The sequence below is a fragment of the Microbacterium sp. JZ70 genome (genome assembly GCF_053903225.1).
Genome location: NZ_CP096405.1, coordinates 395505 through 453175, shown reverse-complemented (window position 1 = coordinate 453175; position 57671 = coordinate 395505). Strand labels below are relative to the sequence as shown.

Annotated in this window: 52 protein-coding genes (2 of these 52 cut by a window edge); 30 read left to right on the top strand and 22 right to left on the bottom strand. The window is 69.4% G+C overall.

Annotated features, from left to right (window positions below):
- Positions 1–16, bottom strand: partial view of an endonuclease NucS gene (nucS, locus tag M1D46_RS02030; protein ID WP_282978287.1) — the beginning only. 680 nt of this gene lie to the left of the window's left edge; only the first 16 of its 696 coding nucleotides appear in the window; its start codon is at positions 14–16; its stop codon lies beyond the left edge, outside the window.
- Positions 17–176: 160 nt separating this feature from the next.
- Between nucS and M1D46_RS02025 the strand changes: the two genes are divergently transcribed.
- From M1D46_RS02025 to mnhG, 6 genes are read left to right on the top strand one after another with little or no spacing between them, the layout of a single operon-like run.
- Complete coding sequence (locus tag M1D46_RS02025) at positions 177–3107, top strand: Na+/H+ antiporter subunit A (RefSeq protein WP_456286452.1); 2931 nt, start codon at positions 177–179, stop codon at positions 3105–3107.
- A complete protein-coding gene (locus M1D46_RS02020; protein ID WP_271172462.1) occupies positions 3104–3664 on the top strand; it encodes a Na(+)/H(+) antiporter subunit C in 561 nt (186 codons plus the stop codon). Before M1D46_RS02025 ends, M1D46_RS02020 begins: the two co-directional genes overlap by 4 nt.
- Positions 3661–5217, top strand: coding sequence for a Na+/H+ antiporter subunit D (locus M1D46_RS02015; RefSeq protein WP_282978283.1), 1557 nt, complete (start codon positions 3661–3663; stop codon positions 5215–5217). Before M1D46_RS02020 ends, M1D46_RS02015 begins: the two co-directional genes overlap by 4 nt.
- The gene (locus M1D46_RS02010; protein ID WP_282978282.1) at positions 5214–5804 is read left to right on the top strand and encodes a Na+/H+ antiporter subunit E; all 591 of its coding nucleotides are present in this window, start codon (positions 5214–5216) and stop codon (positions 5802–5804) included. Before M1D46_RS02015 ends, M1D46_RS02010 begins: the two co-directional genes overlap by 4 nt.
- Positions 5801–6067: a monovalent cation/H+ antiporter complex subunit F gene (locus tag M1D46_RS02005; RefSeq protein WP_271172459.1), complete on the top strand. Its 267-nt coding sequence runs from the start codon at positions 5801–5803 to the stop codon at positions 6065–6067. Before M1D46_RS02010 ends, M1D46_RS02005 begins: the two co-directional genes overlap by 4 nt.
- Positions 6064–6444, top strand: a complete 381-nt coding sequence (gene mnhG, locus M1D46_RS02000) for a monovalent cation/H(+) antiporter subunit G (RefSeq protein ID WP_271172458.1) — start codon at positions 6064–6066, stop codon at positions 6442–6444. The genes M1D46_RS02005 and mnhG overlap by 4 nt, the downstream gene beginning before the upstream one ends.
- An 89-nt stretch (positions 6445–6533) precedes the next feature.
- On the opposite strand, the gene ald is transcribed toward mnhG, so the two are convergent.
- Positions 6534–7631, bottom strand: coding sequence for an alanine dehydrogenase (ald, locus tag M1D46_RS01995; protein ID WP_456286451.1), 1098 nt, complete (start codon positions 7629–7631; stop codon positions 6534–6536).
- A 139-nt stretch (positions 7632–7770) separates the two neighbouring features.
- Between ald and M1D46_RS01990 the strand changes: the two genes are divergently transcribed.
- The 4 genes from M1D46_RS01990 (at position 7771) to M1D46_RS01975 (ending at position 11069) form a co-directional block, all read left to right on the top strand.
- Positions 7771–8280, top strand: a complete 510-nt coding sequence (locus tag M1D46_RS01990; protein ID WP_271172452.1) for an Lrp/AsnC family transcriptional regulator — start codon at positions 7771–7773, stop codon at positions 8278–8280.
- A gap of 99 nt (positions 8281–8379) precedes the next feature.
- Positions 8380–9294, top strand: a complete 915-nt coding sequence (locus M1D46_RS01985; protein ID WP_456286450.1) for a MetQ/NlpA family ABC transporter substrate-binding protein — start codon at positions 8380–8382, stop codon at positions 9292–9294.
- Positions 9295–9369: 75 nt separating this feature from the next.
- A complete protein-coding gene (locus M1D46_RS01980) occupies positions 9370–10401 on the top strand; it encodes a methionine ABC transporter ATP-binding protein (protein WP_456286449.1) in 1032 nt (343 codons plus the stop codon).
- Positions 10402–10460: 59 nt separating this feature from the next.
- The gene (locus tag M1D46_RS01975; protein WP_456287141.1) at positions 10461–11069 is read left to right on the top strand and encodes a methionine ABC transporter permease; all 609 of its coding nucleotides are present in this window, start codon (positions 10461–10463) and stop codon (positions 11067–11069) included.
- 40 nt (positions 11070–11109) lie between these two features.
- Here M1D46_RS01975 and M1D46_RS01970 read toward each other — a convergent pair whose 3' ends face one another.
- A complete protein-coding gene (locus M1D46_RS01970; protein WP_271172449.1) occupies positions 11110–11520 on the bottom strand; it encodes a VOC family protein in 411 nt (136 codons plus the stop codon).
- Positions 11521–11641: 121 nt separating this feature from the next.
- Between M1D46_RS01970 and M1D46_RS01965 the strand changes: the two genes are divergently transcribed.
- Positions 11642–11860: a PLDc N-terminal domain-containing protein gene (locus tag M1D46_RS01965; RefSeq protein ID WP_456286448.1), complete on the top strand. Its 219-nt coding sequence runs from the start codon at positions 11642–11644 to the stop codon at positions 11858–11860.
- A gap of 102 nt (positions 11861–11962) precedes the next feature.
- Here M1D46_RS01965 and argG read toward each other — a convergent pair whose 3' ends face one another.
- From argG to M1D46_RS01925, 8 genes are all read right to left on the bottom strand, one after another.
- A complete protein-coding gene (argG, locus tag M1D46_RS01960; protein ID WP_456286447.1) occupies positions 11963–13381 on the bottom strand; it encodes an argininosuccinate synthase in 1419 nt (472 codons plus the stop codon).
- 54 nt (positions 13382–13435) lie between these two features.
- Positions 13436–14197: a Pr6Pr family membrane protein gene (locus tag M1D46_RS01955; RefSeq protein ID WP_456286446.1), complete on the bottom strand. Its 762-nt coding sequence runs from the start codon at positions 14195–14197 to the stop codon at positions 13436–13438.
- 49 nt (positions 14198–14246) lie between these two features.
- A complete protein-coding gene (locus tag M1D46_RS01950) occupies positions 14247–15308 on the bottom strand; it encodes a D-cysteine desulfhydrase family protein (protein WP_456286445.1) in 1062 nt (353 codons plus the stop codon).
- Positions 15309–15562: 254 nt separating this feature from the next.
- On the bottom strand, positions 15563–16612 hold the full coding sequence (locus tag M1D46_RS01945; protein WP_456286444.1) for an aldo/keto reductase: 1050 nt from the start codon (positions 16610–16612) through the stop codon (positions 15563–15565).
- A gap of 49 nt (positions 16613–16661) precedes the next feature.
- Positions 16662–17390, bottom strand: coding sequence for an amino acid ABC transporter ATP-binding protein (locus M1D46_RS01940; protein WP_324013420.1), 729 nt, complete (start codon positions 17388–17390; stop codon positions 16662–16664).
- On the bottom strand, positions 17387–18862 hold the full coding sequence (locus tag M1D46_RS01935) for an amino acid ABC transporter substrate-binding protein/permease (RefSeq protein WP_324013421.1): 1476 nt from the start codon (positions 18860–18862) through the stop codon (positions 17387–17389). The genes M1D46_RS01940 and M1D46_RS01935 overlap by 4 nt, the downstream gene beginning before the upstream one ends.
- A gap of 254 nt (positions 18863–19116) precedes the next feature.
- Positions 19117–20787, bottom strand: coding sequence for a DUF222 domain-containing protein (locus M1D46_RS01930; RefSeq protein WP_456286443.1), 1671 nt, complete (start codon positions 20785–20787; stop codon positions 19117–19119).
- Between the two features lie 210 nt (positions 20788–20997).
- Positions 20998–22350 (bottom strand): M20/M25/M40 family metallo-hydrolase, encoded by a 1353-nt coding sequence (locus M1D46_RS01925; protein WP_271174774.1) that lies wholly within the window; start codon positions 22348–22350, stop codon positions 20998–21000.
- A gap of 229 nt (positions 22351–22579) precedes the next feature.
- Between M1D46_RS01925 and M1D46_RS01920 the strand changes: the two genes are divergently transcribed.
- The 4 genes from M1D46_RS01920 to M1D46_RS01905 all read left to right on the top strand — a co-directional run bounded on the left by M1D46_RS01920 (position 22580) and on the right by M1D46_RS01905 (position 26546).
- Positions 22580–23863, top strand: a complete 1284-nt coding sequence (locus M1D46_RS01920) for an adenylosuccinate synthase (protein ID WP_282980546.1) — start codon at positions 22580–22582, stop codon at positions 23861–23863.
- 4 nt (positions 23864–23867) lie between these two features.
- A complete protein-coding gene (locus M1D46_RS01915) occupies positions 23868–24707 on the top strand; it encodes an SMP-30/gluconolactonase/LRE family protein (protein ID WP_456286442.1) in 840 nt (279 codons plus the stop codon).
- An 85-nt stretch (positions 24708–24792) separates the two neighbouring features.
- Positions 24793–26217, top strand: coding sequence for a lactonase family protein (locus tag M1D46_RS01910; protein ID WP_456286441.1), 1425 nt, complete (start codon positions 24793–24795; stop codon positions 26215–26217).
- A gap of 20 nt (positions 26218–26237) precedes the next feature.
- Positions 26238–26546, top strand: coding sequence for a chorismate mutase (locus tag M1D46_RS01905; protein ID WP_455969735.1), 309 nt, complete (start codon positions 26238–26240; stop codon positions 26544–26546).
- Here M1D46_RS01905 and M1D46_RS01900 read toward each other — a convergent pair.
- The 6 genes from M1D46_RS01900 to M1D46_RS01875 form a co-directional block, all read right to left on the bottom strand.
- Positions 26543–27424 carry an RNA polymerase sigma-70 factor gene (locus M1D46_RS01900; protein ID WP_456286440.1) on the bottom strand — a complete coding sequence of 294 codons (882 nt, stop codon included), beginning with the start codon at positions 27422–27424 and terminating at the stop codon, positions 26543–26545. The genes M1D46_RS01905 and M1D46_RS01900 overlap by 4 nt on opposite strands.
- Entirely contained in the window at positions 27421–28647 is a 1227-nt protein-coding gene (locus M1D46_RS01895) for an NAD(P)/FAD-dependent oxidoreductase (RefSeq protein WP_456286439.1), read from the bottom strand. The genes M1D46_RS01900 and M1D46_RS01895 overlap by 4 nt, the downstream gene beginning before the upstream one ends.
- Positions 28648–28755: 108 nt before the next feature.
- On the bottom strand, positions 28756–29487 hold the full coding sequence (locus tag M1D46_RS01890; protein ID WP_456286438.1) for a hypothetical protein: 732 nt from the start codon (positions 29485–29487) through the stop codon (positions 28756–28758).
- On the bottom strand, positions 29484–30395 hold the full coding sequence (locus M1D46_RS01885; RefSeq protein WP_324013437.1) for an ABC transporter ATP-binding protein: 912 nt from the start codon (positions 30393–30395) through the stop codon (positions 29484–29486). Before M1D46_RS01885 ends, M1D46_RS01890 begins: the two co-directional genes overlap by 4 nt.
- Positions 30396–30409: 14 nt before the next feature.
- On the bottom strand, positions 30410–30781 hold the full coding sequence (locus tag M1D46_RS01880) for a GntR family transcriptional regulator (protein WP_456286437.1): 372 nt from the start codon (positions 30779–30781) through the stop codon (positions 30410–30412).
- A gap of 123 nt (positions 30782–30904) precedes the next feature.
- Positions 30905–32698, bottom strand: coding sequence for an ABC transporter ATP-binding protein (locus M1D46_RS01875; protein ID WP_456286436.1), 1794 nt, complete (start codon positions 32696–32698; stop codon positions 30905–30907).
- A gap of 282 nt (positions 32699–32980) precedes the next feature.
- Between M1D46_RS01875 and M1D46_RS01870 the strand changes: the two genes are divergently transcribed.
- A complete protein-coding gene (locus tag M1D46_RS01870) occupies positions 32981–35275 on the top strand; it encodes a beta-galactosidase (protein WP_456286435.1) in 2295 nt (764 codons plus the stop codon).
- 28 nt (positions 35276–35303) lie between these two features.
- Here M1D46_RS01870 and M1D46_RS01865 read toward each other — a convergent pair whose 3' ends face one another.
- Entirely contained in the window at positions 35304–36194 is an 891-nt protein-coding gene (locus M1D46_RS01865; protein ID WP_456286434.1) for a helix-turn-helix domain-containing protein, read from the bottom strand.
- 125 nt (positions 36195–36319) lie between these two features.
- On the opposite strand from M1D46_RS01865, the gene M1D46_RS01860 reads away from it, so the two are divergent.
- The 6 genes from M1D46_RS01860 to M1D46_RS01835 all read left to right on the top strand — a co-directional run bounded on the left by M1D46_RS01860 (position 36320) and on the right by M1D46_RS01835 (position 45053).
- Positions 36320–39307: a DUF5107 domain-containing protein gene (locus M1D46_RS01860; protein WP_456286433.1), complete on the top strand. Its 2988-nt coding sequence runs from the start codon at positions 36320–36322 to the stop codon at positions 39305–39307.
- Positions 39304–40263 (top strand): aldose 1-epimerase family protein, encoded by a 960-nt coding sequence (locus M1D46_RS01855; protein ID WP_456286432.1) that lies wholly within the window; start codon positions 39304–39306, stop codon positions 40261–40263. The genes M1D46_RS01860 and M1D46_RS01855 overlap by 4 nt, the downstream gene beginning before the upstream one ends.
- A gap of 273 nt (positions 40264–40536) precedes the next feature.
- A complete protein-coding gene (locus M1D46_RS01850) occupies positions 40537–41754 on the top strand; it encodes a sugar ABC transporter substrate-binding protein (RefSeq protein ID WP_456286431.1) in 1218 nt (405 codons plus the stop codon).
- A 75-nt stretch (positions 41755–41829) separates the two neighbouring features.
- Positions 41830–43203: a carbohydrate ABC transporter permease gene (locus M1D46_RS01845; RefSeq protein ID WP_456286430.1), complete on the top strand. Its 1374-nt coding sequence runs from the start codon at positions 41830–41832 to the stop codon at positions 43201–43203.
- Positions 43203–44045, top strand: coding sequence for a sugar ABC transporter permease (locus M1D46_RS01840; RefSeq protein ID WP_456286429.1), 843 nt, complete (start codon positions 43203–43205; stop codon positions 44043–44045). Before M1D46_RS01845 ends, M1D46_RS01840 begins: the two co-directional genes overlap by 1 nt.
- Before the next feature lie 27 nt (positions 44046–44072).
- The gene (locus tag M1D46_RS01835; protein WP_456286428.1) at positions 44073–45053 is read left to right on the top strand and encodes an acetylxylan esterase; all 981 of its coding nucleotides are present in this window, start codon (positions 44073–44075) and stop codon (positions 45051–45053) included.
- Positions 45054–45110: 57 nt separating this feature from the next.
- Here the strand turns inward: M1D46_RS01835 and M1D46_RS01830 are convergent, their stop codons facing one another.
- The 4 genes from M1D46_RS01830 to M1D46_RS01815 are packed head-to-tail and all read right to left on the bottom strand — an operon-like array spanning position 45111 to position 48629.
- Positions 45111–45938: an SMP-30/gluconolactonase/LRE family protein gene (locus tag M1D46_RS01830; protein WP_456286427.1), complete on the bottom strand. Its 828-nt coding sequence runs from the start codon at positions 45936–45938 to the stop codon at positions 45111–45113.
- The gene (locus M1D46_RS01825; protein ID WP_456286426.1) at positions 45935–46735 is read right to left on the bottom strand and encodes an SDR family NAD(P)-dependent oxidoreductase; all 801 of its coding nucleotides are present in this window, start codon (positions 46733–46735) and stop codon (positions 45935–45937) included. The genes M1D46_RS01830 and M1D46_RS01825 overlap by 4 nt, the downstream gene beginning before the upstream one ends.
- Positions 46732–47874: a galactonate dehydratase gene (gene dgoD, locus M1D46_RS01820; RefSeq protein WP_456286425.1), complete on the bottom strand. Its 1143-nt coding sequence runs from the start codon at positions 47872–47874 to the stop codon at positions 46732–46734. The genes M1D46_RS01825 and dgoD overlap by 4 nt, the downstream gene beginning before the upstream one ends.
- Entirely contained in the window at positions 47874–48629 is a 756-nt protein-coding gene (locus M1D46_RS01815; RefSeq protein ID WP_456286424.1) for a FadR/GntR family transcriptional regulator, read from the bottom strand. Before M1D46_RS01815 ends, dgoD begins: the two co-directional genes overlap by 1 nt.
- A 111-nt stretch (positions 48630–48740) precedes the next feature.
- Between M1D46_RS01815 and M1D46_RS01810 the strand changes: the two genes are divergently transcribed.
- The 8 genes from M1D46_RS01810 to M1D46_RS01775 all read left to right on the top strand — a co-directional run.
- The gene (locus M1D46_RS01810) at positions 48741–50093 is read left to right on the top strand and encodes an ABC transporter substrate-binding protein (RefSeq protein ID WP_456286423.1); all 1353 of its coding nucleotides are present in this window, start codon (positions 48741–48743) and stop codon (positions 50091–50093) included.
- 19 nt (positions 50094–50112) lie between these two features.
- Positions 50113–51060, top strand: coding sequence for a carbohydrate ABC transporter permease (locus M1D46_RS01805; protein ID WP_456286422.1), 948 nt, complete (start codon positions 50113–50115; stop codon positions 51058–51060).
- Positions 51057–51956, top strand: coding sequence for a carbohydrate ABC transporter permease (locus M1D46_RS01800; protein WP_456286421.1), 900 nt, complete (start codon positions 51057–51059; stop codon positions 51954–51956). The genes M1D46_RS01805 and M1D46_RS01800 overlap by 4 nt, the downstream gene beginning before the upstream one ends.
- A gap of 15 nt (positions 51957–51971) precedes the next feature.
- Complete coding sequence (locus tag M1D46_RS01795; protein ID WP_456286420.1) at positions 51972–53255, top strand: cellulase-like family protein; 1284 nt, start codon at positions 51972–51974, stop codon at positions 53253–53255.
- Complete coding sequence (locus M1D46_RS01790; RefSeq protein WP_456286419.1) at positions 53245–54189, top strand: sugar kinase; 945 nt, start codon at positions 53245–53247, stop codon at positions 54187–54189. The genes M1D46_RS01795 and M1D46_RS01790 overlap by 11 nt, the downstream gene beginning before the upstream one ends.
- On the top strand, positions 54186–54800 hold the full coding sequence (locus M1D46_RS01785; RefSeq protein WP_456286418.1) for a bifunctional 4-hydroxy-2-oxoglutarate aldolase/2-dehydro-3-deoxy-phosphogluconate aldolase: 615 nt from the start codon (positions 54186–54188) through the stop codon (positions 54798–54800). Before M1D46_RS01790 ends, M1D46_RS01785 begins: the two co-directional genes overlap by 4 nt.
- 16 nt (positions 54801–54816) lie before the next feature.
- Positions 54817–55023 carry a hypothetical protein gene (locus tag M1D46_RS01780; protein ID WP_456286417.1) on the top strand — a complete coding sequence of 69 codons (207 nt, stop codon included), beginning with the start codon at positions 54817–54819 and terminating at the stop codon, positions 55021–55023.
- A gap of 213 nt (positions 55024–55236) precedes the next feature.
- Positions 55237–57671, top strand: the 5' portion of a protein-coding gene (locus M1D46_RS01775; RefSeq protein ID WP_456286416.1) for a glycosyl hydrolase 53 family protein. The gene runs 589 nt beyond the window's last position; 2435 of the gene's 3024 nt are visible here — the first part of the coding sequence; it begins with the start codon at positions 55237–55239; the stop codon falls past the right edge of the window.

Below are 57671 nucleotides of genomic sequence, written 5' to 3'. Positions count from 1 at the left end.
CGATGACGAGACGCACCGCACGAGCCTAACCGTCGAGAGGGGCTCTGGAGCGCCTCAAGATGCATGCCGCAGAGGGCATTTCCCAGGTTTTCGGCAGGATCACGCGGATCGGCACCTAGAATGGAGGGAAACCCCGCACCTGACCCGCCGCGCGCGACGAGCCAGAGGAGATGCCTATGCTCGTGCTCCTGGCGATGTTCGCGGGCGGAGCGCTTCTGCTTCCGGTTCTGGCGAAGTGGCTCGGAGCGCGGGTCTTCTGGGTCGCGGCCCTCTTCCCCCTCGCGGCGCTCGTGCATGCGGTGGTCGTCTCGCCCCGTGTGATCGACGGCCCCATTCCGTTCGAGTCATACACCTGGATCGGGCCGCTCGACGTCGCGCTCTCGATGCGGATGGACACGCTGAGCTGGGTCATGACCCTGGTCGTGACCGGCGTGGGCGCGCTCGTCATGCTCTACTGCCGCGTGTACTTCCGCGGCAAGACGTCGGGTCTGGGCCGCTTCTCGGCGGTGCTCCTCGCCTTCGCGGGGGCGATGTACGGGCTCGTGCTGACCGACGACGCCGTCATGCTCGTCATGTTCTGGGAGATGACGAGCATCCTCTCGTACCTCCTCATCGGGCACTATCACACACGTGCCGCGAGCCGCCGTGCTGCCCTGCAGGCACTCCTCGTGACGACGCTCGGCGGCCTCGTCATGTTCGTCGGCGTCGTGATCCTCGTCGTGGTCGCGGGCACCACGAGCCTGTCGGGCATCCTCGAGCTCGCGCCGACCGGCCCGCTCGTCGATGTGGCGCTCGTGCTCCTGCTCGTGGGCGCCGTCAGCAAGTCGGCGCTGTTCCCCCTGCATTTCTGGCTTCCCGGTGCGATGGCCGCGCCGACTCCGGTCAGCGCCTACCTCCACGCCGCCGCCATGGTGAAGGCGGGCATCTACCTGCTCGCCCGGTTCGCCCCCGCCTTCGCCGAGAGCGATCCGTGGCGCCCCGTGGTCGTCACGCTCGGCGTCGTGACGATGATCCTCGCTGGCGTCCAGGCGCTGCGCGAGACCGACCTCAAGCGCATCCTCGCGTTCGGCACCGTGAGCCAGCTCGGGTTCATCTCGACGGTGATCGGCTTCGGCGCGCGAGACACCGCGCTCGCGGGCGTCGCGCTCCTCCTCTCGCACGCGCTGTTCAAGTCGGCCCTCTTCCTCGTCGTCGGCGTGATCGACCGTCAGCTCTCGACGCGCGACATTGACGAGCTGAGCGGTGTCGGCCGTCAGGCGCCGACGATGGCCGCCCTCTCGATGGTCGCCGTCGCGACGATGGCCGGCCTGCCGCCGACCCTCGGGTTCGTGGCGAAGGAGGCCGCCTTCACGGCGCTCCTCGACGAGGCGCTTGCGGGCGACGTCTGGGGCCTCATCGCCCTCGTCGGCGTCGTCCTCGGATCGGCGCTCACGCTCGCGTACGGCATCCGCTTCGTCTGGGGCGCGTTCTGGACGAAGCGCGACGCGAGCGGCGCGCAGCGGGAGCAGACGCACTGGCCCGATCCGCCGCTCGGGTTCCTCACGTCCCCGCTCATCCTCGCGTCCCTCGCGCTCGCGGGCGGGCTCGTCGCGCCGCTCCTCGACGACGTCCTGTCGGGCTACGCCGACACCGCCCTGGGCGACGGGCACTACCACCTCGCGCTCTGGCACGGTCTCGAGCCCGCGCTCCTGCTGTCGCTGCTGACGATCGTCGCGGGCGCCGGCGTCTTCTGGGTCGCGCGCCGCACCGGCTGGGATGCATCGGGCCGCGTCCTGCGCATCCAGGCGGCCGACGTCTACTACGCGACGACCCGCACGGTCGACCGCCTGTCGGTCGCGGTGACCTCGCTCACGCAGCGCGGGTCGCTGCCCCTGTACGTCGGGACGATCTTCGTCGTGTTCGTCGCCGCGGAGGGGACCGTGCTCCTCGCCGGCCACGAGTGGCGCGTCGCGCTCGACGCGTGGCAGCACCCCGTGCAGCTCGCCGCCGCACCGCTCATGATCGCCGCGGGCATCCTCGCGGTGCGCGCGCGGAAGCGCTACACGGGCGTCGTGCTCGTCTCGGTCACGGGGCTCGGGATGGTCGTGCTCTTCGCGGTCGAGGGAGCCCCCGACCTCGCGCTCACGCAGGTGCTCGTCGAGGCGATCACCCTCATCGCCTTCGCGCTCGTGCTGCGCCGACTGCCGTCTCGGCTCGGAAGCCACAACGACTCGGTGGCCCCCGTGGCGCGCGCCGTCCTCGCGATCGCGGTCGGCATCACGATGGCGGTCGTGGCCGTCCTCGCCTCGAGTGCGCGCATCCACGAGCCGATCTCGACGGCGTGGGGCGAGATGGCCTACGAGATCGGCCACGGCCGGAACATCGTGAACGTCGCCCTCGTCGACCTGCGCGGGTGGGACACGATGGGCGAGCTCTCGGTGCTCGTCCTCGCGGCGACCGGCGTCGCGTCGCTCGTGTTCGTCACGCACCGCTCCGACACGCTGCGCTCGACGACCCGGAAGCTCCCGCGGGCCGCGCGCAAGGCGGGCCGCACACGCCCGCTCGTGGAGACGACGGATGGGATCCGCACCGAGACGAGCGCCAACCGCGACCGGCCGCGCGCGTGGCTCGTCGGCGGACAGCGGATGAGCCGCGAGGCGCGCTCGATCCTGCTCGAGGTGATCGTGCGCATCCTCTTCCACACGATCATCGTCGTGTCGCTCTATCTGCTCTTCGCCGGCCACAACCTGCCCGGCGGCGGATTCGCGGGCGGGCTCGTCGCCGGCATGGCGCTCGTCATGCGGTACATCGCCGGCGGGCGATACGAGCTCGGTGTCGCGGCGCCGGGCGACGCCGGCCAGCTGCTGGGCATCGGGATGGTGCTCGCGGTGGGGACCGCGGTCGTGCCGCTGCTGTTCGGGCTCGACCCGCTCACGCGCGGGGTCTGGGAGGCCGATCTGCCGCTCGTCGGCCACGTCGAGTTCGTCACGTCGACGATCTTCGACATCGGCGTCTACCTCGTCGTCATCGGGCTCGTGCTCGACGTCCTGAGGAGTCTCGGCGCCGAGGTGGACCGCCAGCTGCGCACCGAGAAGGATGCCCAGGAGCAGACGGCGGTGACCCGATGACCACCTCGTTCACGCTCATCGCGATCATGGCCGGCCTGTACGCAGCGGGTGTCTACGCGATGCTCGAGCGGAGCCTCACGCGCGTGCTCATCGGCTTCCTGCTCCTCGGCAACGCGACGAACCTCCTGCTGCTGACCGTCATGGGGTACCCCGGGGTCTCGCCGTTCTACGGCGACGACGGGCCGCAGAGCGATCCCCTCCCGCAGGCCCTCATGCTCACGGCGATCGTCATCACCTTCGCCGTGAGCGCATTCCTCCTCGCGCTCATCTACCGGTCGTGGCAGCTCGGCCGGGCCGACACGGTCGAGGACGACGAGGAGGACCTGTCGCTGCGCGAGCGCGCGATCCAGACGGAGGACGTGCTCGAGGTCGAGGAGGAGGATGCGGAGACCGGCGACGAGTCGGTCACCGACTTCGTCGGGGTCGCCGCGTCGCCCATCACGCTCCTGCACGCGGCGGATGCCCCGGGCCTGCAGGATGACGCCCCCGTCGACATACCGGATTCGGAATACAGACGCCGCGCCGATCAGGACGACCGAGGGGAGGAGAGCCCGTGAGCAACCTCGTGCCGCTCCTCGTCGCCATCCCGCTCCTCGGGGCGGCCCTGACCCTCATCTTCGGCCGCCGGCGCCGCCTCCAGGTGACGCTGTCGATCCTCACGCTGAGCGTGACGTTCGTGCTCGCGGTCGTGCTCCTCATCGCGGTCGACCTCGGCACGCCGCTCGCGGTGTCGGTCGCCGGATGGCCGCTGCCGTTCGGCATCGTCCTGTACGTCGACCGGCTCGCGGCCCTTCTCGTCGCCGTGTCGAGCGTCGTGCTCCTCGCCGTCCTCCTCTTCTCGGTCGGCCAGGGCGCGGCGGACGGCGACGACGAGACCCCCGTCTCGATCTTCCACCCGTCGTATCTCATCCTCGCGGCGGGCATCTTCAACGCCTTCATCGCGGGAGACCTCTTCAACCTCTACGTGGGGTTCGAGATCCTGCTCGTCGCGTCGTACGTGCTCATCACGCTCGGCGGCACGAAGGCGCGGATCCGCTCGGGCGTCGTCTACATCGTCGTCTCGCTCGTGTCGTCGATCCTCTTCCTGTCGTCGATCGCCGTGATCTACGGCGCGCTCGGCACCGTGAACATGGCGCAGATCGCCGAGCGGATGGTCGAGCTCCCCGCCGACGTGCAGCTCGTCATCCACGTGCTGCTCGTGCTCGCGTTCGCGATCAAGGCGGCCGTCTTCCCGCTGTCGTTCTGGCTGCCCGACTCGTACCCGACCGCGCCCGCGCCGGTCACGGCCGTCTTCGCGGGCCTCCTCACCAAGGTGGGCGTGTACGCGCTCATCCGCACCGAGACCCAGCTCTTCCACGACTCCGACATCAACGCGCTGCTGCTCGTCGTCGCCCTCGCGACGATGCTCGTCGGCATCCTCGGCGCCGTGGCGCAGGCTGAGCTCAAGCGCATCCTCTCGTTCACGCTCGTGAGCCACGTCGGCTACATGATCTTCGGGCTCGCGATCGCGACCGAGGAGGCCGTCGGGGCGACGATCTACTACATGGTCCACCACATCGTGGTGCAGACGACCCTCTTCCTCGCGGTCGGCCTCATCGAGCGCCGCGCGGGGTCGACGTCGATCCTCAAGGTCAAGGGCCTCTTCGCGGCGGCGCCGCTGCTCGCGGCGCTGTACTTCATCCCCGCGCTCAACCTCGGCGGCCTGCCGCCGTTCTCGGGCTTCATCGGCAAGTTCGCCCTCTTCGAGGCGGCCGCTCGTGTCGGCACCCCGCTCATGTACGTCGTCATCGCGGGCGGCATCATCACGTCGCTGCTCACGCTGTACGCCCTCATGCGCGCGTGGAACCTCGCGTTCTGGCGCGAGGAGGAGGACTCGACCGAGACCGAGGCCCGCATCTCGCACCTCTCCGACGCCCCCGCGGCGGGTGTGCAGACCGAGCGCCGGGTCATCCCGCGGATCATGACGACCGCGACGGTCGGGATGGTCGCGGTCACGGTGGGCCTGACCGTCTTCGCGGGCCCGCTCTACGATGTCTGCGAGCGGATCGGCCAGTCGCTGCTCGAGCCGATCTCGCTCGTCCAGCTCGAGGACGTGGAGGGCGGAGCATGAGCCCGGCAGCTCCCCGCACCCTGCTCAGCCGGGTCTGGCGGCAGCTTCCGTTCTTCGTCTGGCTCGTCGTGCTCTGGATGCTGCTCTGGGGCCAGTTCACGGTGCTCGCCGCGGTCACGGGACTCGTCATCGCGCTGTTCGTGACGACCGTGTTCCGCCTGCCGACGGCCGAGCTCTCGGGACGCGTCAACATCTGGTTCGGCGTGGTCTTCGTCGTCGTCTTCCTCGCATCGCTCGTCCGCGGTGCGCTCACCGTGGCGTGGCAGACCCTGACGCCCGGGCAGCCCGGCGCCGCGATCATCCGCGTCCCGCTGCGCATCGACGACGACCTCGTGATGACCCACACCGCGGTCGCGACGTCGCTCATCCCGGGATCGCTCGTCGTCGAGGCCGATCGCGAGAACCGCGTGCTATACCTGCACGTGATCGGCGTCCGCTCGGCGGCGGATGTCGAGAGCCAGCGTGCGTCCGCCCTCCGCTGGGAGGCGCGCGCCGTGCGCGCGGTCGGCTCGCGCGAGGATGTCGCGCTCATCCGGGACGGCGCACCTGCCGTCGAGGACCGCATCGCGCAGGGAGGCGCCCGATGAACCCGCTCGTCATCGCCATCCTCGCGGTCTTCGCGATCGCTGCCGCGCTCACGATCGTGCGGATGGTCGTGGGCCCGTCGATCCTGGATCGCGCGGTCGCGAGCGACGTGCTGCTGAGCATGGTGCTGTGCGTTCTCGGCGCGGAAGCGGTCATCAACCAGCACACGCGCACGCTGCCGATCATGCTCATCATCGCCGCGATCGGCGTCTTCGGCTCGATCGCGGTGGCCCGCTTCGTCGCGCGGAAGGAGCAGGACCGATGAGCGGCGACGAGATCCTCGACACCACGGCCCTCGTTCTCGTCCTGGTGGGGGCGCTGCTGTGCCTCACGGCCGCGATCGGCCTCCTGCGCTTCCGCGACGTGCCGTCGCGCCTTCACGCCGCGACGAAGCCCCAGGTGCTGGGCCTCCTCCTCATCGCGATCGCGGCCGCGCTGTCGCTGCGGTCGTGGGCGGCCGTGGCGATGCTCGTGCCGATCGTCGTCATCCAGATGGCGACCGCGCCGCTCTCGGCGCACATGGTCGGCCGCCAGGCGTACCGGAACAGGACGATCGACGAGGAGAGCCTCTTCGTCGACGAGCTCGCCGCCGACGCCGGTTCGAGCGACGAGCTCGCGAGCCCGCCCCATCCGCGAGACTAGCGCTCGTCGTCGAGGCTAGTGCTCCGTGCGCCGGTCTCGACGCCCGGGGCTAGTCTCGATGGAACCGGCCTCGGGAAGACGGCCGGGGGTCAGCTGGCGAGTGCGTAGCCGAAGGCCGAGGCGACGCCCGCGTTCGTCACGGAGCCGCCGAACACGTTGAGCCCCTTCGCGAGAGCGGGGTCGGCCTGCGCGGCCGCGTGCCAGCCGCGGTCGGCGATGGCGGCGATGTAGGGCAGCGTCGCGTTCGTCAGGGCACGCGTCGACGTCTCGGGCACGGCGCCGGGCATGTTCGCGACGCAGTAGAAGAGGCTGTCGTGCACGGGGAACGTCGGGTCGTCGTGCGTCGTCGCGTGCGAGCCCTCGAAGCATCCGCCCTGGTCGATCGCGATGTCGACGAGCAGCGATCCGGGCTTCATCGCGGCGACCATCTCGTCGGTGACGAGCTTGGGGGCCGCTGCCCCGGGGATGAGCACCGATCCGATCACGAGGTCGGCGCGCTCGAGCGCCTCCCCGATCGCGTACCGCGTCGAATGCCGCGTCTGCAGGGCTCCGCCGTAGCGGTGCTCGAGCTCGCGCAGGCGCGGCAGGCTCACGTCGATGACGGTGACCTGCGCGCCGAGGCCGAGCGCACTCGCCGCGGCATGCTCGCCCGCGACACCGCCGCCGATGACGACGACCTCGGCCCGCGGGGCGCCGGCGATGCCGCCGAGCAGCATCCCCCGGCCACCCTGCGGCCGGGTGAGGTGATAGGCGCCGACGGCGATCGAGAGGCGTCCGGCGACCTCGCTCATGGGCGTGAGGAGCGGGAGCGACCGGTCGGCGAGCTGCACCGTCTCATACGCGACGGCCGTCGTGCCGGCCGCCATGAGCGCGTCGGTCAGCGGCTGGTCGGCGGCGAGGTGGAGGTAGGCGAAAAGGGTCAGGTCGTCGCGCAGGTAGCCGTACTCCGAGGCGATCGGCTCCTTGACCTTGACGAGCAGCTCGGCGTCGCCCCACACCGTCTCCGCGTCCGAGACGATGCGGGCGCCCGCGGAGCGGTAGTCGTCATCGGAGAAGTGCGATCCGGCCCCCGCGCCCGCCTGCACGAGCACCTCGTGACCGCGATGGACGAGGGCGTCGGCGCCCGCCGGCGTGAGGGCCACGCGGTTCTCGTTGTTCTTGATCTCGGTGGGGATTCCGATGCGCATGGTGGGGCTCCTGGTCTCCGTCGACGGCGCGCGCGGCCTCGTGAGCCGCTCTCCTTCGATGCTCGCAGGATCATCGCCCGAGGTCATCCGGTCCCGAAGATCCTTCGGAAAGAGAGCGGATGTCACTACGCTTTCGTTCATGGATGGCCCCGGACGCGACCCGCGATCGAAGGATGTTCGAACCGAGCGGCTCGACGACCTCGATGCCCGCATCCTCGCCATCCTCGAGCGCGAGGGGCGGATCACGAACGCCGACCTCGCGGCGGCTCTCGACATCGCGCCCTCGACCGCTCACGCCCGCATGCGCTCGCTCGTCGAGCGCGGCGTCATCACCGGCTTCCACGCCAGCGTCGACCAGGAGCGCCTCGGCCGCGGCCTGCAGGCGATGGTCGGCGTCACGCTGCGCCCCGGGTCGCGGCACGACAGCATCGTCGCGTTCGCCGACGAGGTGCGGCGCCTGCCGCAGGTCGTGCAGCTGTTCTTCATCGGCGGCGCCGACGACTTCCTCGTCCACATCGCGGTCGAGCGCGCATCGGACGTCCGGCAGTTCGTCGTCGACCATCTCTCCGCGCAGCCGTCGGTCGCGACCACGCGCACGAGCATCATCTTCGAGTACCACCGCAACGCCGTGGCAGCGCCGTTCCGCTGACCCGCGCGGACGGCCATCCTGTTGCACTCTGTGTCGCCTGGTTGGCGGGTCGGCGGCGCGTCTGCCTACCGTGGAATCCCTGCACCCGAGGAGCTTCACATGGCATTCCGCATTCGCACTCTGGCACCCCTCGCCGTCGTCGGCCTCCTGGCCGTTGCCGGCTGCGCCTCCGGTGGCGGCGACGCCGCCGAAGAGCCCGCCGCGGAGACCCGCGGAACCGAGGCCGACCCGGTTCAGCTCGGCGTCGTCGGCGCGAGCGAGCCCTACTGGGCCGTCTTCGAGGCCGCGGCCGAGGAGGAGGGCATCTACGTCGACATCGTCGACTTCACCGAGTACACGCAGCCCAACCCTGCGCTCAGCGAGGGCGAGCTGGACATCAACCAGTTCCAGCACATCCTCTACCTCGCCGACTACAACGTCTCGGCCGGAGACGACCTGCAGCCCATCGGCTCGACGGCCATCTACCCGCTCGGCCTCTACTCCGACAAGTACGACAGCGTCGAGGACATCCCCGAGGGCGAGACGGTCATCGTGCCCAACGACACGACGAACCAGGCCCGCGGCCTGCTCGTCCTCCAGTCGGCGGGCCTCATCGAGCTGAAGGATGGCGGCAGCCCCTTCTCGACGCTCGAGGACGTCATCGAGGACGAGTCGCGCGTGAAGGTCGAGGGCCTGGACGCATCGCTCATCGGCACGTCGCTGCCCGACGTCGCGGCCGCGATCATCAACAACGACTTCCTGGAGAACGCCGGTCTCACCGGCGAGGACGCGATCGCGTCGGACGACCCGTCGGACCCGTCGGCGCTCCCGTACGTCAACATCTTCGCGACGCGCGCCGAGGACGTCGATGACGAGGTGCTGAACAAGCTCGTCGAGATCTACCAGACCAACCAGGACGTGCTCGACGGCGCTCAGGAGAGCGCGAGCGGCACGGCCGAGTTCGTTCAGACGCCCAAGGAGGAGCTCCAGGCGTCGCTCGAGGAGGTCCAGGAGCAGGCGCAGAGCGCCGGCTGACCGACCCCGCCGCGTTACGATACGCGGGTGGCCCGAGGCCGCCCGCGTATCGCGCTTTCCGAGAGCCGAGGAGCCATGCCGCACATCACGATCTCCGATGTCACGAAGAGCTATCCGCCGCAGCGGCGCGGCGACGGACCGGTGGTCGCCGTCGACGGCGTCTCGCTCGAGATCGAGCGGGGCGACGTGTTCGGCATCATCGGCTACTCGGGGGCCGGCAAGTCGACCCTCGTCCGGCTCATCAACGGCCTCGAGCCGGTGACGGCCGGCTCGATCGACGTCGACGGCACCGACATCACGGCCATCCCCGAGCGGCGGCTGCGTGAGCTGCGGCAGGGCATCGGCATGATCTTCCAGCGCTTCAACCTGCTGCGCTCGCGCACGATCAGCGGCAACGTCGCGTATCCGCTCGAGGTGGCGCGGATGCCCCGGGCCGAGCGCGCGAAGCGGGTCGCGGAGCTTCTCGATTTCGTCGGGCTCGCGGACAAGGCGAATGCGTACCCCGAGCAGCTCTCAGGGGGCCAGCAGCAGCGCGTCGGGATCGCCCGCGCGCTCGCCGCGAACCCGGGCATCCTGCTCGCCGATGAGGCGACGAGCGCCCTCGACCCGGAGACGACCGACGAGGTGCTCGACCTGCTCGCGCGAGTGAACCGCGAGCTCGGCATCACGATCGTCGTCATCACGCACGAGATGGATGTCATCGCGCGGATCGCGAACAAGGTCGCGGTCATGGAGCGCGGTCGGGTGGTCGAATCGGGCCCGACGTACGACGTCTTCACGCGTCCGCAGACGGAGACGGCCAAGCGCTTCGTGCGCACGGTCGTCCGCGCGCTTCCCGACGGGGACGCCCTCGCGGCGCTCCGGACGCAGCACGAGGGCCGCTTCTTCACGATCTCGTTCACGGACGAGGGCGCGTCGGAGGCCCGCGTGTTCGGCGCCCTCGCGCGAGCGGGGGTCGACTTCAACCTCGTGCACGGCGGCGTGGACGACATCCAGGGACGCGTGTACGGCCTCCTGACGATCGCCGTGCGCGGCGACGAGCAGGCCGTGCGCGGCGCTCTCGCCGAGATCGGCGACGGCGTCACGGTGACGGAGGTGGCCGCGTGAACGACATCCTGGAGCAGATCGGCGATATCTTCCCGGAGCTCGTCGAGCAGACCGGCATCATGCTGTGGCTCGTCGCGGCCTCGCTCGTCATCGGCGGGATCGCGGGCCTCGTCGTGGGCACAGCGCTCTTCGTCACGCGTCGCGGCGGCGTGCTCCAGCAGCCCGTCGTCTACTGGGTGCTGAACCTGCTCGTCAACACGTTCCGCCCGATCCCGTTCATCATCTTCCTCGCGGCGCTGCAGCCGCTCGCGCGCTATGTGATCGGAATCGGGATCGGCAACGCCGCGGTGATCTTCGCGATCTCGATCGCCGCGACGTTCGGCATCGCGCGGATCGTGGAGCAGAACCTCGTCACGGTCGACACCGGGGTGATCGAGGCGGCCCGCTCGACCGGCGCCGGTCCGTGGCGCATCATCCTCACCGTGATCCTGCCCGAAGGACTCGGCCCGCTCGTGCTGGGCTACACCTTCGCCACGATCGCGATCATCGACATGTCGGCCGTCGCGGGCATGATCGGCGGCACGGGCCTGGGCAACTACGCCATCGCCTACGGCTATCGTCAGTTCGACCCGGTCGTGACCGTCGGCGCGCTCGTGATCATCATCATCGTGACGCAGCTCGTGCAGGCGATCGGCAACGGTCTCGCGCGGCGCATCCTGCGGCGCTGAGGCGGGCCGCCGAAGCGCCGGAGGCCCGCCTCGGAGGTCGTCAGGCTCCGCTGTTGACCATCCACTGCACGCCGAAGCGGTCGGACAGCATGCCGAACCAGTCACCCCACGGCGCCTGCTCGAAGGGAACGACCACGCTGCCGCCGTCGGCCAGCTTCTCGAAGATGCCGCGGAGCTCCTCGGCGTCGCCGTCGAAGATCGTGACCGACAGGTTCGCGCCCTCGTCGCGGGGCATGCCGGTCGGGGTGTCCGAGGCCATGAGCGTGAAGCCGTTCTCGAGCTCGAGCTGGCCGTGCATCACCTTGTCGGCATCGGCCTCATCGAGCTCCGGGCTGGGGTACTCGCTCATCTTCGAGATGTTGAGCGTGCCGCCGAGCACGCTCTGGTAGAACTCCAGCGCCTCCGCGGCGTTGTCGACGAAGCTGATGTAGGGCGAGATCTTGAAGGCCATGGGATGTCCTCTCTCCGCCGGGCCCGCTGCCCGGATCCGAGATGAGGATGGCACGGGGCGCCGACATCCGGAAGGCCGTCTCGTGAACGCATCGCGACGCGACCCGACCTAGGGTGAGGCCATGGACATCCTCGGCATCATCGGCGTGATCGGGATCGGTGTGGCCGGCCTCATCTGGCTGGGCGCGATCATCTACGCCATCGTGAAGACCATCGCCGACCCCGCCATCGGCGGTGTGCTCAAGCTGCTGTGGATCATCGTGATCCTGGCGTTCCCGCTCGTGGGGCTCATCATCTGGGTCATCGCGCACGACCGGATCAACGCGAGCATCCGGCGCTGATCCGGTACGTCGAAGCGGCCCCTCCGATCGGAGGGGCCGCTTCGTGCATTTCGACTCGCTGCGCTCGCTCAATGACCGGGCAGCTCGCTGCGCTCGCCTGGCTCAGTCCGTGCCGGTGTCGAACGCGGCGGACTCGCCCGCGGCGTCGAGCGCCTCGTCGCCCTCCGTGCCGGCCGTGATCTCCTCGGCCTCGCCCTTCTCGAGGGCGCCGATGAGCTCGCCGGTCGTGCCGCCGATGAGGCCACGCGAGACGTAGCCCTCGAGGCGCGAGCGCGAGTCGGCGATGTCGAGGTTGCGCATGGTGAGCTGGCCGATGCGGTCGGTCGGGCCGAACGCGGCGTCGCCGACGCGCTCCATGGAGAGCTTCTCGGGTGCGTACGACAGACCGGGGCCCTCGGTCGCGAGGATCGTGTAGTCCTCGCCGCGGCGCAGGCGCAGGGTGACGGTGCCGGTGATCGTCGATCCGACCCACTTCTGGATGGACTCGCGCAGCATGAGCGACTGCGGCTCGAGCCAGCGGCCCTCGTACATGAGACGGCCGAGGCGGCGACCCTGCTCGTGGTACGTCGCGAGAGTGTCCTCGTTGAGGATGCCGTTCACGAGGCGCTCGTAGGCGATGAAGAGGAGCGCCATGCCCGGCGCCTCGTAGATGCCGCGCGACTTCGCCTCGATGATGCGGTTCTCGATCTGGTCGCTCATGCCGAGGCCGTGGCGGCCGCCGATGCGGTTGGCCTCGAAGACGAGCGCGACCGGGTCGGAGAACTCGACGCCGTTGAGGGCGACGGGGCGGCCGGCGTCGAACGTGACCGTGACGTCCTCGGTCTCGATCTCGACGGCCGGGTCCCAGAAGCGGACGCCCATGATGGGCTCGACGGTCTCGAGCGAGACATCGAGCTCCTCGAGGGTCTTCGCCTCGTGGGTGGCGCCCCAGATGTTCGCGTCGGTCGAGTACGCCTTCTCCGCGGAGTCGCGGTAGGGGTAGTCGTGCGCGACGAGCCATTCGCTCATCTCCTTGCGCCCGCCGAGCTCGGAGACGAACTGCGCGTCGAGCCACGGCTTGTAGATGCGCAGGCGCGGGTTGGCGAGCAGGCCGTAGCGGTAGAAGCGCTCGATGTCGTTGCCCTTGTAGGTCGAGCCGTCGCCCCAGATGTCGACGCCGTCCTCCTTCATCGCGCGCACGAGCAGCGTGCCCGTGACCGCGCGCCCGATGGGCGTCGTGTTGAAGTAGGTCCGACCCGCCGAGCGGATGTGGAACGCGCCGCACGCGAGGGCCGACAGACCCTCCTCGACGAGCAGCGGCTTGCAGTCGATGAGGCGCGAGGCCTCCGCGCCGTAGGTCAGGGCGCGGCCGGGGATCGACTCGATGTCGTCCTCATCGGGCTGCCCGAGGTCGCCGGTGTAGGTGAACGGGATGGCGCCCTTGTCGCGCATCCACGCGACCGCGACGGAGGTGTCGAGACCCCCGGAGAAGGCGATGCCGACGCGCTCGCCGACGGGGAGGGATTCCAGGACCTTCGACATGCTCTCCATCCTAGAGCCGCGCGGCTCCCCGCCCGATTCGGCCGCCATCCGGCGCTACGCGATCGGCGTGCGCTCCTCGGGGAGCCGGCCGGCGGCCATCCGCTCGGTCGCCGTGCGCGCTGCGCGCCAGCGCCCCACGCCGATGACGGCCGCGCCGATGACGCCCATGGCCGCGGCGATGCCGACGATGTACAGCGCGACCCCGCCGTATCCGCCCTGGAGGTGCGGATCGAGGAACGGATACGGGTACCACCAGGGGTTGCCGGTCGCCGGCCCCGTGATCGCGTTCGCGCGGACCAGCGTGTACACGGCCCAGACGACGGGGAAGGCGATCACGACGGCCAGCGCGCGCCAGGGCAGGGCCCCGCGTCGCGGGGCGACGAGCACGTCGGCGAGCAGGAAGAGCGGGCCGACGACGTGGAGCACCTCGTTCGCCCACGCGACCGAGGTCGTCGGGTCCTCGATGCCGCGAAGGAGGATGTTGTAGACGACGCCCGTCACGATCATGTACGTCGAGACGCAGGCGAGCAGAAGTGACAGTCCGGCGGGCTCGCGGCGGCCGTCGCGACCGCGGGTCCACGTCCAGATCGCGGCGACCACGAGCAGGATGGCGCTCGAGAGGTTCGACTCGATCGTGAAGTAGCTGAAGAAGTTCGAGATCACGGTCGGCAGGTGAGACGCGTGCGGCTCCGTCTTCGTCAGCGCGTTGCCGACCGTCCGCGAGAACTGCGCAGCGGTCGCCGAGACCAGGGCGATCGCGGTCGCGATGCGCGCGATCTGCCATGCCGTGGTCCAGGCGCGCGAATCTGCGGTCATGCCGCCGAGACTATCCGCCGGGCGGGGCAGGGCGGGAGCACCGCGCGGCTCAGCTCGAGAACGCCTCCGTGAGCGCGGGAGCGTGCGCGAACAGCGCAGGAGCGCCGCCCGTGTGCAGGAACAGCACGTCCTCGTCGTCGGAGTACGCGCCGGAGCGGACCCCGGCGATGAGCGCGGCCGCCGCCTTCCCCGTGTAGACCGGGTCGAGGAGGATGCCCTCGGTGCGCGCGAAGAGCTGGATGGCCTCGGTGCCGCCCTCGGTCAGGACCCCGTAGCCCGGGCCGATGTGCGCCGCGTCGAGCCAGGGCGACTCCGCGGGCTCGCGCCCGAAGAACCCGAGCACCTCGCGCGAGATCCACTCGACGGTGTCGGTCAGGGCGTCGACCTCGGGCGAGACGGCGACGCCGTGGATCCGCGGGCGACCGGCGCCGGGAAGCAGCTCACGGGCCGCGAGGAGGCCCGCGTGCGTGCCGCCGCTTCCGTTCGCGAAGACGATCTCGTCGAAGGTGCGGCCGCTGTCGGCGAGCTCCGCGTACGACTCGAGGTAACCGAGGGCGCCGACCGGCGTCGAGCCTCCTGTCGGGATGAGGTACGGCCTGAGGCCGTCCTGCCGGAGCTGCGCGACGACCGCGTCGGCTGCCGCGATCTCGGGGTGCGCGTCATCCGCCGTCTCCTCGACGAGCACGACCTGCGCCCCGAGCGCCCGGTCGAGGAGCACGTTGCCCGAGCCGCGGTACTCGGGCGTCGCGTCGCCGGGCACCCGCAGCACGAGGACGCACTCGAGCCCCGCTTTGGCCGCGGCGGCCGCCGTCTGGCGGGCGTGGTTCGACTGGCCGGCGCCGACCGTGACGAGCACGTCGGCGCGGTGCTGCCGTGCATCGGCGAGGAGGTACTCGAGCTTGCGCGTCTTGTTGCCGCCCAGTGCGAGACCCGTCAGGTCGTCGCGCTTGACCCAGAGCCGCGGACCGCCGCCCAGCTTGTCGCGCAGCCGGTCGAGCGGCTGCAGGGGCGTCGGCGCGACCGCGAGATCCTCGCGCAGGGTGCGGAGGTCTCGGATGGCCGGATCCGCGACGTCGAGGAAGAGCGGGTCGAGGAGCGCATCGGCGGTCATGCCCGTCAGCATAGGCGGCATCGTCAGGGGATTCCGAGCGTTCCCTGCGACCTCATCAGGCTCCGCGCAGGCCGTTCTGAGCCCGCACAGGGGCGCCGCTGGGGCGCCGCCTGTTCTCTGGATGCCTGGATGCAGGGTGCATCCGGGGAGGAGGCATCATGGAAGCGATCCTGCAGGCGCTCGTCGCCCTTCCGCTCATCGCGGTCGTCGCGGCGCTCGCGCTGGAGCCGCTCGTCGACGAACGGGCCTGACGGTCAGGTGGTCGGCCGCGGGTTCTGCGGAGCGCCCGGCTGCTCGCGGCCATCCGAGACCCACAGCGGGTCGAACGAGCGGTGCGCCGTGACCCGGTCTGCGATGCCGTCGAGTCGCGCGACGACGTCGGGGTCGAGGCGCACCCCGACGGCGCCGAGGTTCTCGTCCACGCGGTCGGCGAAGCGGGTGCCGGGAATGGGCACGACCGGGAGCCCCAGCTGCTCGCCCTTCGCGGCGAGCCAGGCGAGCGCGAGCTGTGCGGGTGTCACGCCGGCGTCGGCCGCGAGGTCGCGCACCTCGGCGAGGATCGGCGCGTTGGCTGAGAGTGCCTCGGGCGCGAAGCGCGGGAACTTCGGCCGCCCGTCGCCCTCGACCATCGCCGCGGCGTCGAACGCGCCGGTGAGCCACTGCCTGCTGAGCGGGGAGTATGGCACGAAGCCCACGCCGAGCTCGCGCGCTGCCGAGACGACGTGCGCTTCGACGTCGCGGCTGACGATGCTCCACTCGCTCTGCACGGCGGCGATCGGATGGACCGCAGCGGCCCGGCGCAGCTCGTCTCCGGTGGGCTCCGAGAGGCCGATGTGCAGGACCTTGCCCTCCTGCACGAGCTCAGCGAACGCGCCGACGGTCTCCTCGATGGGCACGTTCGGGTCGACGCGGTGCTGGTAGTAGAGGTCGACGTGGTCGGTGCCGAGGCGGCTGAGACTCAGGTCGATCTGCTCGCGGATGTGGGCGCGGTCGCCGCGCACAGACCTCTCGCCGATGCGGCCGCCGGGCACGATGCCGCACTTCGTCGCGAGCTGCACCTCGTCGCGGCGCGTGGCGAGGAGCCGCGAGATGATGCGCTCGCTGCGGCCCTCGCCATAGACGTTCGCGGTGTCGATGAACGTCACGCCGGCATCGACCGCGTGCGTGAGCGTGCGGAGGGCGTCGTCATCGGAGATCGGGCCGTACACGTCGGTGAGGGACATGCCGCCGTATCCCTGCGGTGAGACGCGCAGGCCGTCTCCGAGCTCGACGAGGGCGGATGTCCGGGTGTCGGTTGCGCTCACGAACGCGAGCGTACCGGCCATCCGCCCCCGTCGGGGCCGTCGAATGCGGTCAGAGCACCTTCGAGAGGAAGTCCTTGAGCCGCTCGTTCCTCGGGTTGCCGAACAGCTCGGCGGGCGGTGCGGCCTCGACCACGACGCCCCCGTCCATGAAGACCGTGCGGTGCGAGACCTCGCGCGCGAAGCCCATCTCATGCGTGACGAGCACCATCGTCATGCCGCCCGCGGCGAGGTCGCGGATGACCTGCAGCACCTCGCCGACCATCTCGGGGTCCAGGGCGCTCGTCGCCTCGTCGAAGAGCATGACCTCGGGGTCCATCGCGAGCGCGCGGGCGATGGCGACGCGCTGCTTCTGCCCACCCGACAGCGACGCGGGACGAGCGTTCGCCTTCTCGGCCAGCCCGACCCGCTCGAGCAGCGCGAGCGCGCGCTCCTTCGCCTGAGCCTTGGTCATGCGTCCCAGCTCGACGGGAGCGAGCGTGATGTTCTCGAGCACCGTCATGTGCGGGAACAGGTTGAAGTGCTGGAACACCATGCCGATGCGCTGACGCACGTCGTCGAGCTTGACGCTCTTGTCCATGAGGTCGACGCCGTCGATGATGACGTGGCCGGCCGTGGGCTCCTCGAGCTTGTTGAGGCAGCGCAGCAGCGTCGACTTACCCGACCCGGAGGGCCCGATGACGGCGACGACCTCGCCTTCAGCGACCGCCAGGTCGATGCCCTTGAGGACCTTGTTGTCGCCGAACGACTTGTGGAGGTCCTTCACGACGATCTTGCTCATGCGTTGAACTTCCTCTCGAGGCGGTTCGCGAGAACCGTGAGCAGGGTGATGACGACGAAGTAGATGACGGCGACGATGGTCAGGACCTGCGCCGACAGGTAGGTGCTCGCGATGATCTGGCGCGACTGGAAGGTCAGCTCGGCGAGGCCGATGACGCTGAGGAGCGACGTGTCCTTGAGCGTGATGATGCCCTGGTTGACGAAGGAGGGGATCATGATGCGGAACGCCTGCGGGAGGACGACCTTCTGCATCGTCTTCGCGTGGCCGAGGCCCAGCGACCGCGACGCCTCCGCCTGACCGGGGTCGACGGCCTGGATGCCGCCGCGGATGACCTCGGTCATGTACGCGCCGGTGTTGAGCGAGAGGGTGATCGCGCCCGCGACGAACGGGTTGAACTGCAGCCCGGGGAAGAGCTGCGGCACGGCGAAGAAGACGAAGAACGCCTGCACGAGGATCGGCGTGCCACGGAAGACGTACACGTAGGCCGTGGCGATCCAGCGGTACGGCGCGATCTTCGAGATGCGGCCGAAGCCGAACACGATGCCGAGCACGAAGGCGGCGATGATCGCGATGATCGTCGACAGGATGGTCAGCCAGAGGCCCTCCATGAGGGCGGGCCAGTACTTCGCGGCGACGGAGAAGATATCCGCGGGTGCCGCCGCGTCACTGCCCGTGCCGATGTAGGTGTCGAGGATCTCGTCGTACTCGCCCGACTCCTGGAGGTTCGCGAGACCGGCGTTGAACATCTCGATGAGCTCGCCGTTCTCGCCCTTGTTGACGGCCATGCCGTACTCGCCGCCGAGCTCGGGCTCGCCGACCAGCTCGAAGCCCGATCCCTGCTGGATGCCGTACGCGAGCACCGGGTAGTCCTCGAAGTACCCGACGGCCTGGCCGGCCTTGACGGCATCGACCATGTCGGTCGTGTCCTGGTAGGGGCTCACGCGGAAGCCGTACTGGTCCTTGATCTCCTCAGCGAAGGTCTGGCCCTGCGTGCCGGTCTTCACGGCGACGGTCTCGCCCTCGAGATCCTCGTACGACTCGATCGGGCTGCCCTCGAGGACGCCGAGCTGGATGCCGCCGGTGAAGTAGGGGTCGCTGAAGTCGAAGGTCTCCTGGCGCTCAGGGGTGATCGACATGCCCGCCATGACGGCGTCGACCTGGTTGGCCTGAAGAGCCTGCACGGCCGCGTCGAAGCCGAGCTGTCGGATCTCGACCTCGAAACCCTGATCCTCGGCGATGGCGCGCAGGAGGTCCATGTCGATGCCGACGAGGTCGCCGTCGCTGTTCGTGAACTCGAATGGCGCATACGTGGTGTCGGTGCCGATGACGTAGGTCTCGCCCTCTTCGGCGGCCGTTGCGGCGGACGCGCCGCCCAGGAGGGAGACGACGGCGATCGCGGACGCGATGAGAGCCGTCCCCGCCCGCCGGCCTGCCGTGCGCAGCCGGGCCGCGCGGTCGGTGATCTGATGCACGATGTGTGTTCTCCTCGTGGTGGACTCGCCCGGCCCTGCGGGCGGCCGGCGACCCTCCACCCTAAACCGTGGCCTGCCCGGCCAGCGAGAGAAGGAAGCCGGATCGTTCACCGCGCACGCTCGAGCGCGACAGGCCGCGGCCGTTCGAGGTGCGGAGCGGGCGGCGGCTTGAGGTGCGAAGCGGCGGCTTGAGGTGCGAAGCGGGCGGTTCGAGGCGCGAAGCGGGGGAGCGGCTCGCGGTGCACCGTGGTGGGTCAGGTGCGGATGCGGGTGAGGGTGCGGCGGATGCGGGTGCGTATGCGGGTGGCGGATCCTTGTGCGGGGCGGGGTGTGCAGTCGCGGTCGATCCATCGGGGCGGGACGATGTAGGGCACGCCGTGGTGCATGTGGATGGTCCAGCCGGAGGTGTCGAGGTGGTGGTGGTGCCACCAGCAGAGCAGGACGCCGTTGTCGGTTTCGGTGGGTCCGCCTTGGGTGCGGTCTTGGACGTGGTGGATCTCGCACCAGGCGGCGGGGATGGTGCAGCCGGGGATGATGCAGTCTCCGTCGCGGGCGACGATGGCTTTGCGTTGGGTGGGGGTGAAGCAGCGTTGGATGCTGCGCAGCTCGAGGATGCGCCCTTCGGGGGTGAAGACGGCGCGGAGGATGTCGCCGGTGCATCCGATCCGGCGGGCCACGGTGGCGGGGACGGGCGCGTCGACCCCGTCGAGGTGCGCGATGCCGCGCCGGCCGGTGTCGGTGTCTGTGGTGGTGAGGTCGTCGGCGGTGATGTGGATCATGACGGTGGGGGCGGCGCCGCCGAGGGCGGGGGTCTCTGCGGCGCGTGAGGCGGCCTGGATCATCGCGAAGAACGCGTCGTGCCGCTTCTGCCCTGGTGAGCGGGTGTCCGGCATGACCGGACCCAACTCCGCGCCATCCGCGCCCGCGCCGATGCCGTCGTCGGGTCCGGCATCGTCCGCGGCCTTCCCTCCCGCGTCAACGTCTCCGTCCCCGCTGTCCGGCCCGCCGCCCGCGTCGCCGCCGCGGGTTTCGGTGAAGGTGACGTTGCGGGCGGGGTTGGTGTGGGCGGAGAGGAGGTTCTGCAGGAGGGCGCCGGCTTCGGGGACGAGGGTGCCGTTGACCCGGAAGGCTCCGCTGGGCAGGGGTGTGAGGGTGAGGGTGCGGTCGCGTTCGGGCCGGTCGGGGTCGGGTTCGGTGCCGTCGGCGGTGAGCACGTCGATCCACGCCTGCGCGTGCACGTTCACCACCGACAGCGGCGGGACCGGCGCGAGCTCCTCCAGCGGATCCCGCCCCGCCATCGCGTCCGCGTCGCCGACGCCCGCCTCCATACCCGTGTCCGTGTCGGGGCCGGTGTCCGTGTCGGTGTCGGTGTCCGTGTCGGGGTCGGTGTCGGGGGTGATGGTGCCGGTGGCGAGGGCGACGAGGTGGCGTTCCATGAGCTCGACCCGGTCGGGGTGCCCGCCGCCGCGGCGGGCGGTGTCGACGGCCTTCACGATCCCCGCGGCCGCTTCCGCGCCGAGCAGTCCGGACGCGAGCCCGGCGGCCACGTGCACGCACCGGGGATCGAGGTCCTGCCCGGTCAGGGTGGTGCGGGTGCGGGTGGCCTCATCCAGCCGCACCCGCCCGCGCAGCTCCCGGTTCGACGCCCCGGTGAGCCGTTCGAGCAGCTCGAGCCCGGTGCGGCACCCGTACCGGGCCGCGAGCGGGTCGTCGTCACCGCGGCGGGAGCGGGCATCGATCTCTCCCGCGACCCGGGTGCGCAGCGCATCGAGCGTGCGCCCGAGGTGGTCGACCTCCCCCGCGAACGCGATCAGGTCCGCGTCCGTCACCCCACGCACGCCCTCGGCCAGGCCTTCCAGCCGCGTCAGCGCTTCCCGGACCGCCGCGCCCGGGAAGAGAGGTTCGAATCCTGGCTCCTTCGCCATACATTCAGCATAGAACAGCGATACGACGAACGCAACACTTTTCTTCTCCTGATCGGGATGTTTCTCCGACGCGCGCTAGCACACACCACCGACATCCACCCAGCACACCAAGCGACAGGCGCACCAAGCGACAGCACACCAGACGACAGCCCACCAAACAACGCCGCACCTCGGCGCGCAGCCGCGTGCGCAAGGGAGATGCGGGTGCGCTCAGCGCTTGACGCGCACGCCGTGATCGCGCCCGAGGAACTCGCGCACGACGTGGTCGATCGCGTCCACCGTGAGGTCGAGCGACTCGAGGTCGATGCGCTCGTTGTGCCCGTGGAAGAGGGTGCGGAACTTGCCGTAGTCCCAGCGGTCGCTGAGCACGCCGAAGCCGTAGGCCGGCACGCCGCGCAGGCGGTAGAAGCGCCCATCCGTGCCGCCCGCGGCGAGCATCGGCAGCAGGTCGGCGTCGGGGCGCGCGCGCCGGACTGCCCCGCGCAGCACGTCGAAGAGAGGAGTGTCGGTGGGCGAGACGGTCGACTGCACGAACTCGTCGCCCTCGATGCGCACGTTCTCGAGCAGGTCGCCGAGCGCCTCGCGCAGATAGCCGTCGACATCCGCCGCGTCGACATCGGGGAGGACGCGGATGTCGAGACGCACGGTCGCCTCGCCGGGGATCACGTTGAGCTTGTCGCCCGCGTGCACGACGTTCGGCGAGATGGTCGTGTGCGTCGACGCGTGCGCGAACCCCTGCAGCAGGCCGGTCGCGGGCAGGCCCTCGTAGAGGCGCTCGGGATCCTGCAGCTTCGCGGTCGTCTCCGCGTCGAGCTCGAGCGCGTCGGCGTACGCGTGCCACTGCGGCGTGATCACGGTCGGCGTGCGGAACCGCGCGATGCGCGCGACGGCCTCGGCCGCGATGACCGCGGCGTTGCGCGACCCCCACGGGGCTGATCCGTGGCCCGGGACGCCCGTGACGCGCAGCGTGCGCGGCGCCTGGCCCTTCTCGCCGATCATGATGCCGATCGCGGGCTTGCCGCCGGCCGGGGCGCCGCCCGACTCGGTCAGCACGTAGTCGGCGTCGATGAGGTCGAGCCGGTGCTCGGTGAGCCAGCCGGCGCCGTAGTGGCCGCCGTTCTCCTCATCGGCGACGGCGGCGAAGACGAGGTCGCCGCGCGGGCGGAACCGCTGCCGTGCGATCTCCCGCGTGACGACGGCGTAGGCCGCCGTGAGGTTGAGCATGTCGATCGCGCCGCGGCCCCACAGCACGCCGTCGACGATCTCGCCGCCGAACGGATCGCGCTCCCAGCCGGCCTCCTCGACGGGCACGACGTCGGTGTGCCCGAGAAGGGCGAGGGACGGCGCGTGCGGGTCGGTGCCCGGGATGCGGATGATGAGGCTCCCGCGGCCCGGGTGCGGCTCGACGACGACGCCGTCGAGCCCGGATCCCTCGAAGAAGCTCTGCAGGGTGCGCACCTGGCGGATCTCGTGGCCGGAGTCCGGGCGGCCGTCGTTCACCGCCGCGTTGCGGATCATCTCCTGCAGAAGCTGAGCCGTCTGCAGCCCGAGGCGCGCGCTCATCGCGCCGCCGCCATCCGCGCCGGCTGGAGAGGGAGGTTCCACATGCGCATCCCCTCGACGGTATCGGAGAACGCTGGCAATCCCGAGGCCGATGACGCCCCGTGGCAGCTCAGCGGGCGCCGCGGACCGGCCCCGATAGGATGGCCAGGGAGAGCGCCGCGGCACACGCACGCCTCCGCCGGGAGCCGTTCCGGGCATCCGGGCACAACGACCCATCAGGGGGTATTCCATGCCGGGCATCGTGATCGTGGGCGTCCAGTGGGGCGACGAGGGCAAGGGCAAGGCGACCGATCTGCTCGGCGAGCGGACCGACTGGGTCGTCAAGTTCAACGGCGGCAACAACGCCGGGCACACCGTCGTCATCGGCGACGAGAAGTACGCCCTGCACCTCCTGCCCTCCGGCATCCTGAGCCCCGGTGTGAACCCCGTCATCGGCAACGGCGTCGTCATCGACCTCGAGGTGCTCTTCGCCGAGCTCGACGCGCTGTCGGCGCGCGGCATCGACGTCTCGAAGCTCCGCGTGAGCGCGAACGCGCACATCATCACGCAGTACCACCGCACTCTCGACAAGGTCACCGAGCGCTTCCTCGGCAAGCGCCAGATCGGCACGACGGGGCGCGGCATCGGCCCCGCCTACGCCGACAAGATCAACCGCGTCGGCATCCGCGTGCAGGACCTGTTCGACGAGAGCATCCTCCGCCAGAAGGTCGAGGGCGCGCTCGAGCAGAAGAACCACCTGCTCGTGAAGGTCTTCAACCGGCGCGGCATCACGTGCGACGAGATCGTCGAGGACCTCCTGTCGTACGCCGAGCGCCTGCGCCCGATGGTGTGCGACACCGGCCTCCTCCTCAACCAGGCGCTCGACGCCGGCGAGGTCGTGGTGTTCGAGGGCGGCCAGGCCACCATGCTCGACATCGACCACGGCACCTACCCGTTCGTGACGTCGTCGTCGGCGACCGCGGGCGGAGCCGCGACCGGATCGGGCGTCGGCCCCGGCCGCCTCGACCGCATCGTCGGCATCGTCAAGGCCTACACGACGCGCGTCGGGTCGGGCCCGTTCCCGACCGAGCTCTTCGACGAGCAGGGCGACTGGCTGCGTGCGGCCGGCTTCGAGTTCGGCACGACGACCGGGCGCCCGCGCCGGGTGGGCTGGTACGACGCCCCCATCACGCGCTACGCGACCCGCATCAACGGCATCACCGACCTCGTCCTCACGAAGCTCGACATCCTCACGGGGCTCGAGAAGATCCCCGTGTGCGTCGCGTACGACGTGAACGGCGAGCGCTTCGACGAGGTGCCGGTCAACCAGAGCGACTTCCACCACGCGACGCCGATCCTCGAGCACTACGCGGGCTGGAGCGAGGACATCTCGTCGGCGCGCACGTTCGAGGACCTGCCGCAGACCGCGCAGGACTACGTGCTCGCGCTCGAGGAGATGAGCGGCACGCGCATCTCGGTCATCGGCGTCGGCCCCGGTCGCGACCAGGTGATCGTGCGCCACGACCTCATCTGAGCGCGTGATCGCCGCGGGCGCCGCGCTCGAGCGGCTCTGGACGGGCGGAACCTGGTGCGAGGGGCCGCTGTGGATCCCCGACGAGAGCTGCGTGCGCTGGAGCGACATCCCGGGCGACCGCATCCTCCGGTGGGATGCGGCGACCGGCGACGCGACCGAGCACCGCACGGGCGTCGAGTTCACGAACGGGCGCGCGCTCGATCGGGACGGCAGCGTCGTGCAGTGCTCGCACGGCCGTCGGCGGCTCGAGCGTGAGCGGGCGGATGGCACGGTGTCGGCTCTCGCGGACGGATACGACGGCGTGCGGCTCAACTCCCCGAACGACGTCGCCATCGCCGCGGACGGCGCGTACTGGTTCACGGACCCCGACTACGGCATCACGCAGCCGCTCGAGGGGCACCCGGGCGAGCGAGGGTACGGGGCGTGCTGGGTGTTCCGGCTCGGTCCCGACGGCACGCTCGCGCCCGTCGTCCGCGACCTCGACCGCCCCAACGGCATCGCGTTCTCGCCCGACGGCGCGATCCTCTACGTGACCGACACGGGTGCCGCCCCTGCGATCCATGCCTACGACGTCGAGGGCAGTGCGGTGGGGGACGGCCGTCGCTTCGCGGCACCGGCCGTGGGCCACTCCGACGGCATCGCGATCGACGTCGACGGCCGCGTGTGGTCGTCGGCCGGCGACGGCGTGCACGTGTACGAGCCCGACGGCCGCGAGTCGGCCTTCATCGCCGTGCCCGAGGTCGTGTCGAACGTGTGCTTCGGCGGCATCGACCGCGACGAGCTCTTCATCACGGCGACGGCGAGCCTCTACCGCATCCGCACGGCGACCCGCGGGGCGGCGTAGCCCACACGGCCAGCCGCGGGGCGGCATAGCCCGCGCGTCACCCGTCCGGCAGCGGGGAGGCGCCCCGGCGCGAGAGGATGGCCACATGAAGTTCTGGATCGGCGGCTGGGGCCCTGCGCAGGGCGGGGAGTCCGAGGGCATCTCGCTCATCACGGCGGGGGAGGCGGAGTCGCCGCTCGCCGGAGGCATGCTCGCCGACCGCGGCCTCGCCGCGCGCGCCGAATCGGCGTCGTGGCTCGCCGCTCATCCGACCCGCGACGTCGTCTACGCCGCGCTCGAGGCGGACGGCCGGATCGCCGCGTTCACGCGGACGGGGGAGGTCTCCCTGACACCGCACGGCGACGCCGTCGAGGCGGGAGCCGCCGTGTGTCATCTCGCGGTCGCCGCCGACGGCTCGCACCTCATCGCGTCGTGCTGGGGCGATGGACGAGTCGTGCACGTCCCGCTGCGTCCGGACGGAACGCTCGCTGCACCGACGCTCGGCGCAGCGGCCGCCGACCCGTATGCCGCGGCACCCGAGCCCGACCTCGGCGCCGCGCTCGAGGGCGAGGGCACGGTGGAAGTGAAGGACCTCCTGGCGCAGGGTGCCGAGCCGACCGACATCGCGGCCCTCCTCGCGGGTGAGCAGAGCGCGCAGCCGTCATGGGAGGGCGCGATGGACCTGCGCGCCCTCGTCGAGGGCGACGCCGACCCGAGCCGGATCGCCTCGATGCTCGCGGGGAACACGGAGGACGACGGTCTGTCAGGCCTCCTCGCCGCGCTCGGTCAGGGCGCGTCCGACCCGTTCGACGACCCCGCCGTGCGCGACCTCCTCGCGAAGCGCGACGACGACGGCGGCCTCGAGACGCTCCTCCGAGACGCGCGCGCCGCGGATGGCGACCCGGAGGCGGGCGGCCGCGCGCCATCCGAGCCCCGGCCGTCCCGCGCGCATTCGGCGCTCTTCCTGCCCTGTGGGCTCGTCGCGACGACCGACCTCGGCTACGACCTCGTGCGCTTCTGGCGGCACTCGGCGCGCGGGCTCGCGCCGCACCACGAGGTCGTGCTCCCGTTCGGCACCGGGCCGCGGCACATGGTGCTGCACCCGAGCGGTTACCTCTACGTGCTCACCGAGTTCTCGGGCGAGGTCTTCGTGCTCGGGCGCGATCGGGATGGTCGCTGGGCGCTGCGCGGCGGATCGCCCGCGTCGGGCGCATCGCTCGCCGGCGACACCGGCGCCGAGCTGGCCCGCTCGCGCGACGGCGAGTTCCTCTACGCGGGCCTGCGCGGCAGCGACACGATCGCCGTGCTGAGGGTGCGAGGCGACGGCGGCTCTCTCGATCAGGTCGCGCTCGTCGAGGCGGGCGTCGTGACGCCGCGGCACCACTTCGTCGGGCGCGACGCTCTGCTCGTCGCGGGCCAGGGGTCGAGCGAGATCGTCTCGCTCCCGCTCGACACGCGCACGGGCGTGCCCTCCCGGCCGCGGCACCGCCTGCCGCTGGCGACGCCGACGCACCTCCTGCCCACGCGCTGAGGGCCGGTACCCTCGATGGCATGAGCCTGAACGACGAGGAAGCCCGCGCCGAGCTGCTGCGCCTGCGCGCCAGCATCGACAACATCGACGCCGCGCTCGTCTACATGCTCGCCGAGCGCTTCCGCTGCACGCAGCAGGTCGGCCGCCTCAAGGCCGAGCACGCCCTCCCGGCGTCCGACCCGAAGCGCGAGGAGCAGCAGGTCGCGCGGCTGCGTGCGCTCGCCGAGGCCGCGCACCTCGACCCCGAGTTCGCCGAGAAGTGGTTCAACTTCGTCGTCGCCGAGGTCATCCGCCACCACGAGGCCGCGGCCGAGCAGCGCCAGAGCTAGCGCGAGAGCGCCGTCTCGGTCGCGATGCGCGAGAGCTTCTCGGGGTTCCGCACGTAGTAGAGCCCCGTGACGAGCCCGTCCTCGACGCGCAGGGCCAGGGCTCCGTCGACCTCCCCGTCGACCGACAGCAGCAGCGCCGGCGTGCCGTTGAGGTCGGCGGGCGCCGAGGTCAGCACCCCGCCGTGCTTCGCCATGCCGCCCGTGAGCAGCCGCACGACGCGGTCGGCGCCCACGATCGGGCGCACCGCGGCCTGCTTCCGGCCGCCGCCGTCGGCGATCATGACGACGTCGGGCGCGAGCACGTCGAGCAGCGCCTGGAAGTCGCCGGCCTCGATCGCCCGCTGCATCGCCGCGACGGCGACGCGCGCCTCGCGCATCGACACGGTCTGCCGGGGGCGGCGGGCCTCCACGTGCGCCCGCGCGCGATGCGCGATCTGGCGGATGGCCGCGGGCGACTTGTCGAGCGACTCGGCGATCTCGGCGTAGTCGAACCCGAACGCCTCCCTCAGCACGAACACGGCCCGCTCGGTGGGGGCGAGCGTCTCGAGCACGACCATGAGCGCCATCGACACGCTCTCGGCGAGCTCGACATCTTCGGCCACGTCGGGGGTCGTCCGCAGCGGCTCGGGCAGCCACTCGCCGACATAGGTCTCCTTGCGGCGGCTCAGCGTCCGGATCTGATCGAGAGACAGGCGCGTGACGATCCGCACGAGGTACGCGCGCTCATCGCGAACCTCGTTTCGGTCCACACCCGACCAGCGCAGCCAGGCCTCCTGCAGCACGTCCTCGGCGTCTGCGGCCGAGCCGAGCATCTCGTACGCGACGGTGAAGAGCAGGTGGCGGTGGCGGACGAACGCCTCGGTCGCTGGAACGCTCATGCCGCGCTCGCCGCCGGGCGCTCGCCGGTCTCGCGGAGCCGGCTCGCGCCATCCGCCGCCGCTCGCACGCGCTCGGCCCGCCGGCCGTCCTTGACCGGCCAGCGGTGCGTGCCGGGGCGGCGCGCCTCGGCCCTGATCTGCGAGATCGGGCTCTTGCACGCCTCCTCCTTGAGGAGCGCGCCGAGCCGGCCGGGCACGTGCAGCCGGATGGCGGTGTCGTCGAAGCGCGCGAACTGGAACACGCCGAAGCGGCGCCCGAGGCTCACGCACATCGCCGCGATGCCGCGGTCGAAGCCGGCTGGCGTGCCTCCCGCGATCCGCTGCAGCACCGTGTCGGCGGCGTGCGACCCGAGCGGCAGCGCGGCCTGGCAGCTCATCCGCAGCGGCGCGCCCTGCGGCGAGGCCGCGTCGCCGGTCGCGACGATGCGGTCGTCGTCGATGCTCGTGAGCGTCTCGTCGGCGAGCAGTCGGCCGTCCGCGTCGGTCGAGAGGCCGCTGCGGCGCGCGAGATCCGAGGCGGCGAAGCCCGCGGTCCAGATCGTGACCGCGCTCGGCGTCGAGCGCCCGTCGGCGAGCTCGACGGATGCGCGCGTCACGCGCACGGCGGTCGTCCCCTCGAGCAGCTGCACACCGAGGCTCTCGAGACGGCGGCGGATGGTCCGGCGCGCGCTCTCGTGGCTGTACGGGCTGAGAACGCGCCCGCACACGAGCGTCACGCGGCGGCCGAGCTCGGCGAGCTCCGCGGCGGTCTCGATGCCGAGCGGACCCGAGCCCACGACGACGAGGGGCGCGTCGACGGGAGTGCTCCGGAGTGCCGCGCGCACCCGCTCGGCCTCCTCGAGCGTCGCGAGCGGGAGTGCGTGCTCTGCGGCGCCGGGCACCTCGAGCGGCCCGCTCGTGCTGCCCACGGCGTAGACGAGGTAGTCGTACGCGAGCGGCTCGCCCTTCTCGAGCACGAGCCGTCGGCGGGGCGCGTCGATCTCGGTCACGGTGTCGACGACGAGGCGGACCCGCTTCGCGAGCAGGTCGCCGAAGTCGACGACGGCGTCATCCGATCCGCCCACGAGCTGGTGAAGGCGCACCCGCTCGACGAAGCGATCGCGCGCGTTCACGAGCGTCACCGCCACGTCGTCGCGGCGAGTGAGGCGGTTCGCCGCCAGCACTCCCGCGTAGCCGCCGCCGATGACGACGACCTCGGTCCTGCGTCCCGTCACGTTCCCCATGATGCCTCCTCTGTCGAGCCTTCGACATGGAGACGCCGGCGGGGGCGGATGTGTGACAGGACGCGGCGATGGCCGCCTCCCTCGGGAAGCGGCCATCGCCATCCGCGGTCAGGCGGGCATCCGCCGCAGCGTCGCGTACGACCCCGCCGCGAGCACCGCGCCGAGCAGCAGGCCCCACAGCGACAGCCCGACGGCGCCGCTCTCGACGATCCAGGCCCCGACCTCGGGCCAGGCCTGCTGCCACGTGATGAGCGCGGCGACGCCCACGAGCAGGAGCACCGAGGCGAGGATCGCGGCCGTCAGCATGGCGGGCCCGAACCGCTTGTAGATCGTCGCGAACCAGAAGCCGACCGTGAAGAACAGCATCGTCAGGACGAAGAACGTGAAGCCGGCGCCGAGGGCACCCGCCTCCCACACCCAGTCGAGGTATGCGAAGTAGCCGTTGACCCCGTATCCGCCGGTCGCCTGCTCGAAGAGGCCGATGGCGACGAACACCGCCGAGAGGCCGAGCGCGCTCACGGCCGCGGCGATCATCGAGCCGAGGAAGAACTCGCGCCGCGTGAGGCTCATCGCCTGCGAGAACGGGAAGGTGAGCGTCATGGCGTACGCGCCCACCACTGCGAAGTACCACATCGGGGCCTGCGATCCGCCGCCGTACTTGGGGCCGTCGACGCCGGCGCCCGCGAGGATCAGGTACACGAGCAGGGTCACGAGCCACGCGCCGCCGAGCACCATCAGCGGCACCCAGATGAAGGTCTGCGTGTTGATGAACTGCAGGCGCACGACCTTGAGCGTGCGGCCGTGCGGCGTGACGTGCTCGGGGGTCGAGAGAGCGGTCATCGGAGTGCTCCTTCCTGGGCGCCGGCGCCGGCGTGCGCGGAGGTGCGCTGCGTGCGCCGGACGATGAGCTGCTGCAGGGAGACGGGGGCGAGGTCGAGGCCGGCCGCCGCGAGCTCGGCCCGCTCGGCGTCGTCGATCGGGCCGAGGAAGGTGACCGAGGTCACGCGGCCGAGGCTCTCGCGGTGGATGACCTCCCGGCCGCGGATGGCCGCCTCCACAGCCGCGGCGTCGCCGACCACGTTGGTGGCCTGCGCGCGGGCGTCGTCGGTCGACTCGTCCATGATGATGCGGCCGTCGTCGATCACGAGCACGCGCTCGATGAGGTTGGCGACCTCGTCGATCAGGTGGCTCGAGAGGAGGATCGTCCGCGGGTGCTCGGCGTAGTCGGCGATCAGCCGGTCGTAGAAGATCTGCCGCGCGACCGCGTCGAGCCCGAGATAGGGCTCGTCGAAGAACGTGATCTCGGCGCGCGAGGCGAGCCCGATGATGACGCCGACGGCCGAGAGCTGGCCGCGGGAGAGCTTCTTGATCGTGCGCTTGAGCGGCAGCTGGAAGTCGTCGACGAGGGCGTCGGCGAAGTCCTGATCCCAGTGCGGGAAGAACAGCCGCGCGGCGGCCAGCGCGTGACGCGGGGTCGCGTCGTCGGGGTACTTCTGGCTCTCCCGCACGAAGCACATGCGGCTGAGCACGTGCGCGTTCTCGTAGGGGCGCTCGCCGAAGACGCGCACCTCGCCGCTCGTGGCGAAGTTCTGGGCCGTGAGGATCGACATGGCGGTCGTCTTGCCGGCGCCGTTGCGGCCGAGGAAGCCGTAGATCGTGTCCTTCTCGATGTCGAAGCTGACATCGTCGAGGGCGAGCTTGTCCTTGTAGCGCTTGGTGAGGTTCCGGACCTCGATGACGGGGTTCATGGTGTCCTTCTCGATCACGAAGAGGCGGTCTGGGCGGCGTGCTCGCGCACGAGGTCGGCGACGTCGTCGGGCCCGAGCCCGAGCTTGCGGGCTTCGACGAGCAGGGGCTGCACGTAGCGGTCGGCGAACGCGCTGCGCCGCTCGCCGAGCAGCAGCTCGCGCGCCCCCGGGCAGACGAACATGCCGATGCCGCGGCGCTTGTAGAGAACTCCCTTGTCGACGAGCATGTTCACTCCCTTCGCGGCGGTCGCCGGGTTGATCCGGTAGAAGGCGGCGAGCTCGTTCGTGGACGGCGCCTGCGCCTCTTCGGCGAGGCTCCCGTCGACGATCGAGTCCTCGACCTGCTCGGCGATCTGCACGAACAGGGGCTTGCCTTCTTCGATCACGGCGACCTCCGGTTGGTCGGTTAGTTACTCGACTAATGAACCATGGAAGCGGGCGCGCGTCAACCCCCTCTTCGAGAGGGATCTCGGATGGCAGCGGTCAGCGGCGATGCGTTGTCGCGCGGATCAGCGGAACTGCAGGGACCACAGGTGTGCGTATCTACCGTTTCGCTGGACGAGCTCGTCGTGCGTCCCGACCTCGGTGATCCGCCCTCGTTCGAGCACGACGATCCGGTCGGCGCGTCGGATGGTTGAGAGTCGGTGGGCCACGACGAGGGTCGTGCGTCCGAGCATCAGTCGATCGAGGGCTTCTTGAACCTGGATCTCGGATTCGGAATCTAACGCGCTCGTGGCCTCGTCGAGGATGAGCACCCGTGGGTCCCGGATGAGCGCGCGCGCGATGGAGAGGCGTTGCCGCTGGCCGCCGGACAATCGTGCCCCACGCTCGCCGACCGTCGTGTCCCATCCGTGCGGCATGGATGCCACGATGTCCGCCGCGTTGGCATCTCGAAGGGCATCCCGCACGCGGTCGTCGGATACCTCGCCGAGGCCGTACGTGACGTTCTCACGGATCGAGCCCTCGAAGAGCACGGATTCCTGCGGGACGACTGAGACACGTCGCCGTACCGAGCGCAGGTCGAGCGTCTGCATGTCGACGCCGTCAAGGAGCACCTGCCCTCCGGAGGGCCTGACGAAGCCGAGGACGGTGTTGACCAGCGTAGATTTGCCGGACCCCGACGCCCCGACGAACGCGACGGTTTCGCCAGGGTGGATGTCGAGCGTGATGTCGTCAAGGGCGGGGGCAGCCTGCTCGTCGAAGTGGACCGACACCCGCTGCAGGCGGAAGCCGCCCTCGATGTCGTCGACCTGACGCTTGCCCTCGTTGAACTCCAGGTCCGGCTCGTCGAGCACCTCGGCGATGGACGTCATCGACTCGCGCCCGCGGGTGATGACGGGCATGAAGTTCAGCACGGTCAGCACCGACGTGGTGAGGGTCGTGAAGTAGGTCCCGAGCAGGACGACCTGGCCGGGGGTGATCGGCAGCGCGTCCGAGACGCTCATTGCCGCGGCCGCGAGCAGGCAGCCCATAGCGAGGACCTGCATGGTCACCCAGCTCATCGCGCCGAAGTGGCCGTTGACCATGTCGAGGGAGATGCCGCGATCGCGCACGATCTCGGCATCCGCAGTCACACGCTTGATCGAGACGGACTCAAGGCCGTGCGCCCGGGTGATCGGCATGAGCGTCGCCATCTCGCCGACCCGTCGGGAGTAGCGCTCCATCTGGCGACGGAACTCCTCGTTCGTGCGCTGGGCGCGTCGTCGCATGATCCACCAGACGAGCAGGCCGGTAGGAACCGTCAGAGCATAGACCGGTAGGAATTGCGGGACGTTTATGGCAGTCATGACGACGGCTCCGGTGAACACCACGGTCGCACCGCCGAGCGGATTGCCGATCTGGCTGTACATGAGCTCGACGTTTTCGACGTCGCGCACGACCTTGCTCTGCATGACCGCCGCGCTCGTCCGACCGAAGTAGCCGATCGACACTGACTGCAGCCTGGCGGTGATCGCGGCCCGGAGGCTGAGGGCAATCTGGCGCACCATTGTCATATACAGCCGTGTGAACAAGATGTGGGTCGGATAGACCTGCAGCAGGGCGACGGCGGCTACCACGGCGAGCCAGACGATGGACGTGAGGGGGCCGCGCTTGACGACGACGTCGACGGCCTGAGCTGTCACGACGGGGAGTAGCCAGTTCGGAGTGTCCTTCACCAGGAACACGAGGATGATCAGGGAGAGCCGACCCCTGTACGGTCGAAGCAGCCCGATGAGGGTCCGTGGTGACTGCGATGGATCGATGGGGATTGCAGCAGTGTGCACGGCGTCGGGCTCCGGGGAAGCGTTTGCGTGAAGGGGCAACTGCCCACGCTATTGCGCGAGGGCTCCGCGGAGCATGGCAGATCGTGCGGTCGGGATGGATGAACAGATCGCGATTGCGGTGCCGCGGGTTGCCGGCAAGATCCGCGCTTCGTCCAGGGTTGCCGTCGATTCCTCATGGATCCGATCCATCTCGCCGCTTAGCTTCGTCGAGTGACCATTTCGTTCGACGGCGAACAGCCCGACACCACGACCACGACCGCTTCCCGATCCTCGGCCACCTCAGCTGCCCCGTACCGGGCGCGCGTGCACACCCCGCCGCCCGTGAGCACCACTCCTCTGGAAATGGGCGACCCCGACTCGACGAAGCAGCGCCTCCAACTCACGACGCGCTACGTCACCCGCGACGGAGAGCCTTGGATCCCCGTCATGGGGGAGTACCACTTCAGCCGCGACCTGCCCCAGCACTGGGAAGCCGAGCTCCGCAAGATGAAGTCCGGCGGCATCAACGTCGTCGCGACGTACATGATCTGGATCATCCACGAGGAGATCGAGGGCGAGGTGCGGTGGGACGGCCACCGCGATATCCGCCGCTTCATCGAGATCGCAGACCGTGTGGGCCTGAAGGTCATGCTGCGGATCGGCCCATGGGCGCACGGCGAGGCGCGCAACGGCGGCTACCCCGACTGGCTGCAGGCGCTTCCCATCGGTCACCGCTCGAACGATCCCGCGTATCTGACGCTCGCGCGCCGCTGGTATGCCGGCATCGAGGAGCAGGTCCGCGGGCTCTTCCACACAGCGGAGAACCCGTCCGGGCCGATCATCGGCATCCAGGTCGACAACGAGCTGTACGATAACGGGCCGCACCTCGCGACGCTTCGCGACCTGGCCGAAGAGGTCGGGATGTCGGCGAGTCTGTGGACCGCCACAGGGTGGGGCGGCGCCGAGCTGCCCTATGGTCGCGTCCTGCCGGTCTACGCCGGCTACAGCGACGGATTCTGGGAGGAGTCGACCACGGGCTGGCCCGCGTTCGGCGTGATGCACTTCACCTACAACACGGTGCGCGATGACCTCACGGTGGGAGCGGACCTCCGCGATGCGCCCGTCGACATCCAGGCCGACTCCTCACTCGGCGCCGATGACCCGTGGCCTTTCGTGACCTGCGAGCTGGGCGGGGGGATGGCGGTCGCCTACCATCGTCGTCCGCTCGTGGACTCTGACGACGTCGCCGCGCTGGCGCTCACGAAGGTGGGCAGCGGATCGGCCTGGCAGGGCTACTACATGTACCACGGCGGTCTCCAGGTGCTCGGTCGTCTGAGCAGCACGCAGGAGTCCCACAGCACCGGCTACCCCAACGACACCCCTGTGCGCGACTATGACTTCTTTGCCCCGCTGGGCGCCGCCGGCACTGAGCGCGCGCACTTCCACAAGCTCCGCCGACAGCATCTGTTCCTGGATGCCTTCGGTGCGCAGCTCGCTCCGTCTCCGGCCGTCATACCGGAGCAGATCGAGGGCGGGCCGCGGTGGGCCGTCCGCGGCGACGGCCGCCGAGGGTTCCTGTTCGTGAACAACCACCAGCCGGCGATCGCCGCATTGCCTGCGGTCGAGGACGTGCAGTTCGCGGTGGAGTTCGAGGACTCGACCGTGACGATCCCCTCCGCGCCGATCACTGTCGCCAGCGGCGACTACTTCGTCTGGCCGCTCCGGCAGTCATACGGGTCGATCCCCTCCGTTACCGTCACCGCGCAGCCGATTACACAGCTGCGCACCAATGCCGGCACCGTCGTGCTGTTCGCGGCGACCGACGGGGTCGCGGTCGAGCTGGAGCTCGAGGGCGTTGCCGCCGCCGACGTATCCGGTGCGCAGCTGCGCATCGGGGACGGTGTCGTCTACGCGAGGCCGGATGCTGCGCCGGGCCTGTCGAGCGAGGTGCGAGTTGGTGACACGACTCTCGTCTTCCTCGATTCGGCGCTGGCCGACTCGGTCTGGCAGGGCGCCATCGACGGCCGCGAATCGCTCGTCATCTGGGCGGGTAGCGGCTGGTTCGACGACGCGTTCCGAGCCGAGCTCGCCGCCACCGACGCGGTCGTCGACGTCTTCCCCGCGCTGCAGGACGGATCGCTCGGCGAGATCGTCGGGGAGGGGAGCGTGTTCACCCGCTATGCGCTCCCGGCCGCGCCCGCGCCCACCGAGGTCGCGGTCCCCCCGTTCGACCGCGCGCCCGTCGTCCCCGTCCGGACCGCGGGTTCGTCGGGCCGGCTCTCCGCACCCTCCGATGGTGACTTCCGTGAGGCCGCTGTGGCCGAGGTCGAGGTGCCCGCGAGTGCCCTCGCCGGCGAACGGCCGGTGCTCGAGCTGGACTGGGTGGGTGACGTCGTACGGCTGTACGTGGGCGACCGGCTCATCGCTGACCAGTACTGGTACGGCCGCCCCCTCGAGGTCGACCTGACCCCCTACGCCGAGGAGCTGATGACGTCGCCGCTGACACTGAAGGCCTTCGCCTGGTCGCCGTCCAGCGGTGTCTACGTCGACCCGCGGGTTCGGCCCGCGGGTGAGGAGCCGCGGCTCGAGGTCCGGTCCATGGTCGTCCGCCCGCGACCCACGGTTTCGGTGCGGTAGCGCTGCGTCGCGGGGCGCAGCACTGGGGTCAACCCTTGTGCTGCGCCCTGTACTGCGTCGGATTAACGCCGTGCACCCGACGGAAATGGCGGGAGAAGTAGAGCGGATCGGTGTACCCCACCGCGCGCGCGATCTCGGTCACCGTCAGAGCGGTGGTGTCGAGCAGGTTGCGTGCCCTGGCCATCTTCAGCGAGGTGTGGAATGCCCCGGGTCCGCCCCCGGTCGCCCGACGGAAGAGCGCACTCAGGTGCGACGGCGACATGCCGACCATCGCCGCCAACTCGGACACCTGAATGTTGCCGTCGACCCGCGCCTCGAGGAACCGCATCGCCCGTTCGAGCGGCGAACCTTCCGCGGGGAGGAGGCTGTCGGCGACGATCCGTGTCAGCAGCTGCCATGCGACGCCGGCCGCAGCCAGCATGTGCGCCGGTGACAGGCGACGCTCGAGCAGTCCGACCAGTTCGTCGAACAGGCCGGCCACGCCTTCCACGGCCCGAAGCCTCGTGAGAGGCTGCGGGATGCCGAGCAACGGACCGGTCAGCTCGGCGACGTCGGTGCCGCGGACATGCATCCACCAGATCGTCCATGGGTCGTCGAAGGACGCCTGATACTCGTGCGGTGTCAGCGGGGGGATCGTGATGCATGCCCCCGGCGTGAGGGTGTAGGTATCCGCACCCATCCGGACGGTGCCTGCGCCCGTGACGCATAGGATCACGATCGTCTCGCGAGCCCCTTTCGATCGCACACGGCGATGCCCGGCAGCGGCGGGGAAGTGGCCCGCATCGGTCACGACGAGACGTCGCGTGACTGGTCGGTCGAGCGCGGCTTCGACCTGCGGGCGCGGGACAACGCACAGGCGCTGGTTGTCGAAGCCGTCCTGACGATAGAACGGTTCGTGAATCGTCGGCGTTTCGTCCATGATGTTCCTCTTTCTCACCATACCCCTCGGCTGTCAACCGCCGTACCGTCGTTTCGGACTGCAGCCTGGCTGCGTTCGATCCTGCATCTCCCGGCGCCGCGCCGCAGCCCAGAAGGAGGACGGCGATGACTGCCGAATCCACGCACCTCTCCCTCGCCGACGAAGGAGTCCCCGCAGAGCCCGGGACGCAGGACGCACGGGCGGCGGCGCTCGATCTCCCGTCCGCCCCAGCCGACCTCGCCGACGCACTCGCCGGCGGAGAGGCCGTCGCCTGGAGCGAGCCGCTGCAGATCAGGACGTACGAAGCCGGCGAGCCGAGCCGGTACCCGATGTACCTCGACCACCGCGTCTACCAGGGCTCGAGCGGCAAAGTCTACCCGGTGCCGTTCACCGAGCGCATCGAGGACGAGCCCGTCGAGCGGTCCTGGCAGGCGATCCACCTCGAGAATGAGTTCGTCCGGCTCGTAGTCCTCCCCGAGCTGGGCGGCCGCATCCACGTCGGATACGACAAGACCACCGGATACGACTTCTTCTACCGCAACAACGTCATCAAGCCCGCCCTCGTCGGGCTCGCGGGTCCGTGGATCAGCGGCGGTGTCGAGTTCAACTGGCCGCAGCATCATCGCCCTGCCACCTACCTCCCCGTCGAGACGTCTATCGAGTACGACGACGACGGCACCGTTACGGTTTGGTGCCACGATCACGATCCGTTCGCTCGGATGTCCGCACAGCACGGCGTGCGCCTGCGCGCTGGCAGCTCGGTCGTGGAGTTGGTCGTCCGGCTTCACAACCGTACGGACGAGCGGCAGACCTTCCTCTGGTGGGCGAACGTGGCCGCGCACGTGCATGACGAGTACCAGTCGTTCTTCCCCGAGGACGTGCGCTACGTCGCTGATCACGCCCGCCGCGCGTTGACGGCCTTCCCTGCCGCGGATCGTCCGTACTACGGCGTGGACTACCCGGCGCTGGCGGCCGAACAGCCCGGCGCAGACCGCATCGACTGGTACAAGAACATCCCGGTACCGACGTCGTACATGATTGTCGACTCCGCACAGGACTTCTTCGGCGGGTATGACCACAGTGCCGGCGCAGGCTTCGTCCACTGGGCTGAGCGCCGTGTGTCCCCCGGCAAGAAGCAGTGGACCTGGGGGAACGCCCCCTTCGGACACGCTTGGGATGCGCAGCTGACTGACGGCGACGGTCCGTACGTCGAGCTGATGGCTGGTGTCTACACTGACAACCAGCCGGACTTCAGCTGGCTCCTGCCGGGTGAGACGAAGGTCTTCACCCAATACTGGTATCCCATCCCTGCCATCGGTGCGGCGCATCAGGCCACTCCGGATGCCGCAGTCCACGTCGAGCGGTCGGGCGCCGTGTCCGCGGCCTTCGCCGTGACCCGCCCGCAGCAGAACGCCGTTCTCCGCGTCTTCCGAGGAGACGAGGTGATCGCGTCCCGTGTGGCCGACATGCGACCTGGGGTCCCGGTGTCGCTCACAGCCGACATCGCTGACGACGCAGCCGTGCGCGTCGAGCTCCGGACATCGGCGGGTCAGCTACTCGTGGGCTGGGCGCCGACAGAGGTTGCCGATGAGGAGCCATGGGTGGCCGTCGAGCCGCCTCTCCCCGACGAGGTCGAATCCGTGGAGGAGCTATACCTCACCGGAGTGCACCTCAGCCAGTACCGGCATCCCACGCGCAATCCGCTGATCTACTGGAAGGCCGCCCTCGATCGCGACCCGGGCGACGTGCGCACCAACCTCGCGCTCGCGGATCGCGACTACCGGGCCGGACGATACACCGCCGCTCTCGATCGGATTGAGCTGGCCGTGTCGCGCCTGACCCGGCGCAACGCAAACCCTGCCGATGCCGAAGCGTTCTACCTGCAGGGACTCGTGCTGCGTCGCCTCGGTCGAGTGATCGAGGCTGAGCAGGCCTTCGGCAAGGCCGGGTGGGACGGCACCTGGGCCGCCGGTGCGGGACTCGCGCTCGCGCGCTCGCTCGCCGCCCGCGGCCAGAACCGTGCCGCGCTTCGCGTCCTCGACACTCTGGACAGCGTGGTGGGTCACGACACCCGACGCGTCGCCCTACGCACGGTCGTCCTCCGCCGTCTCGGCCACCACGCCGACGCCGAGCAGATCGCGACGCTGGCACTGCAGGCCGACCCGCTCGACGCGACGCTTCGCGTCCTCCTCGGCCAGTCGCTCCCCGCCGACCCGGGGATGCTCATCGATGTCGCCGTGGACCTCCGCGACGCCGGAGCACTCGACGATTCGCTCTCGGTGCTCGAGGTGGCCGTCTCGTTGCCTGTGACGGGGGCGGGGAACTTCCGCCCCGTTGCGCACTATCTCGCTGCCGCGATCCACGAGTCGCGTGGTGATACGCATGCCGCTCGCGCGGCGCGAGACAGAGGGCGTGCGTCCGACTTGGCGCGCGCGTTCCCGTACGGCTTGGACGCCCTTGACGCCCTCGACGCGGCCATCGTCGCGGACCCGAGCGATGTCGCGGCACGGTCGCTCCTCGGGATGCTGCTCTATGCGCACGGACGGCGTCGCGAGGCCACCGCACACTGGGACGCCGCAATCGAGCAGGGTGCAGCCGACCCCGTGCTCCTGCGCAACGCCGCCCTGGCCGCGTACAACATCGCGCACGACGACGACCGCGCACGCGAGCTCTACGGGCGTGCGGTCGCTGCGGCGCCGGACGACCCGCGTCTTCACTACGAACGCGACCAGCTCGCGGCTCGCCTGGGCGACGCCGCCGACGTGCGGCTCGAGCGTCTGCGCCCGGTCGAGCAGATCGTGCTGACCCGCGACGACTTCACCATCGAATACGTCAACCTGCTCATCGCGGCGGGTGACCCCACGCGCGCCCACGAGATCCTGGTCGCCCGGCCGTTCCACCCTTGGGAGGGCGGCGAGGGCCTCGCGATCGCAGCATGGGATGCCGCGCTACGCGCCAACGGGCTGCCGATCACCGACCCTCCCGCGACGCTCGGCGAGGCCCGTGCGCAGTACGCACCGCCGGTGGCCCGTCACGACGATGGCATGACGGACTACTTCGCGACGAGCCTGCCGGAGCTGCTGCTGTTCGCGCGAGAGTACGACGAGGAGTGATCGGGACGCCGCCCGCATCGGGCGTCCAGAACACGCTGCAGTCGGGCCCCTACCGCGCGGAGATCGCCGGTACCGGAGCGACACTACGTTCGCTCCGGTACCGCGACCGTGACCTGATCGTCCCATTCGATGCGGACGCGCTGCGCCCGGCGATGCGCGGCGCGATCATGGTCCCGTGGCCGAACCGGACCGCGGACGGACGGTATTCGTTCGGCGGCGACGAACATCAGCTCCCCCTGAACGAGGTGGAGACCGGGAATGCGTCCCACGGCCTGGTGGCGTGGCGGGACTTCGCGGCGACCGACGTGAGCCCCAAAATGCTCGCCTTGGCCTGCGAACTCGAGCCGCAGCCGGGCTATCCGTGGCGACTGCGCGTGGAGGTGCGGTTCGAGGTCGACAACGACGGGCTCAGTCAGGAGGTGACCGTCACGAACCTCAGCGATGCCGCCGCGCCCGTCGGCATCGGCGGTCATCCGTACCTGCTCGCGGGGCCCGCGAGGGAGAACGCGGTCGACGCGTGGCACCTCACGGTGCCGGCCGACAGGATCCTGCGCGTGTCCGCCGACCGGCTGCTGCCCGTCGCGGTTGAGGCGGTCGAGGAATCCGACGCCGGTGCGCGCGACTTCCGCTCCGGTCGCGTCCTCGGAAGCACCCAGCTCAATCACGCCTTCACGGGTCTGCTGCGAGACGACAACGGTCTCGCGCGTATGCGAGTGGTAGCGCCGGACGGCTCAGGAGCAGAGATCTCATGGGACGAGCGGGCACCCTGGGTGCAGCTGTACACGGCCGAAGCGTCGAGCGCCGAGGGGTATCGGCATGCCGTCGCCGTCGAGCCGATGACCTGTCCGCCAGACGCGCTGAACTCGCGCCAGGACCTCCTGATCGTCGCGCCGGGCGAGGCGGTGAGCGCCGGATGGTGCATAAGAGCGATTGCGGCGCGCGACGACGCGGACTGACTTCGTCCATGCCAACGTTCCCAATTCGTTACCAATCACCTGCTGATCGACGAACTCTGCTCCACGACTACGTCGTTTCATCCATGATCGCCGTCGATTCGGCCATCGCCCGACGCCGAGGCGGTTCCTACCATTGCCGTGGGCTCGACGAGGAGCGTCTACACCGGCTCTCGCCCCGAGAACTCGGCCCGAACCCTTCCCGGGACACCGGGCGCCGGAGAACATGATCGAGCCGCTGGGGACTCGACACAGCACGAGGCAAAGGAGACATTCGTGAACAAGCGCGCAATCGCGGCACTCATCGGTGGGGGGCTCGCCGTGACTCTCGTGGGATGCAGTGCCGGCAACGGCGCACCCCAGGGCGACGGCGGCGGCGAGACCGGAGAAGACATCACTCTGGTCGTGTGGGAATCCCTTGAGGGCCGTTCCGACTTCATCAAGCAGGCCGGCGAGGCCTACCAGGAAGAGCACCCCAACGTCACGATCGAGTACAAGAACGTCGAGCTCGGCGACGCCCTCGGGCAGATCGCGCTGGACGGACCCGCCGGTGTCGGCGCCGACGTCTTCGCCGCACCGAGCAACGTGACCGGTGACCTCGTCACGGGCGGTCACATCGTCCCGGTCGCCGACCCAGATGCACTCGCGAGCGAGCTCGTCGAGGGCGCCATCCAGGGTGTCACGTATGAGGATCAGATCTGGGGTGTGCCGGTCACGATCGACACGTACGCCCTCTTCTACAACAAGGCCTACATCGACGAGGCTCCGAAGACCTGGGACGAGGTGTACGAGTTCTCGAGGGAGTTCAACGCCGCTAACCCGGGCAAGTACGGCTTCGCCTTCAACCCCAGCATCTACTACTCGGCACCGTGGGTCTTCTCCGCTCCCGACAACCTGCTGTTCGGCCCCAACGGTAACGACCCCGAGACCCCGAACACGAACACGCCCGAGGCGGTCGCGGGGCTCGAGCAGCTGCTCAAGCTGCGCGAGGTCCTCGACGTACCCGCCGAGGATCTGGATGCCGCGTCCGTCGACTCGCTCTTCGAGGGGGCGCAGTCGGCCATGACCATCACCGGCTCGTGGAACATTCCCGTCTTCGACGACGCCGGCCTCGACTACGGCGTCGCTCCGCTCCCCGCACTCGAGGGATCCGACACCCCTGCCGGCTCTTTCGCGAATTCGCGCACGATGTTCACGTCGGCGTACTCCGAGCACCCCGAGGAAGCGCAGGATTTCGCAGCGTTCCTGGCCAGCCCCGAGATGCTCAAGCTCGCCTACGACCTGACGGGCTCCGTCCCGCCGGCCGACATCGAGATCGACAACGCGGCCACCCTAGGCCTCGTCGAGCAGGGCCAGTACGCGTTCGCGACGCCCTCGATCCCCGAGATGACCCAGTTCTGGACCGCCATGGACTCCGCCATCATCAACATCTGGAACGGCGCCGACGTCCAGTCAGAGCTGGACGCCGCGACGCAGGTCGTCCGCAACCAGTAAGACCGTACGGCCGCTGCGGATGCGGCGCTCTGGCCGTTTCGACCGGAGCGCCGCATTCGGCGAAAGGAACACCTCATGACCGTCACCTCGACGCTGGTTACCGCGAAGACGCGGAAAGAGCGGCCGCCGACCCCGCTGCCTCCCCACGAGGTCGCAGGCATCACGCGATCCCGCGTCCGAGCGCTCGCGCTCCTGTTCATGGGGCTCGCGCACCTCACGGTCCTCCGGCAGCGGTGGAAGGGCGCGGCGTTCGCCCTGGTCGAAGGCGTCTTCCTCATCGCGCTGCCCACGATGATCGGACGCCTGGTCGATCTCGTCACCCTCGGTGAGCCGCAGCCCACCCTCCCCATCACGCAGCGCGACAACTCGCTGTTCATGCTCATCGACGGCGTGATCACGCTCGCGATCATCGGCGTCTTCGTCGCGATCTACGGCATCTCCGTCCGAAGCGCTCTGCTCGATCACCGCCTCGGTGTTCGCCGGGAGCGTCAGAACGCACGCCGCCAGCTCTCGGCCATCAGTTCCCGGGCATTCCCCATCATCGGCCTCGCTCCGACGGTGCTCCTCATCCTCTTCTTCGTCTTCGTGCCGCTCGTCTTCTCGGCGGCGGTCGCGTTCACGAACTACTCCTCGCCGCGCAACGTGCCGCCCGGCAACACCGTCGACTGGGTGGGGCTGGACAACTTCGTCGACATGTTTGGCGGCGACCAGCTGTGGACACAGGCACTGTTCCGTGTCTTCATTTGGACGACGATCTGGGCGATCCTCGCGGTCGGCACCTGCTACATCGGCGGCATGATCCTGGCTGTCGTCCTGCACGAGTCGAACCTGCGCATCAAGCCGATCTTCCAGGCGATCTTCATCCTGCCCTATGCGATCCCCGCTGTCGTCTCGCTGCTGGTCTGGCGCAACATGCTCAACGGCGCCTTCGGCGCGGTGAACAAGACGCTGATGGATCTCGGGCTCATCGACACCGCGATCCCGTGGCTCACCGAGCCGAGCTTCGCCCGCTTCACCGTTGTCATGATCAACCTGTGGTGCGGCTTCCCATACTTCATGCTGCTGACGATGAGCGCGATGACCGCGATCCCTCAGGACGTAAAGGAGGCGGCGGCCCTCGACGGCGCCACCGGAATCCAGCGCTTCCGCTACATCGTCCTGCCGCTGGTGCTCTATCAGACCTCGCCGCTGCTGATCATGTCGTTCGCGGCGAACTTCAACAACTTCGGCGCGATCTACTTCCTGACCAACGGCGGACCGACGGCGTCGGATACGACTCTCACCGGCGCAGGGGCCACCGACATCCTCGTCAGCTGGATCTACCAGATCACCATCGGACTCATGAAGTACAACTACGGAGCAGTCATCGCCGTGATCATCTTCCTCGTGCTCGCTCCGTTCGCGATCATGCAGTTCCGTCGCACCAAGAGCTTCAAGGGAGAGATGTGATGCGCGTCGACAAGCTCGGGTCCGTCGTCCTGCGGATCATCACTCTCGTGGGCTTCGTCCTCCTGGCGTTCGTCGTCATCTGGCCGATCCTCTACACGCTGAGTTCCGCCGTCTCGCCCGGCAACTCTGCCGCTGCACTGTCGTCGGTGCCGTTCGCGAACGGCTTCACGCTCGGCAACTTCGAGCACCTCTTCACAGACACCCTGTATCCGCGGTGGTTCATGAACTCGTTCATCATCTCGGCGAGCACGGCCATCGGCACCCTGTTGATCGCCTCAGTCGCCGCGTACGTGTTCTCTCGATTCACCTTCACGTTCAAGGGCTCGCTCCTGACGAGCATGATCGTCCTGCAGATCTTCCCGTCGTTCGTCGGCATGATCGCGGTATACGTCATCCTCATGCGCATCGGTGCGCTGGACACGCTGTGGGGGCTCGTGCTCGTGTACCTCGCGGGCAACCTCCCGTACAGCATCTGGCTTGTGAAGAGCTACCTCGACACCATCCCGCGGGGCCTTGACGAGGCCGCACGCATTGACGGGGCATCCCACTTCAGGACATTCGGGACGATCATCCTGCCGATCGCGCGTCCGATCCTGATCTTCCTCGGTGTGACGACGTTCGCCGCTCCGTGGATGGACTTCATCTTCCCCAAGCTCGTGCTGCGCAGCACTGAGCAGCAGACGCTGGCTCTCGGCCTGATCAGCTTCGTCTCGGAGCGGAACCAGGACTTCACCACCTTCGCCGCAGGCGCGATCATCGTCGCCATCCCGTTCATGATCTTCTTCTTGCTCACGCAGAAGTCGCTCATCACCTCGCTCGCCACGGGAGCGTTGAAGGAGTGAGCGTCCAGAACCGGACTGGGGGGCGTTGTGCCGCAGTTTGATCTCGCCCTCGACGACCTCCGGGACTACCAGCCCGCAGTGCGCCGTCCGGACGATTTCGACGAGTTCTGGGCCCGCACCCTCTCGGAGTCACGGTCGGCATCATGGCGACCGCAGACGCAGCGCGTGGAGACGGGGCTGCGCCTCGTCGACACCTACGACCTCACCTTCGCAGGGTTCGGTGGGCATCCCATCAAGGGGTGGATCCACGTCCCTGCGGGCGACCACATCGCACAGCCGACGGTCGTGGAGTACCTCGGGTACTCCGGGGGGCGCATGCTCCCCTGGACTGCGCACACCTACGCTGAGGCCGGGTACACCCATATCGTCATGGACTCCCGCGGGCAGGGGTGGAACGGGGGAGTAGGCGCGACGCCCGACCCGACGAACGACGCCGGATCGAGCACCGTCCCGGGGGTCATGACCAAGGGGATCGAGTCCGCGGAAACGTACTACTACCGGCGGCTCTACACCGATGCCGCGCTGATCGTCGATGCCGCCCGGGCGCTGCCCTGGGTCGACCCGCATCGGATCGCCCTCGTGGGCACCAGCCAGGGCGGCGGCCTGGCGATCGCCGCGGCAGGTCTGAGCGACGGTATCGCAGCGGTGAGTTCCGACGTGCCGTTCCTGTCGCACTTCGCGCGAGCGCTGCAACTGACCGACCTCGATCCGTACGGCGAAATCGCTCGATACCTCGCGCGCTACCGCGATCGGGTGGAGCAGACCTTCGAGGTGCTGAGCTATGTCGACGGAGTGAACATGGCCGCTCGCGCGGACGCGCCCGCGCTCTTCTCCGTCGGACTCTGCGACCTCGTGTGCCCGCCGTCCACGGTCTTCGCCGCGTACAACGCATGGGGGTCGTCGCAGCGGGAGATCGAGGTCTACCCGTTTAACGGACACGACGGCGGTGGTGAGCACCACATGCCGCGGCGACTCGCCTTCCTCGCCGAGCACCTGCTCGCGCCCTGAGACCCGGCGACGTGACGTCCGCGAAGCGAGGAGCCACGTGGCCGGGTGCCAGAGCGGTCAGCACAGGTCGAGACTGAGGTCTGCGAGGCGCGCGACGATTGTGTGACCATCCAGCGGGTCCGGAGCCGTGAGGCCGAGCGTGGAGCTCGTGACCGCCACGACCGCATCGGGTCCTCCGGTGATGACGAGGCTGGTCGGGTTCTGGGCAGGCACGTCGAAGGACGCCGAGCGCTCACCATCGGGCGCGTATATGTCGACGCGCGCTCGTCCCCACACCGGATTCCAGATGCGTCCGACGTCGTCGATAAAGAGTCCGTCAGGGGCGCCGTCGATGCCGTCGACGAGGACGTCGACCCGGCCCTCCGCGGTGACGCGGAGGATGCGTCCCGCGGCGGTGTCCGCGAGGATCGCGTCCGTCCCGCTGCCCGCGAATGCGGGGCCGTTGGGGATGTCGATGCCCGCGAGCACGAGGGCAGGGCGCTCCTGGCCGGGGTTCCATCGCCACAGCGCGCCGTCCGGCGACGATCCGTCGTGGACCATCGTGCCGAACCACACGGAGCCGTCCGGCGCGACGGTGCCGTCGTTCACCCGATATCGAGCGGCATCGAGCCCCGTGTCGGTGAGCGGCGTGAGCACCGTGCCGTCGACCCGTGCCAGACCGGTGCCGGCGGCCGCGATGCCGCCGCCCGCCCACGGCTCGACGAAGCCGAGCGGTTGCGGCACGCTCAGCACGCGGGCGGCCGACGGGCGATGCGGGCTCCACTGGAACAGCGTGCCCTGCAGGAGGTCGACCCACCGGATCCCGTCCCCGGCGACGCGTGCGCCTTCGCCGAGCTCCAGCGCGGTGCCGCTCGCCGAGGTCCAGAGCCCGGTTGCATCCGTCATTCCGAGTCCTTCGTGATGCTCCAGCCGCCGTCGACGTGCAGCTCTGCTCCGGTGATGAACGAGGCTCGCTCGGACGAAAGGAAGGCGATGGCCTCGGCCACCTCGTCCGCGCGGCCGAGACGGCCCAGGGCGGTTGCGTTGCCGGCGGTCCGCCGCGCGTCCTCATCGAAGTCGTCCCATGCCGCCGTCAGGATAGGGCCGGGCAGGACGCTGTTCACGCGGACCTGGGGGCCGTACTCGGCGGCCAGCTGACGCGCGAAGCCCGTGAGCGCGGCCTTCGTTGCCGCGTAGGCGGGCCGTCCGGGGATGCCGAAGCGCGCGTGCACGGATGAGACCATGACGATCGTGCCGTTCTCGGCAGTGCGCAGGTCGGGCAGCAGGGTTCGGGTTGCGAGGAACGCGCCGGTGAGGTTGACGTCCAGCTGGCGGTTCCAGGACTGGAGCGAGGTCTCCTCGACCGAGCCGACGTTCACGATGAACGCATTGTTCACGAGCGTGGTCGGAGCGCCCATGTTCTCGCGGCAGTCGGCGAGCGCCGCTTCCCACGCGGCCTCGTCTGTGATGTCCATCACGCACGCCCGCGCCCGGAGGCCGTCGGCGGCGAGCTCCGCGGCCCGGTCCAGCACCGCGGGCGAGCGATCGATCAGATAGACCGCCGAGCCGTCTACGGCCAGCCTTCCAGCGGTCGCGGCGCCGATTCCTCCCGCGCCCCCGGTGATGACGGCGACCTTGTCGCGCTTCGAACGCGCACCGATCATCGCGGTCCTTTCTGCATGCATGTTGGATTCGACCCTCACCACTCGGCGAAGGCGCCTTGGTCGTCGCGCCAGACGGGCGAGGACCAGTCCACGCCGCGACGGTCCGCCTCGCGGACCGCCTTCTCGTCGATGTCCACGCCAAGGCCGGGCGCGGTGAGTCGGGAGAAATGGCCATCCCGTGTCTGGAAGACGGAACGGTCCAGGACGTGGTCGAGCACGTCGTTGCCTCGGTTGTAGTGGATTCCGGAGCTGAACTCCTGGATGAGGAAGTTCGGCGTGCTGAACCCGACCTGCAGGCTCGACGCGAGTGCGATCGGTCCGAGGGGGCAGTGCGGCGCCACCTGCACGCCCCACACCTCGCCCATCGCGGCGATGCGGCGCAACTCGGAGATCCCCCCGGCGTGGGAGATGTCCGGCTGGGCGACCGCGATGCCTGCATTGAACGCGGGGAGGAACGCGTGACGGCTGAAGAGCCGCTCGCCGGTGGCGATCGGAACCCCCAACTCGACGATCTGCGGCAGGAGGTGAATCAGCTCCGGCACTAGGGGTTCCTCGACGAAGATGGGATCCGCCGCGCGGAGCCGGGGGATGACGCGTCGGCAGTCCGCCGGTGACATCCGCCCGTGGAAGTCGATGGCGACGTCGCCGTCCGGTCCGAGTGCGGCGCGTGCCTCGAGCGCGCGGTCGACCATTCCGTCGAGCTGACCGGGGGAGGCGAAGGCGCGCTTGCGTCCAACGCCGTTCATCTTGATGGCGGTGGTCCCGAGGGCGACCTGTTCGGCCACCCGGTCGGCGATCTCGGTGGGCTCATCGCCGCCCACCCAGGTGTAGTACCGGATGCGGTCGCGGACGGGCCCCCCGAACAGCTCGTGGACGGGGACGCCGCGGGCCTTGCCTGCGATGTCCCAGAGCGCCTGATCGATGCCCGCCACGGCACTGGAGAGCACCGGACCGCCGCGATAGAACGTGCCCTTGGTCATGATCTGCCACAGATCTTCGACACGCAGCGGGTCCTGCCCGATGAGCAGAGGCGCGAGCTCCTCGACGGCGGTCCGCACGGTGAGCGCGCGGCCCTCGAGGCTGGGTTCGCCCCAGCCGACAATCCCGTCGTCGGTCTCGACCCGGCAGAACAGCCAGCGCGGCGCGACGAGGAAGGTCTCGATGCGTGTGATCTTCATCAGCCTGCCCTCCGTGGACTCGTGCGCTCCTGAAAGGCACGAGTGACCGATGTCTCGTCGTCGGATGCCGCGCGCCCGACGATGTGCTCGGCTGCGGCGCGGGCGGCGTCCGCGTCGCGCGCGATGATGGCGTCGAGCAACGTGCGGTGAAGGTCGAGGGCGTCGACGGTGCCGACGTGTCGGTGCGCGAGTCGGTCGCGCTCGGCGAAGATCGACCGGGTCAGGAGCTCGACCCTGGTCAGCAGATCGTTCTTTGCTGCCATCGTGACGGCACGATGGAACCGGAGATCGGCGTCGGTGACGGCCGCGAGGTCGTCCGTGCCCGTCATCGCCTCGAACGAGGCGCGCAGCGCCTCGACGTCGCCCTCGTCTCGTCTCGCTGCGGCCAGCGCCGCGGTCTCCGGCTCGAAGATGGCGCGCAGCTCGCCGAGCTGGGCAAGCATGCGCGGCAGGTTCTCGGTCGTCATGTCCCACAGGAGCACGTCCGGGTCGAGCAGGTTCCACGATTCGCGGGCCGTGACGAAGGTTCCGCGCTTCGGGCGGGCGTCGACGATGCCCTTTGCTGCCAGGACCTTAAGGGCCTCTCGGATAACGGTCAGACTCACTCCGAACTCGCGTTGAAGGGCATCGGGCTGGAGGGTGTCGCCTTCGGCGTAGTCACCCTGCACGATTCGTCGTCCGATCGCTTCCACGATCTGGCCGTGCAGCCCACGTCCGTTGTAGCTCGACACCGTCGTCCCTTTCGCGTCGCTCACGACTACTCTAGCCGCCCTCGATCAATTCTTTGTATATTATGAATATTACAGGGTGCTTCGCGGACTCAACTGCCGCCGGCCGCCCCCTCCCGACGAGGTGAGAGGAACGACATGACCGAGACCAGGCGAGGCGCACTGCGCCTCGACACGCTCCTGAGTCGGCGTACGCTGCTCGCCGGCATGAGCGCTGCCAGTATTCTCGCGCTGGGCGCCTGCGCGACGTCGAGGCCCGCCCCTCTCACGTCGGGGGCGGCGAGGCTGCAGCTGTGGACGCACGATCCGAGCTACATCACGACGTTCGAGAACGCTGCTGCCGATACAGCGCTGATGCGCGGATCGGTCTTCCGCCCCTCCATCGCGCCGGTATCCGCCAACGGTGCGGATCTGTTGAGCCGGACGATTACGCAGGCGGTGGCCGGCGGTGAGGGGCCCGACCTGCTGGGGATCATCATCAGCGAGTTCCCGCGCGTCCTGAAACCGCAGATGGCTGAGAACCTCTTCGTGGATCTCAGCGACGTTATCGCCCCCTTGGCGGACGATCTGCTCCGAGTGGCCCCGTACTCCCGTGACGGCAAGGTGTACGCTCTCGAGTCCGACGCGTCCATCTCCGTGTTCTATTACCGGGAGGACGAGTTCGAGGCGCTCGGCATCGATCCGGCTATGGAGACGTGGGACGAGTACCTCGATGCCGGCGCGCGCGCCTTCGAGTCCGCGGGCAAGTCCATCGGCATGGTCTCCAGTGGCGACAACACCTCGATCTTCAACTCCTTCCTGCAGTTGTTCCTGCAGCGTGGCGGGTCGCCGTTCGACGAGTCCGGAGCGCTGTCGATCGACTCTCCCGAGGCGATCGACGTGCTCGACTACATCCAGCGCGGTGTTGCCAGCGGCGCGCTCATGGTTCTGGGCGATCCGTACGGATCGGCCGCGGCATCTGCCCTCAAGTCCGGCACACTCATCGCCACGGTCATGCCGAACTGGTACAACCTTTACGGCTTGCAGTCGAATGCCCCCGACCAGGCCGGGTTGTGGCGGATGCGAGCGATCCCGCGCTTCGCGGGTGGCGGACACGTGGCGAGCAACCTCGGCGGCACGGGGTTCGCTGTGGGGCTCGGCACGCCGCGGCGTGACGCGGCGCTCGACCTGCTGTCCCGCACCTACCTCACACCGGAGGGCCAGCTCCTGCGGTACCAGGCTGGCGGCTATCTGCCGACGCTCCGTTCGCTCTACGACGACCCCGCATTCACCGAGATCACCGACGAGTACCTGGGCGGTCAGCGCGTGTTCGACGTCTACCGGGAGTCGGCGCGCGATCTGCCCGCCTTCTTCCAGTCCGCGACCATGCAGCAGCTGTCCGCCGCCATGGGCGCACCGCTGCTGTCGCTCTACCGCGGCGACCTCACCCCCTCTCAGACGATCGCGGCGACCGTCGAGGGCTACAAGCAGCAGACGCGCCAGAGCGACTGAGAACAGCGAAAGGACACCGATGAGCGACAAAGCCGTCGTGCCGTACCCTCCCATCGAGGTCGACGCACGTTCGCGAGCCTCTGCACTGAGGCGGCCCCGGCACACCGGGAGCAGTGCGCCGTACCTCTTCATCTCGCCGTTCTTCGTGCTCTACGCACTCTTCATGCTGTTCCCCATCGGCTTCGGGGTGTACCTCAGCTTCACCGAGTGGGCGGGACTCGGAGAGCCCAACCTGGTCGGCTTCCGCAACTACGTCGAGCTGTTCCGCGACCCGAGCTTCTGGACCGCTCTTGGCAACACCGGGATATACACGCTGGCGGCGATGGTGCTCGTGCTGCCGCTCGCGCTGCTGCTGGCGTTGGCCATGAACGCGCGGGGGCTCCGACTGCGCGACGCGTTCCGCGCCGTCTTCTTCCTGCCGATGGTCGTCTCACCGATCGTCGTGGCGCTCGTGTTCGGTCTCTTCTTCGACCAGCAGTACGGCCTCGTGAACGCGCTGCTCCGAGCGGTGTTCGGGATCCCGGGCGTCGACTGGCTGACCAGCCCCGGGTGGGCGAAAGCCGTCGTCGTGATCCTCGTCCTTTGGAGGTGGACGGGATACCTCACGATCTTCTTCCTCGCCGGGCTGCAGAACGTGCCCCGCGAGCTCCATGAGGCGGCGGCGCTCGATGGGGCCGGACCCGTTCGCGCATTCTGGAGCGTCACGCTCCCCGCGCTGCGGCCGATCGCGAGTTTCGTCGCGGTCACCGTCCTGGTGAGCTCCGCGCAGATTTTCGAGGAACCGTTCCTGCTCACGCAGGGCGGACCCGGCGAGGCGACCATCTCGATCGCGCAGTTCATCTACCGCGCCGGATTCCAGCGTCAGGAGCTCGGATACGCCTCTGCGGCCGGCGTCGTGATGTTCCTCATCGTCTTCATCATCGGCCGATTGGCCTACCGTTCGCTCGGGATTGGAAAGGCACAGTGACCTCGCTCCGCGCTCCCTCCACCGAGACCGTGACCGTCGGGGTGCGACGTTCGTCGCGCAACGCCGCCGCGCCCGAGCGCGGCAGGGCTCGGCCGTTCATCTTCATCGGGTTGACGCTCGCGGGGATCTTCTGGATGTTCCCGCTCATTTGGGCGCTGGCCTCCTCTTTCAAGGATCGCAGCGCCCTCTTCGCCTATCCGCCGAGCCTGCTCCCGGCGGAACCGACGCTCGGCAACTACGCGCAGCTGTTCGCCGGCTACCCGTTCCTGAACTGGTTCGCGGTGAGCGCGGTCGTAGCCGTCGTCTCCACGGTCATCACCGTGTTCGTCTGCGCGATGGCCGGCTTCGGGTTCGCAAAGTACGAGTTCCGCGGCAAGAACCTGCTGTTCGACGTGATGTTCAGCTCGCTCGCGATCCCCTTCGCGGTCATCATCATCCCGCTGTTCATCATGCTGGCCAAGACCGGCCTGGCGGCTCCGTGGTTCGCGCTCATCGTCCCCTGGGTGGCGCCGGCGTTCGGCATCTTCATGATGCGCCAGTTCACGGAGCAGGCCGTTCCCGACGAGATCCTCGCCGCGGCGCGGATCGACGGCGCGAGCGAGTTCACCATCTTCCGCAGCATTGTCCTGCCGTTGCTCCGGCCCGCGCTCGGTGCTCTGGCGGTGTGGAGCTTCCTCGGCACTTACAACAATTTCCTGTGGCCGTTGATCATCGTCAGCGACCCGCAGCTGTACACGCTGCCGCTCGGTCTGCAGTCCATCTTCGGAGCGGAGGGTCGTCAGTACGACATCGTCCTCGCCGGAGCCATCCTCGCCGCCATCCCGAGCATCCTCGTCTTCATCGGGCTGCGGAAGCAACTCATCGACGGGCTCTCGGCCGGCGCGGTCAAGAGCTGACGAAGGAAGGAACCCGTGTCCTACACCCCAGTCCCCATACCGACCCACGTCCCCGAGAAGCTCACCATCAGCCTGTGGGACTTCACCTGGTACACCCGCACGGGCCCCGGTGAGCCCTTCGAGGACCTCGACCGCGCCTTCGCAGAGGCGGTCGACCGCGGCTACAACACAGTCCGGATCTGTGCCATGCCGTTCCTCCTGTTCCGGTCCGGGCTCGACACGACGCGTGCCTCGTTCGGTCCCCTCGGCGGCGAGTACGCGCAGGGCACCCGCTGGTACGACGTGCAGCATCGGGTCGAGGTCGACGCCCTCGAGCACACCCGGGAGCTCTTCCGTGCGGCGAAACGTCACGGCGTCTTCGTGATCGTCTCGAGCTGGGAGTACCAGCAGAGCTCGTCGTTCTACGGCGACCGGTCCTGGTTCGATGCGCTGCTGGCGGTCGATCCCGACGAGCGTGCCGTCGTCCTGGCCGACGCCCTCGCCGATCTGTACGACGAACTCGAGCGACACGATCTCGCTGATCGCGTCGCGTTCGTCGAACTCCACAACGAGGTGCAGTACGGGATGCTGACGGACGGCATCACCCGGGACGGCGTCGACCCGGTTCTCTTGTTGACAGACCGGCTGACGAGGGGACTGGATCGCTTCCACCATCGGCTGCCGCACGTGCCGGTCACCGTGAACTATGCCCGAGTTCCGGTCAACGCGATGCGAGCCATCCCGGCGAACATCGACGTTGCTGTCTTCCACCCGTATATCTACGGAGCGCTCGGGGAACTCATGGAAACCCTCGCCCTGCGCGACGAGGCGCGCTTCGACACGGCGCGAGCGCGACCATTCCTGCGCCCCGGCGCACCCGAGTACGAGGACTGGCAACCTCCGCAAGCAGACCTGTGGCGCAAGGAAGCCACAATCGTCGGCAAGCCCGAGATCTTCGTCCACGATTGGTGCGACCCGGATGCCTGGGACCGGTACCTCTACCAGCGTCAGGCGCTCTTCGACCCAGAGATGCACCTCAAGCTGCAGGTGTGGATCGATGTCGCCGCGGACTTCAGCCGGGCACGCGGCATCCCCCTCGTCTTCGGGGAAGGGTGGATTGGCTACACGCCGCTGAACACCTGGTACGAAGAGGGTCCAATCGGCACCGAGTTCCACCGCACGGCTGCGCGTCGCGCCCGGGATGTCGGTGCGTGGGGCGCCGTCGTGTCCTCGAACGCCGCGCCGCACCACCCGATGTGGGGCGAGATCGAGCTGCAGCGGGAGTGCACTGACCTCTTCGGGGGCCCACGTGGCGACTGACATCGCATGCCTCGGCGAGACGATGGTCATGCTCGTCCCCGAGGACGCCACCCCCCTCGCCGCAAACTCGCGGCTCGTGCTCCGAGTAGGAGGCGCCGAGTCTAACGTCGCTGCAACGATGGCGCGTCTCGGCCACGGCGTGCGGTGGGTGAGCGCACTAGGAGACGATCCCTTCGCCGGCATTATTCGTGATGAGTTGCACGGTGCCGGTGTCGATCTCTCGTTCGTCGCCACCGATGAGGAAGCGCCTACCGGGCTCTACGTGAAGGACCCGGACGGCGAACGAACGACGGTCTACTACTACCGGCAAGGGTCCGCCGCGTCGCGCATGACCGCCAATGGCGTGTTGGGCTCCGGTGCGCTCGACGGCACGCGCCTGGTCCACGTCAGCGGCACGACGACCGCGCTCAGCGCGAGCTGCCGAGCTCTCACCAACGCGATCGTCGCGGATCGTCGCCACGGGGACGCCGCCGTCAGCTTCGACGTGAACTATCGGCCGCGGCTGTGGCCGGTGGCCGAGGCTGCACCCGTCCTCGCCGACCTGAGCAGGCGGGCCGATATCGTCTTCGTGGGCCGCGACGAGGCGGAGACGCTGTGGGGCACCTCGACGGTCGAGGACGTGCGGGACTTCCTCCCGGAGCCGGCCGTCCTCGTCGTCAAGGACGGTGCCATCGGCGCGGCGACCTTCGGTCCGGACGGCGTCGACTGGGTCGATGCACGCCGGGTCGATGTGGTCGAGACGGTGGGCGCGGGGGATGCCTTCGCGGCCGGGTGGCTGAGCGGCTGGATGCGTGGGGCATCCCCTCGGCAGTCCCTCGCGCTGGGCCACCTGCTCGCCTCGCGCACGGTGCAGATCGTCGGGGACTGCCCCCCGGTGCCGACGGACCAGGAGATCGCGACGCTGTTCGCGTTGGTGGAGGAGAACCGAGCATGAGTGGAGCCGAGCTGTTTGATCGTCTGTTCGCAGACGTGCGGATCATGGGCATCTTCCGGGGCGCGTCCCCGGACGACACGGTCACGCTGTGCGCGGCCGCGTGGGATGCCGGCGCGACAGCGGTCGAGGTGCCGGTCCAGTCGGATGCCGGGTTCGAGGCGCTGCGGGCGGCCGTCGAGGCGGGCCGCGAGCGGGGGCGGGTTGTCGGCGCCGGCACCGTTCGCTCGCTCGCGACACTCGATCGCGCGATCGACTGCGGCGCGCAGTTCACGGTCGCGCCGGGCTTCGATCCCGAGATCGTGGCGGCGTCGGCACGCGCCGGCACGCCGCATCTGCCCGGGGTGGCCACGTCGACGGAGGTCCATCAGGCCCTCGACGCCGGCCTCACGTGGCTCAAGGCGTTCCCCGCCTCGGTGCTGGGCTCCGGGTGGGTGCGCGCGCAGCTTGCGCCGTTCCCCGAGGCGCGATTCGTCGCCACCGGCGGGATGTCGGCAGACAACGCCGAGGAGTTCCTCGCCGCGGGATGCCGGGCGGTGGCGGTGGGGTCGGCATTCGCTGACCCGGCCGAGGTGCGGCGACTTGTCGCGGCCGGCCACCTCCCCGGCGCGTGAAGCGGACACACCGACCGTGACGGGCGCAGAGGTCAAGCGCGTGCTGAGCGCCGAGGAACTCAGCGCCGTGCTCGCCCCGGTCGGTCGTCCGGTCCCATCACCTCGCGACCGCTCGGCGCTGGCCGCGTCACTCGCTCGAAAGGTGGTCATCGTATGGATGATCCGACGCCCGCTGATGGAGGATGCCATTGATTCGGCGCCGACCGCGTTGCGCCGTCTCTAGCATCCGTAGGGTCGGCGAACCCGGGCTCGTGGGCGGCCGCACTCGCACAGCAGGTCTGTCCCCGAAGCACGACAACGACGTCGGGGTCCAACGATGGGAGCGTCCATGGGACGGGGAAATCGCGCACGCGCGCTCGGCGGGGTCGCAACGGCGGCTGGGGTCATCGGTGCCAGCTTGATCGCACTTCCCGGGGCGGAGGCAGTCGCCGGGCCGGTGACCGTGCCCAACGGTGGCTTCGAGGAGTTCACCACTGCCGACAGTTGGGTGGCGGCCGACTGGAACATGACCACGACGGTCTGGGTGACGGATGCCGCGGCTCACAGCGGCACCTATTCGCAGGGCCTGAATCAGTGGAACGACGCCGCGACGCTCTCCCAGACGCTGACCGCGCCCGAGGGCTCGTACGACGTCTCGCTCTTTGTGTGGGCAAACGACAGTCTGGGTGACAGCCGACTCGTGGCGAACGGAGCATCCGTCCCCATCGCCAGCGGCGGGGCGACCCAGATCGACGGGACGAAGACGTGGGACGAGATCCGCGTCGAAGATGTCCCGGTCGGTGCCGACGGTCAGCTCGAGATTCAGATCGTCGTCCCCGAACTGACGTCTTCCACGCTGACGGGCTTCATCGACGATGTGACCGTCGAGCCCGCCACCGACGGTCCGGGTGAGCCCGAGCCGGCGGAGTCTTTCCTCACCGAGCCGGGCTTCGAAGATGGCGGCGCCGCCTGGGACATCGGAGGGGAGCTGCTCGACTCCGGGCGATCCGGCTCCGCGCACGCCGTCCAGCACTCGGAAGCCGGTGGGCACGAGACGTCCCAGGTCGTCGACGGCCTCGCGGACGGGTACTACCGCCTCACCGCCTGGGTGCAGAACGACGGCGGCTTTGATGAGGCCTACATTTTCGCTGCAGGTGGCGGTGACTCCGACGCGAAGACTGCGATACCACGCACGAACTTCGCCTACGACGAAGCCGGCACCTGGAAGCGCACCACGCTTCGCGGCGTGCACGTGACGAGCGGGCAGGTAGAGGTCGGTCTGCGGACGCTGGGAAGCGACGCAGGCTCCGTGCGCATCGACGACCTCGCCCTCGTGAGGGACGACGACCCGTACGAGATGCTCGTCGGCGGCGACATCTCGGCGCTCACTTACACCGAGGACCTCGGCGGCCGGTACTCCGACGCTGCCGGACGGGAGACCGATCCGCTGCAGATCCTCGCTGATAGCGGCTGGAACATCGTCCGCATCCGCGTCTACAACGACCCGGGCAAGGGACGAGGCGACGGCGGCTACTACGTGCCCGAGGGATACGTGGACACGGAGGACGCGCTCGCGCTCTCGCAGCGCGCGAAGGCGGCCGGGCTGCAGATCCAGCTGTCCCTCCACTACAGCGACTACTGGACGAACCCGGGTCTGCAGAAGATCCCACACGAGTGGCAGAGCCTCATCGACGGCAAGACCGATGCCGAAGCCGTTGACATCCTCGAGACGCAGGTCCACGACTTCACGAGCGACGTCTTGCAGCAGATGAACGATCAGGGCACAACCCCGGAGTACGTCTCGCTCGGCAACGAGACCCGTTCGGGCATGCTGTTCCCCTACGGCAGCCTTGCGAACTGGGACAACCTCGGACGGTTCTACAACGCCGGTGCCGCCGCCGTGCGTGAGAAGGCGCCGGACTCGAAGATCATCATCCACCTGGACGACGGCGGCAACACCGCCACGTATCAGTCGTACTTCTCCAACGCCGCCGCGCAGAACGTCGACTACGACATCATCGGCACGTCCTTCTATCCGTACTGGACCAACAAGTCCGCACCTCGCTTCGCGGAGTTCGCGAACACGATCACGCAGCAGTTCGACAAGCCGATGATGATCATGGAGACCGGATTCAACTACCAGGACGAGAAGGGCGCCGGCGGACCGGGGCAGCTCGAGCACATCGGCCCGTACGGTGAGCCGTCGGATGCCTCTCCCGAGCTCCAGCGCGACTTCATGATCGAGCTCTTCAACGAGATGCAGGGCGTCGCCGGCGGCAAGGTCATCGGCGACCTGTACTGGGACCCGATCCAGACGTACGCGGGCGGACAGACGGGGTGGGCCTACTTCGAGTCCACCGACCGGGCCGACATCAACGCGATCGACAACACGACCCTGTTCGACCTCGAGGGCAAGGCGCTGCCCGTCCTCGACGCATACCGACTGAACACGCGCGGTGCGGATACGAGCACCGTCGCTGGCACCGTCACCGACGACGCCGGGCTGCCGGTGACGGGTGCCACCGTCACGCTCGCGACGCCGGGAAGCGACGCACGGACGGCGATGACCAACGAGTACGGCGACTACTACTTCGCCCGCGCGGCGACGGGATCGCACACCGTCACGGCCGAAAAGTCCGGACTCGGGGCGCCCGAAGCCGCGACGGTCTCGGTCACCGCGGGCGCACGCGCCGATCTCGACGTCGTGCTCAGCGGAACCCAGCCCCTGCGCGCCGTGTCCGGAACCATCACCGGCAGCGGCGGCGAGAAAATCGTCGGCGCGCTGATACGGATCACCGGCAACGGGTACGCGTCCAGCCGTCTGGCAGGCGCTGACGGGGTGTTCCGCTTCCCGACCGTCGCTGACGGCACATACACGATGAAGGTCACGCA

Bases quoted from the DNA above. Each gene is read 5' to 3' on its own strand.
- mnhG (WP_271172458.1), top strand. From the start codon at position 6,064: ATGAGCGGCGACGAGATCCTCGACACCACGGCCCTCGTTCTCGTCCTG.
- ald (WP_456286451.1), bottom strand. From the start codon at position 7,631: ATGCGCATCGGAATCCCCACCGAGATCAAGAACAACGAGAACCGCGTG.
- M1D46_RS01810 (WP_456286423.1), top strand. From the start codon at position 48,741: ATGACCGAGACCAGGCGAGGCGCACTGCGCCTCGACACGCTCCTGAGT.
- M1D46_RS01885 (WP_324013437.1), bottom strand. From the start codon at position 30,395: ATGAACCCCGTCATCGAGGTCCGGAACCTCACCAAGCGCTACAAGGAC.
- M1D46_RS01840 (WP_456286429.1), top strand. From the start codon at position 43,203: ATGCGCGTCGACAAGCTCGGGTCCGTCGTCCTGCGGATCATCACTCTC.
- M1D46_RS01785 (WP_456286418.1), top strand. From the start codon at position 54,186: ATGAGTGGAGCCGAGCTGTTTGATCGTCTGTTCGCAGACGTGCGGATC.
- M1D46_RS01970 (WP_271172449.1), bottom strand. From the start codon at position 11,520: ATGGCCTTCAAGATCTCGCCCTACATCAGCTTCGTCGACAACGCCGCG.
- M1D46_RS01830 (WP_456286427.1), bottom strand. From the start codon at position 45,938: ATGACGGATGCAACCGGGCTCTGGACCTCGGCGAGCGGCACCGCGCTG.
- M1D46_RS01890 (WP_456286438.1), bottom strand. From the start codon at position 29,487: ATGACCGCTCTCTCGACCCCCGAGCACGTCACGCCGCACGGCCGCACG.
- argG (WP_456286447.1), bottom strand. From the start codon at position 13,381: ATGTCGAAGGTCCTGGAATCCCTCCCCGTCGGCGAGCGCGTCGGCATC.
- M1D46_RS01895 (WP_456286439.1), bottom strand. From the start codon at position 28,647: ATGGGGAACGTGACGGGACGCAGGACCGAGGTCGTCGTCATCGGCGGC.
- M1D46_RS02005 (WP_271172459.1), top strand. From the start codon at position 5,801: ATGAACCCGCTCGTCATCGCCATCCTCGCGGTCTTCGCGATCGCTGCC.
- M1D46_RS01985 (WP_456286450.1), top strand. From the start codon at position 8,380: ATGGCATTCCGCATTCGCACTCTGGCACCCCTCGCCGTCGTCGGCCTC.
- M1D46_RS01900 (WP_456286440.1), bottom strand. From the start codon at position 27,424: ATGAGCGTTCCAGCGACCGAGGCGTTCGTCCGCCACCGCCACCTGCTC.
- M1D46_RS01950 (WP_456286445.1), bottom strand. From the start codon at position 15,308: ATGACCGCCGATGCGCTCCTCGACCCGCTCTTCCTCGACGTCGCGGAT.
- M1D46_RS01865 (WP_456286434.1), bottom strand. From the start codon at position 36,194: ATGGACGAAACGCCGACGATTCACGAACCGTTCTATCGTCAGGACGGC.
- M1D46_RS01955 (WP_456286446.1), bottom strand. From the start codon at position 14,197: ATGACCGCAGATTCGCGCGCCTGGACCACGGCATGGCAGATCGCGCGC.
- M1D46_RS01805 (WP_456286422.1), top strand. From the start codon at position 50,113: ATGAGCGACAAAGCCGTCGTGCCGTACCCTCCCATCGAGGTCGACGCA.
- M1D46_RS01975 (WP_456287141.1), top strand. From the start codon at position 10,461: ATGCTGTGGCTCGTCGCGGCCTCGCTCGTCATCGGCGGGATCGCGGGC.
- M1D46_RS01905 (WP_455969735.1), top strand. From the start codon at position 26,238: ATGAGCCTGAACGACGAGGAAGCCCGCGCCGAGCTGCTGCGCCTGCGC.
- M1D46_RS02020 (WP_271172462.1), top strand. From the start codon at position 3,104: ATGACCACCTCGTTCACGCTCATCGCGATCATGGCCGGCCTGTACGCA.
- M1D46_RS01980 (WP_456286449.1), top strand. From the start codon at position 9,370: ATGCCGCACATCACGATCTCCGATGTCACGAAGAGCTATCCGCCGCAG.
- M1D46_RS01845 (WP_456286430.1), top strand. From the start codon at position 41,830: ATGACCGTCACCTCGACGCTGGTTACCGCGAAGACGCGGAAAGAGCGG.
- M1D46_RS01965 (WP_456286448.1), top strand. From the start codon at position 11,642: ATGGACATCCTCGGCATCATCGGCGTGATCGGGATCGGTGTGGCCGGC.
- M1D46_RS01990 (WP_271172452.1), top strand. From the start codon at position 7,771: ATGGATGGCCCCGGACGCGACCCGCGATCGAAGGATGTTCGAACCGAG.
- M1D46_RS01860 (WP_456286433.1), top strand. From the start codon at position 36,320: ATGACTGCCGAATCCACGCACCTCTCCCTCGCCGACGAAGGAGTCCCC.
- dgoD (WP_456286425.1), bottom strand. From the start codon at position 47,874: ATGAAGATCACACGCATCGAGACCTTCCTCGTCGCGCCGCGCTGGCTG.
- M1D46_RS01920 (WP_282980546.1), top strand. From the start codon at position 22,580: ATGCCGGGCATCGTGATCGTGGGCGTCCAGTGGGGCGACGAGGGCAAG.
- M1D46_RS01910 (WP_456286441.1), top strand. From the start codon at position 24,793: ATGAAGTTCTGGATCGGCGGCTGGGGCCCTGCGCAGGGCGGGGAGTCC.
- M1D46_RS02010 (WP_282978282.1), top strand. From the start codon at position 5,214: ATGAGCCCGGCAGCTCCCCGCACCCTGCTCAGCCGGGTCTGGCGGCAG.
- M1D46_RS01930 (WP_456286443.1), bottom strand. From the start codon at position 20,787: ATGGCGAAGGAGCCAGGATTCGAACCTCTCTTCCCGGGCGCGGCGGTC.
- M1D46_RS01925 (WP_271174774.1), bottom strand. From the start codon at position 22,350: ATGAGCGCGCGCCTCGGGCTGCAGACGGCTCAGCTTCTGCAGGAGATG.
- M1D46_RS02025 (WP_456286452.1), top strand. From the start codon at position 177: ATGCTCGTGCTCCTGGCGATGTTCGCGGGCGGAGCGCTTCTGCTTCCG.
- M1D46_RS01940 (WP_324013420.1), bottom strand. From the start codon at position 17,390: ATGAGCAAGATCGTCGTGAAGGACCTCCACAAGTCGTTCGGCGACAAC.